At 71.3% G+C, this 56,582-nt stretch carries 55 protein-coding genes and 1 pseudogene (1 of these 56 only partly in view); 30 read left to right on the top strand and 26 right to left on the bottom strand.

Annotated elements, in window-relative coordinates:
• Positions 1-163: 163 nt before the first annotated feature.
• Both cutA and ACH34R_RS33920 read right to left on the bottom strand, forming a co-directional pair.
• The gene (gene cutA, locus ACH34R_RS33925; protein WP_397565641.1) at positions 164-502 is read right to left on the bottom strand and encodes a divalent-cation tolerance protein CutA; all 339 of its coding nucleotides are present in this window, start codon (positions 500-502) and stop codon (positions 164-166) included.
• 266 nt (positions 503-768) lie between these two features.
• Positions 769-1,542: an MBL fold metallo-hydrolase gene (locus tag ACH34R_RS33920; protein WP_397565640.1), complete on the bottom strand. Its 774-nt coding sequence runs from the start codon at positions 1,540-1,542 to the stop codon at positions 769-771.
• 276 nt (positions 1,543-1,818) lie between these two features.
• Between ACH34R_RS33920 and ACH34R_RS33915 the strand changes: the two genes are divergently transcribed.
• A complete protein-coding gene (locus tag ACH34R_RS33915) occupies positions 1,819-2,301 on the top strand; it encodes an Lrp/AsnC family transcriptional regulator (RefSeq protein WP_397565639.1) in 483 nt (160 codons plus the stop codon).
• Positions 2,302-3,070: 769 nt separating this feature from the next.
• Here ACH34R_RS33915 and ACH34R_RS33910 read toward each other — a convergent pair.
• Entirely contained in the window at positions 3,071-4,774 is a 1,704-nt protein-coding gene (locus ACH34R_RS33910; RefSeq protein WP_397565638.1) for a putative quinol monooxygenase, read from the bottom strand.
• Positions 4,775-5,172: 398 nt separating this feature from the next.
• Between ACH34R_RS33910 and ACH34R_RS33905 the strand changes: the two genes are divergently transcribed.
• From ACH34R_RS33905 to ACH34R_RS33895, 3 genes are all read left to right on the top strand, one after another.
• Positions 5,173-5,736: a sigma-70 family RNA polymerase sigma factor gene (locus ACH34R_RS33905; RefSeq protein ID WP_397565637.1), complete on the top strand. Its 564-nt coding sequence runs from the start codon at positions 5,173-5,175 to the stop codon at positions 5,734-5,736.
• Positions 5,737-5,934: 198 nt separating this feature from the next.
• Positions 5,935-6,732 (top strand): DUF5667 domain-containing protein, encoded by a 798-nt coding sequence (locus ACH34R_RS33900; protein WP_397565636.1) that lies wholly within the window; start codon positions 5,935-5,937, stop codon positions 6,730-6,732.
• Positions 6,733-6,933: 201 nt separating this feature from the next.
• Positions 6,934-7,797, top strand: a complete 864-nt coding sequence (locus ACH34R_RS33895; RefSeq protein WP_397565635.1) for an HAD family hydrolase — start codon at positions 6,934-6,936, stop codon at positions 7,795-7,797.
• A gap of 42 nt (positions 7,798-7,839) precedes the next feature.
• Here ACH34R_RS33895 and ACH34R_RS33890 read toward each other — a convergent pair whose 3' ends face one another.
• The 6 genes from ACH34R_RS33890 to ACH34R_RS33865 form a co-directional block, all read right to left on the bottom strand.
• Positions 7,840-8,754, bottom strand: coding sequence for a lysophospholipid acyltransferase family protein (locus ACH34R_RS33890; RefSeq protein WP_397565634.1), 915 nt, complete (start codon positions 8,752-8,754; stop codon positions 7,840-7,842).
• Positions 8,751-9,782 (bottom strand): NAD-dependent epimerase/dehydratase family protein, encoded by a 1,032-nt coding sequence (locus tag ACH34R_RS33885; protein ID WP_397565633.1) that lies wholly within the window; start codon positions 9,780-9,782, stop codon positions 8,751-8,753. Before ACH34R_RS33885 ends, ACH34R_RS33890 begins: the two co-directional genes overlap by 4 nt.
• Positions 9,783-9,803: 21 nt before the next feature.
• The gene (locus ACH34R_RS33880) at positions 9,804-9,902 is read right to left on the bottom strand and encodes a 30S ribosomal protein bS22 (protein WP_018654693.1); all 99 of its coding nucleotides are present in this window, start codon (positions 9,900-9,902) and stop codon (positions 9,804-9,806) included.
• Positions 9,903-10,084: 182 nt separating this feature from the next.
• Positions 10,085-10,288 (bottom strand): helix-turn-helix domain-containing protein, encoded by a 204-nt coding sequence (locus ACH34R_RS33875; protein ID WP_012887307.1) that lies wholly within the window; start codon positions 10,286-10,288, stop codon positions 10,085-10,087.
• Positions 10,289-10,609: 321 nt separating this feature from the next.
• Positions 10,610-11,401 (bottom strand): phosphatase, encoded by a 792-nt coding sequence (locus ACH34R_RS33870; RefSeq protein ID WP_397565729.1) that lies wholly within the window; start codon positions 11,399-11,401, stop codon positions 10,610-10,612.
• Between the two features lie 15 nt (positions 11,402-11,416).
• On the bottom strand, positions 11,417-12,589 hold the full coding sequence (locus ACH34R_RS33865) for an acetoin utilization protein AcuC (RefSeq protein ID WP_397565632.1): 1,173 nt from the start codon (positions 12,587-12,589) through the stop codon (positions 11,417-11,419).
• Positions 12,590-12,720: 131 nt separating this feature from the next.
• On the opposite strand from ACH34R_RS33865, the gene ACH34R_RS33860 reads away from it, so the two are divergent.
• Genes ACH34R_RS33860 through ACH34R_RS33845 form a run of 4 tightly spaced genes read left to right on the top strand, consistent with a single transcriptional unit; the run spans position 12,721 to position 15,568 of the window.
• On the top strand, positions 12,721-13,926 hold the full coding sequence (locus ACH34R_RS33860) for a sensor histidine kinase (protein WP_397565631.1): 1,206 nt from the start codon (positions 12,721-12,723) through the stop codon (positions 13,924-13,926).
• Positions 13,901-14,563, top strand: a complete 663-nt coding sequence (locus ACH34R_RS33855; protein ID WP_397565630.1) for a response regulator — start codon at positions 13,901-13,903, stop codon at positions 14,561-14,563. Before ACH34R_RS33860 ends, ACH34R_RS33855 begins: the two co-directional genes overlap by 26 nt.
• Before the next feature lie 52 nt (positions 14,564-14,615).
• The gene (locus ACH34R_RS33850; RefSeq protein WP_397565629.1) at positions 14,616-14,828 is read left to right on the top strand and encodes a hypothetical protein; all 213 of its coding nucleotides are present in this window, start codon (positions 14,616-14,618) and stop codon (positions 14,826-14,828) included.
• Entirely contained in the window at positions 14,825-15,568 is a 744-nt protein-coding gene (locus ACH34R_RS33845; RefSeq protein WP_397565628.1) for an ABC transporter permease subunit, read from the top strand. The genes ACH34R_RS33850 and ACH34R_RS33845 overlap by 4 nt, the downstream gene beginning before the upstream one ends.
• A gap of 7 nt (positions 15,569-15,575) precedes the next feature.
• On the opposite strand, the gene ACH34R_RS33840 is transcribed toward ACH34R_RS33845, so the two are convergent.
• From ACH34R_RS33840 to proC, 5 genes are all read right to left on the bottom strand, one after another.
• Positions 15,576-17,528, bottom strand: a complete 1,953-nt coding sequence (locus tag ACH34R_RS33840; protein WP_397565627.1) for a LuxR C-terminal-related transcriptional regulator — start codon at positions 17,526-17,528, stop codon at positions 15,576-15,578.
• 84 nt (positions 17,529-17,612) lie between these two features.
• Complete coding sequence (locus tag ACH34R_RS33835) at positions 17,613-18,797, bottom strand: ABC transporter permease (protein WP_397565626.1); 1,185 nt, start codon at positions 18,795-18,797, stop codon at positions 17,613-17,615.
• The gene (locus ACH34R_RS33830) at positions 18,794-19,495 is read right to left on the bottom strand and encodes an ABC transporter ATP-binding protein (protein WP_397565625.1); all 702 of its coding nucleotides are present in this window, start codon (positions 19,493-19,495) and stop codon (positions 18,794-18,796) included. Before ACH34R_RS33830 ends, ACH34R_RS33835 begins: the two co-directional genes overlap by 4 nt.
• Positions 19,492-20,883 (bottom strand): efflux RND transporter periplasmic adaptor subunit, encoded by a 1,392-nt coding sequence (locus tag ACH34R_RS33825; RefSeq protein ID WP_397565624.1) that lies wholly within the window; start codon positions 20,881-20,883, stop codon positions 19,492-19,494. The genes ACH34R_RS33830 and ACH34R_RS33825 overlap by 4 nt, the downstream gene beginning before the upstream one ends.
• Before the next feature lie 59 nt (positions 20,884-20,942).
• Positions 20,943-21,737: a pyrroline-5-carboxylate reductase gene (gene proC / locus ACH34R_RS33820; protein WP_397565623.1), complete on the bottom strand. Its 795-nt coding sequence runs from the start codon at positions 21,735-21,737 to the stop codon at positions 20,943-20,945.
• A 75-nt stretch (positions 21,738-21,812) separates the two neighbouring features.
• Between proC and ACH34R_RS33815 the strand changes: the two genes are divergently transcribed.
• Positions 21,813-23,000, top strand: a complete 1,188-nt coding sequence (locus tag ACH34R_RS33815) for a winged helix DNA-binding domain-containing protein (RefSeq protein ID WP_397565622.1) — start codon at positions 21,813-21,815, stop codon at positions 22,998-23,000.
• Between the two features lie 68 nt (positions 23,001-23,068).
• Here the strand turns inward: ACH34R_RS33815 and ACH34R_RS33810 are convergent, their stop codons facing one another.
• Positions 23,069-23,995, bottom strand: coding sequence for a proline dehydrogenase family protein (locus ACH34R_RS33810; protein WP_397565621.1), 927 nt, complete (start codon positions 23,993-23,995; stop codon positions 23,069-23,071).
• A gap of 130 nt (positions 23,996-24,125) precedes the next feature.
• Between ACH34R_RS33810 and ACH34R_RS33805 the strand changes: the two genes are divergently transcribed.
• The 7 genes and pseudogenes from ACH34R_RS33805 (at position 24,126) to ACH34R_RS33775 (ending at position 32,322) form a co-directional block, all read left to right on the top strand.
• A complete protein-coding gene (locus ACH34R_RS33805; RefSeq protein WP_397565620.1) occupies positions 24,126-24,578 on the top strand; it encodes a hypothetical protein in 453 nt (150 codons plus the stop codon).
• A 137-nt stretch (positions 24,579-24,715) separates the two neighbouring features.
• Complete coding sequence (gene dnaK / locus ACH34R_RS33800; RefSeq protein ID WP_397565619.1) at positions 24,716-26,605, top strand: molecular chaperone DnaK; 1,890 nt, start codon at positions 24,716-24,718, stop codon at positions 26,603-26,605.
• Positions 26,606-26,631: 26 nt separating this feature from the next.
• Positions 26,632-27,306: a nucleotide exchange factor GrpE gene (grpE, locus tag ACH34R_RS33795; RefSeq protein WP_397565618.1), complete on the top strand. Its 675-nt coding sequence runs from the start codon at positions 26,632-26,634 to the stop codon at positions 27,304-27,306.
• A 35-nt stretch (positions 27,307-27,341) separates the two neighbouring features.
• Positions 27,342-28,520: a molecular chaperone DnaJ gene (gene dnaJ, locus ACH34R_RS33790; RefSeq protein ID WP_397565617.1), complete on the top strand. Its 1,179-nt coding sequence runs from the start codon at positions 27,342-27,344 to the stop codon at positions 28,518-28,520.
• Between the two features lie 4 nt (positions 28,521-28,524).
• Positions 28,525-28,774 (top strand): annotated as a pseudogene (locus ACH34R_RS33785) (heat shock protein transcriptional repressor HspR); the annotation flags it as partial.
• A gap of 121 nt (positions 28,775-28,895) precedes the next feature.
• On the top strand, positions 28,896-31,487 hold the full coding sequence (clpB, locus tag ACH34R_RS33780; protein ID WP_397565616.1) for an ATP-dependent chaperone ClpB: 2,592 nt from the start codon (positions 28,896-28,898) through the stop codon (positions 31,485-31,487).
• A gap of 127 nt (positions 31,488-31,614) precedes the next feature.
• Positions 31,615-32,322, top strand: coding sequence for a hypothetical protein (locus ACH34R_RS33775; RefSeq protein WP_397565615.1), 708 nt, complete (start codon positions 31,615-31,617; stop codon positions 32,320-32,322).
• Between the two features lie 292 nt (positions 32,323-32,614).
• Here the strand turns inward: ACH34R_RS33775 and ACH34R_RS33770 are convergent, their stop codons facing one another.
• A complete protein-coding gene (locus ACH34R_RS33770; protein ID WP_397565614.1) occupies positions 32,615-33,145 on the bottom strand; it encodes a hypothetical protein in 531 nt (176 codons plus the stop codon).
• Between the two features lie 172 nt (positions 33,146-33,317).
• Here ACH34R_RS33770 and ACH34R_RS33765 point away from each other — a divergent pair, with 172 nt between their 5' ends.
• Complete coding sequence (locus ACH34R_RS33765) at positions 33,318-33,689, top strand: hypothetical protein (protein WP_397565613.1); 372 nt, start codon at positions 33,318-33,320, stop codon at positions 33,687-33,689.
• 177 nt (positions 33,690-33,866) lie between these two features.
• Here the strand turns inward: ACH34R_RS33765 and ACH34R_RS33760 are convergent, their stop codons facing one another.
• Both ACH34R_RS33760 and ACH34R_RS33755 read right to left on the bottom strand, forming a co-directional pair.
• Complete coding sequence (locus tag ACH34R_RS33760; protein WP_397565612.1) at positions 33,867-34,526, bottom strand: TetR family transcriptional regulator; 660 nt, start codon at positions 34,524-34,526, stop codon at positions 33,867-33,869.
• A gap of 115 nt (positions 34,527-34,641) precedes the next feature.
• On the bottom strand, positions 34,642-35,763 hold the full coding sequence (locus ACH34R_RS33755) for a CapA family protein (protein ID WP_397565611.1): 1,122 nt from the start codon (positions 35,761-35,763) through the stop codon (positions 34,642-34,644).
• Positions 35,764-35,911: 148 nt separating this feature from the next.
• Here ACH34R_RS33755 and ACH34R_RS33750 point away from each other — a divergent pair, with 148 nt between their 5' ends.
• Together ACH34R_RS33750 and ACH34R_RS33745 are read left to right on the top strand one after the other, a co-directional pair.
• A complete protein-coding gene (locus ACH34R_RS33750; RefSeq protein WP_397565610.1) occupies positions 35,912-36,322 on the top strand; it encodes a Fur family transcriptional regulator in 411 nt (136 codons plus the stop codon).
• Between the two features lie 56 nt (positions 36,323-36,378).
• Positions 36,379-37,827, top strand: a complete 1,449-nt coding sequence (locus ACH34R_RS33745) for a catalase (RefSeq protein ID WP_397565609.1) — start codon at positions 36,379-36,381, stop codon at positions 37,825-37,827.
• 84 nt (positions 37,828-37,911) lie between these two features.
• Here ACH34R_RS33745 and ACH34R_RS33740 read toward each other — a convergent pair whose 3' ends face one another.
• Both ACH34R_RS33740 and ACH34R_RS33735 read right to left on the bottom strand, forming a co-directional pair.
• Entirely contained in the window at positions 37,912-38,118 is a 207-nt protein-coding gene (locus tag ACH34R_RS33740; protein ID WP_111167627.1) for a DUF397 domain-containing protein, read from the bottom strand.
• A 35-nt stretch (positions 38,119-38,153) separates the two neighbouring features.
• Positions 38,154-39,008, bottom strand: a complete 855-nt coding sequence (locus tag ACH34R_RS33735) for a helix-turn-helix domain-containing protein (protein ID WP_397565608.1) — start codon at positions 39,006-39,008, stop codon at positions 38,154-38,156.
• Positions 39,009-39,736: 728 nt separating this feature from the next.
• Between ACH34R_RS33735 and ACH34R_RS33730 the strand changes: the two genes are divergently transcribed.
• The 7 genes from ACH34R_RS33730 (at position 39,737) to ACH34R_RS33700 (ending at position 46,135) form a co-directional block, all read left to right on the top strand.
• Positions 39,737-39,910 (top strand): hypothetical protein, encoded by a 174-nt coding sequence (locus tag ACH34R_RS33730; RefSeq protein WP_397565607.1) that lies wholly within the window; start codon positions 39,737-39,739, stop codon positions 39,908-39,910.
• Positions 39,897-40,580 carry a hypothetical protein gene (locus ACH34R_RS33725; protein ID WP_397565606.1) on the top strand — a complete coding sequence of 228 codons (684 nt, stop codon included), beginning with the start codon at positions 39,897-39,899 and terminating at the stop codon, positions 40,578-40,580. Before ACH34R_RS33730 ends, ACH34R_RS33725 begins: the two co-directional genes overlap by 14 nt.
• A 127-nt stretch (positions 40,581-40,707) precedes the next feature.
• Positions 40,708-41,343, top strand: coding sequence for a TetR/AcrR family transcriptional regulator (locus tag ACH34R_RS33720; protein ID WP_397565728.1), 636 nt, complete (start codon positions 40,708-40,710; stop codon positions 41,341-41,343).
• Positions 41,344-41,427: 84 nt separating this feature from the next.
• Complete coding sequence (locus ACH34R_RS33715) at positions 41,428-42,021, top strand: HD family hydrolase (protein WP_397565605.1); 594 nt, start codon at positions 41,428-41,430, stop codon at positions 42,019-42,021.
• Positions 42,022-42,147: 126 nt separating this feature from the next.
• On the top strand, positions 42,148-43,020 hold the full coding sequence (locus tag ACH34R_RS33710; protein ID WP_397565604.1) for a Rieske (2Fe-2S) protein: 873 nt from the start codon (positions 42,148-42,150) through the stop codon (positions 43,018-43,020).
• 26 nt (positions 43,021-43,046) lie between these two features.
• A complete protein-coding gene (locus ACH34R_RS33705) occupies positions 43,047-44,708 on the top strand; it encodes an FAD-dependent oxidoreductase (RefSeq protein WP_397565603.1) in 1,662 nt (553 codons plus the stop codon).
• Positions 44,705-46,135 carry an ATP-binding protein gene (locus tag ACH34R_RS33700; protein WP_397565602.1) on the top strand — a complete coding sequence of 477 codons (1,431 nt, stop codon included), beginning with the start codon at positions 44,705-44,707 and terminating at the stop codon, positions 46,133-46,135. Before ACH34R_RS33705 ends, ACH34R_RS33700 begins: the two co-directional genes overlap by 4 nt.
• Here the strand turns inward: ACH34R_RS33700 and ACH34R_RS33695 are convergent.
• The 3 genes from ACH34R_RS33695 to ACH34R_RS33685 form a co-directional block, all read right to left on the bottom strand.
• A complete protein-coding gene (locus ACH34R_RS33695) occupies positions 46,125-46,880 on the bottom strand; it encodes a sulfite exporter TauE/SafE family protein (protein ID WP_397565601.1) in 756 nt (251 codons plus the stop codon). The genes ACH34R_RS33700 and ACH34R_RS33695 overlap by 11 nt on opposite strands.
• A gap of 65 nt (positions 46,881-46,945) precedes the next feature.
• Positions 46,946-47,941, bottom strand: a complete 996-nt coding sequence (locus ACH34R_RS33690) for an SPFH domain-containing protein (RefSeq protein WP_397565600.1) — start codon at positions 47,939-47,941, stop codon at positions 46,946-46,948.
• A gap of 105 nt (positions 47,942-48,046) precedes the next feature.
• Positions 48,047-48,844: an ABC transporter ATP-binding protein gene (locus ACH34R_RS33685; protein ID WP_397565599.1), complete on the bottom strand. Its 798-nt coding sequence runs from the start codon at positions 48,842-48,844 to the stop codon at positions 48,047-48,049.
• Positions 48,845-48,912: 68 nt separating this feature from the next.
• Here ACH34R_RS33685 and ACH34R_RS33680 point away from each other — a divergent pair, with 68 nt between their 5' ends.
• Complete coding sequence (locus ACH34R_RS33680) at positions 48,913-49,695, top strand: hypothetical protein (RefSeq protein WP_397565598.1); 783 nt, start codon at positions 48,913-48,915, stop codon at positions 49,693-49,695.
• 18 nt (positions 49,696-49,713) lie between these two features.
• Here the strand turns inward: ACH34R_RS33680 and ACH34R_RS33675 are convergent, their stop codons facing one another.
• From ACH34R_RS33675 to ACH34R_RS33665, 3 genes are all read right to left on the bottom strand, one after another.
• The gene (locus ACH34R_RS33675) at positions 49,714-51,972 is read right to left on the bottom strand and encodes a WD40 repeat domain-containing serine/threonine protein kinase (protein ID WP_397565597.1); all 2,259 of its coding nucleotides are present in this window, start codon (positions 51,970-51,972) and stop codon (positions 49,714-49,716) included.
• 147 nt (positions 51,973-52,119) lie between these two features.
• A complete protein-coding gene (locus ACH34R_RS33670; RefSeq protein ID WP_397565596.1) occupies positions 52,120-52,749 on the bottom strand; it encodes a response regulator in 630 nt (209 codons plus the stop codon).
• Positions 52,746-53,894, bottom strand: a complete 1,149-nt coding sequence (locus ACH34R_RS33665) for a GAF domain-containing sensor histidine kinase (RefSeq protein WP_397565595.1) — start codon at positions 53,892-53,894, stop codon at positions 52,746-52,748. Before ACH34R_RS33665 ends, ACH34R_RS33670 begins: the two co-directional genes overlap by 4 nt.
• A gap of 126 nt (positions 53,895-54,020) precedes the next feature.
• On the opposite strand from ACH34R_RS33665, the gene ACH34R_RS33660 reads away from it, so the two are divergent.
• The 3 genes from ACH34R_RS33660 to ACH34R_RS33650 form a co-directional block, all read left to right on the top strand.
• Positions 54,021-54,695 carry an SDR family NAD(P)-dependent oxidoreductase gene (locus tag ACH34R_RS33660; RefSeq protein WP_397565594.1) on the top strand — a complete coding sequence of 225 codons (675 nt, stop codon included), beginning with the start codon at positions 54,021-54,023 and terminating at the stop codon, positions 54,693-54,695.
• Positions 54,692-55,717 (top strand): S-adenosylmethionine:tRNA ribosyltransferase-isomerase, encoded by a 1,026-nt coding sequence (locus ACH34R_RS33655; protein ID WP_397565593.1) that lies wholly within the window; start codon positions 54,692-54,694, stop codon positions 55,715-55,717. Before ACH34R_RS33660 ends, ACH34R_RS33655 begins: the two co-directional genes overlap by 4 nt.
• Before the next feature lie 253 nt (positions 55,718-55,970).
• On the top strand, positions 55,971-56,582 hold the 5' portion of the coding sequence (locus ACH34R_RS33650; RefSeq protein WP_397565592.1) for a hypothetical protein. It continues 21 nt past the right edge of the window; only the first 612 of its 633 coding nucleotides appear in the window; its start codon is at positions 55,971-55,973; the stop codon falls past the right edge of the window.

Genomic DNA, 56,582 nt, shown 5'->3' with positions numbered 1-56,582 from the left:
CACCGCACTCCGGCCCACCGGACCGCCCGGAGCGGGCACGCCGGGCGAACCACCGAAAAGCGGCCCCCACTCGGTGGACGGCACGCCTTGCCGCTGGGCGGGACTCGGTAGGCAGTTCGGCAGGCGACGCGCGCGGGCTGGCGTAGGCGGGTGTACCAGTGAGTCAGCCGGGTGATGAGCCGACCTGGGCGGTCTCCGCGTCGATCCAGGACAGGTACTCGGCGCTGCCGGCGACGATCGGGGTGGCGATGATCTCAGGCGTGTCGTAGCCGTGGTTGGCCTTCACGTGCGCCTCCAGGTCGCCGTAGCGGTCGCGCGTCGTCTTGATCAGCAACTGCCACTCCCGCGCCTGCTCAAGCGCCCCCTGCCACCGGTACACCGACGTGATCGGGCCGACCAACTGCACGCAGGCCGCCAGCCGGGCCTCCACGATGCCCCGGGCGAGCGCGATTCCGTCCTCCTCGCTCTCCACCGTCGTCAGCACCTGCACATAGTCCGCCATGAAGCCTCGATTCCGCGCACTCGACGAGATGATGCGGGCCCTCCCCGATGGTTCTACACCGCCGGTCTGCCGGTCTGCCGGTCTGCCGGCGCTGGAACGGCGAACGGCGAACGGCCACGACGGCGCGAAACGCCGGGCACGGGCGCGCAACGGGGCACGGCGGTCGGCGGAGGGGGGCTCTGCCGTACGGGATGGGCCCGGCGAACCGAACGCCCCTGACCGGCCTGAACACGTTGAGGCCCCGCTGGAAGAACCTGGCCTTGCGGTCACGCCCCGCCAGGGCCGAGGTAGGCGTCGATGACCTCGATCATCCGGTCCCGCCCGAAGCTCGGCTCATGGCCCGGATGCACCACTCTGACAGGAAGGTCACGAAGCCGGCGCATGGTCGCCCGGTACGCCGCAGGGTCGGACCCGGGCAGGCTGTCCAGCAGCGGCGCATCGTAGATGACGTCGCCGGAAAAGAGCACGCCGCCGTCTTCGTCCCAGAGCGCGATGCCGCCGGGCGTGTGCCCGGGCAGGTGCAGCACGGTGAAGGCGCGGTCGCCCAGGTCCACCGTGTCGCCCTCGCGCAGCAGCCGCGTCGCGGGCGCGGGCACGACGTCGTACGTGGCGATGTCGTACCCGCCGTACGGCAGCGCGTCGACCAGCGCCTCCGGCATCGGGACGCCCATCTCGTCCAGCAGCGCGTGAAACTCCACCGGGAGGTCCGAACCGACCAACGTGCTGAACTCCGGCTCCGCCAGCGACGAAGCCTCGGCCTCGTGGATCCATCGTTCGGCGAACTCGTGCGCGCCGCCCACATGGTCGTAGTGGGCGTGGGTGAAGACCACGACGGGTTCGCGGGCGAACAGGTCGGGCGCGGCGTCCCGTAGCGAGGCCACGCCGCAGCCCGCGTCCACCAGAAGGTCACGCTCGCCGCCCCGGACATGCCAGATGTTCGATCGCAGCAGCGGATGCACATGCGGCTCCACCAGCATGGTGATCGAATCATCGACCCGCCGCCGGTCGAACCACCGCGGGGCCACCGGGAGGCCGCTCACCACGGCCACCGGCCATCGATGAGCCGCAGACCAGAGCGGCCCACCCCGGCCGTAACGCCCGGGACGCGCGGCGCTCCCGCCGCATCGTCACCGATCTCTCGGAACGTCCGCGCGCACGACCGGCCTTGGGAGCCCATCACGTCACCTCTCACCGCCGAACAGTTCCGACGATAATCGTGGCTCGATCGCGTTAAGGTCAACGATCAGGGTGGTCGTTACGCTGCCTACAACTGAATTAGTGGCCTCTATATCTTTGCACGACTAATATAGTTCAGCGTGGAACCCATCAGGCTGGATGAGACCGACCGGGCGATCATCGACGTCCTGTACGAGGACGGGCGGCGACCGTACGGCGAGGTGGGCAAGGCGGTCGGGTTGTCAGAGGCGGCGACCAGGCAGCGCGTCAACCGGCTGCGCGAATCCGGCGTGATCCGGATCTCCACCATCATCGACCCGATCCGCGTGGACCACGGCGTCGTGGCCCTGGTCGGCGTCCGGGTGGACGGAAGCATCCGCGCCGTCGTCCCACGGCTGACCGACATCGAGGAAGTCGAGTACCTGGTGGTCACCGCCGGGGCCTTCGACATGTTCCTGGAGGTCGTCGCCGAAACCCACGCGGAAATCCTCGACCTCGTGAGCGAGCGCATCAGAGGCGTGGAGGGGGTCAGGGACACCGAGATCTTCATGCACCTGAGCATCGAGAAAATGGTCTTCTCCTGGGGACGCCGCCGCCGTCCCCTCAAACCCAGCGGCCGATGACCATACAGCGCCGCGTACCGCCGACGGGCATACTCGACGGCGAAAAGCCTCTGTCAACCTCTTTGGCGTACTGAAGCCCACGGCAGTACTCGTACCGGTGTTCTAGGGGCCGCACGGGAGCGGTGCCATTAGAGATCCTCACACAATCCCAGGGGATGCCGTAAGAAGGCTCTACGCACTGCGGCCGGAGCCCGCGAAGCAGGGCTCCCCCAAGGCCACGGATGGGAAAGCATCGATCGGCACGGTGGACAGGAAGGTGACCTTGTCAGCCGACGCTCGGTACGGCCAACCCTTACGACGCATACGAAATACCGGACACCAGAACGCACCGGCAAACAACACGCGGCCGACACAAGCGCCCGCCGCGCAGAATCACTGGCCACCGGACAAGACAGTGCACCGCCGAAAGGATGGCATCCCGCCAGCCTGTCAGCAACGGCCCTGTGGCCGGAGGGACTTGCCGTACGGAATTGGTTCCGGAACCTATGGCACACGACCAGCAACAACGTCGGGCGGGAAAGGCCTCCGAGCGAAGCGAGGGCCGAGCCTTTCGCCGCCGCAGCGGGGGACGGCGCAGCACCAAAGAATCACACGAAAAGCCAGACACAAGAGCCGACCGGCAACACGCCGACGACTGAACGAGGCCTGCCGCGCAGAGATCGAGACCCGGAACATGTGGGAAAGCAGGGGCCTGTGGGGTGGGGAAGAACGGCGCGAAAGCGCGGAAAGAAGTGACCAGGACGGAAGAACAGCGCGGAATCGAGAAGGTTCAGATGAACGCCGTCGGCAGTGGGACGACTTTGGCGGCGTTGACGGTGAGTTCGATGACGTTGGTGGCGAGGACGAGGGACTGGCGTTCGGTGACGAAGCGTTGCACGTGGGGTTGCCGCTGGTGTTCGGCGAATGCGACCTCGTCCCGGTATAGCTCATACACGATTCGCTGCAACGGTGCCGACTTCACCGCGTGGCAAGAGTAGACCAGCGTGTCAGGTTCGTTCTGCCGGACGCCGTCCACGGTGGCCTCGGCCAGGTGGTCGAAGGCGTCGCCCGAGCCGTCGATGAGCGTGAAAACGGTGAGCAACCCGTAGATGCTCGGCGACGGCCTGCCGCCCCCGCCACCGCCCGTGTTGGGGCCATGGCCGGACGTTTCGGGGTATACCACCCCGGTTCCGGGCATGCTGTAGTCCTGCTGCTCGGCGCGGCGTGCCCGCCGGCCGCCGCCACCGCCCTCCATGCGAGCGTGAGCGCCCGTTTCGGTGCCGCGCCTGCCCCGGCCGGCGCGCGGCGACTCGAAATCGCCGGTGGCCCCGCCGGCCGGCCCACCGAAGAAGCCGTTCGCGGAAGGCTCCTCGAAAGGTGGCGCCTCCCCATAGGAGGAGGCGTCCCCATAGGACGGCTCCGCGAACGGCGAGCCGCCCTCGTCGGCCCGCATGCGGGCCGCGTAGTCGACGTCCTGCTCACCCGCGCGGTACTCCGCCACGAGGTCGCCGAGCCCGGACCGCCGTCTGCCCTGCTGGGGCTGCGGTTGCCCGCTCTCCGGCACGCCGCCTTCCGCGGCGAAGCCGTGCCCCTCCCGGCGGCCCCGCTCCTCCATCCGGCCCTGCTCGGCGAACGCCTGGTCGGTGCGGGAGCGGGCGGGTTCGTGGATCGGCTCGCGGGTAGGTTCGCGGATGGTCTCGCGTACCTGGTCGCGGGCCTGAACCCCCTGTTCGGCGACCGCGCGCCGCCGCCCCTGCTCCGGCCGCTTGACGGCGGCGGTGTCCTCCTCGTAGCCGTCCTCTTCCTCATCCTCCTCGTCGTCGTAGGGCGCGAGCGGGCGGATCAGCGCGTACCAGGTCGCAGCCGCGCCGACCGTGAGGATGACGGTGGTGAAAAGGCCCAGCGAGGAGAACCGGAGCACCCCCACGAGCGCGATGCCGACCGGCCCGATGACCAGGACGGCGTGCATGTTGTCCAGGTCGTACTCGTCGCCGTCGCGCCAGCGCAGCCCGGCGACGATCACCGCGCCGACCATGATGGCGACCGTGGCGGCGTGCGCGGCGGCGAGCAGTGAGGCCGGGAACAGGCTCCAGTGCGCGCTGCCGACCGGCAGTGATTCGCTGAACGACCCGCCGTTGTTCACCGGGTCGACGACCATGATCACTATACTGACGAAGGTCAGCGCGCCGCCGAGCAGCCATGCGGCGAACTTCGGCGGGGTCTTCCTGGCCAGGAGTTGCACCGCGCCGATGGCCAGCCACAGGGGGGCGACGAGTGAGCCGGTGATCTGGTAGAGCCGGAAGGTGGTGGCGCCGAACCCGAGCAGGTGCCCTGCCGCGACCACGCCGAGGGCCAGGCACAGTGCCGCCGTGGAGGCGGTCCACGCGCCCAGCCAGCCGACCGGCTCGTCGCGCAGCCGCCTGATCAGGGCACCGGTGGCGATGGCGGCGAGGAGAGCACCGGCGAATCCGATTACGGCGACGACGTTTTCCATGGTGCCTCCAATGCTGCCGGACAATAGCCCCCAACCGGTAGCGGAAGCGGGGAGCGGCCGTGTCAGGTGCAACGGTCCACCAAGGTAGCCGCCGGGCGGCCCATGCCGCGACGCTCTCCCTCCGATGTTATGGCCCACCACATACCCACGATCTAGGGAGATCCGAAACCCACCAGGGCACCTCGCCGGATCGGCAAGGTCAGGACCAAGCGGATTGTGAAATTTCCCGATCATTCCTAGAGTGTTCGAGCAGCCGACCCCTTCCCCCCAGGGATCGACCCCCTTCCCCCCAGGGATACCGGATGCCGAATACGTGGCCGTTCGCCGGGCTTTCCCCGCCACCCAGGGCGGGGATGTCACAAAGCGCACGGACGGGCGAGTTCGCAGTACGTCAGGATGTGGCGGCTCCAGGGGACGACGACCTCCGGGCCCTGGTTCTGCGTGCCAAGACCGGAGACGCCGACGCCTTCGGAACGCTCTATGACCGATACGTGGACCTCGTCTACCGCTACATCTACTTCCGTGTCGGCTCACATCCACTCGCCGAAGACCTCACCAGCGAGACGTTTCTGCGCGCACTCCGCCGTATCGCGCACTTCACCTGGCAGGGACGCGACTTCGGCGCCTGGCTGGTGACGATCGCCCGCAATCTGGTCACCGACCATTTCAAATCGGGGCGTTACCGGATGGAGGTGTCCACGGCGGAAGTGCTCGACATCCCGTTGGACGGCCCGCACATCCCCGAGAACGCGGTTGTCACGGCGATGGTCAACGAAAGGGTTCTGCGCGCTGTACGGGACCTCAAGCCAGAGCAGCAGGAGTGCGTGGTGCTGCGCTTCCTGCACGGCATGTCGCTGGCGGAGACCGCGCTGGTGATGGGCAAGAAGAGCGGGGCGATCAAGGCCCTGCAGTTCCGCGCGATCCGCGCGCTGGCCCGCGCACTGCGGGCGGACCTCACCTGAACGAACCTGAAAGAACCCGAAAGAACCTGAAAGACCTGAAGAAACCTGATGGAGCCGCCGACGGGCCGGGCGGTCACCGACAGGTACGGCGGGCGGTCCCCGCAGGTGCCCTGGAAACGGAACGTAACCTGTCGTACCGGCCCATCGTTAGGCAAGTGACACCGATGGATCATCGCTCGGGGGCGGCAGGGAGCGTTCATGCGTAAGTGGCGACCCCGGTGGTGGCGCCCCGCCACCACCCGGCGTACCCAAACCCGCCTGGCCGAACGATTGTCGAAGATCGGCATTCAGGAGGAGGCGGGTCCCCGCGAGGAGTTCCGCTCCAAGCTGCGGGCGGACCTGCTCACGACGTACGCCGAGGACGCCTCCTGCCCGCTTCCCGAACCGGCGGAGACCATCGCGCCCACCGCCGGTCAGGCGGACATCGTGCGCGGGCGGTCGCGCAGGTCCAGGCGCTGCCGCCGGGCGGGCCGGGCGGGCGGCCGGTCCAGGGGGCATCGGCGAGTGGCGGTGTTCTCGCAGCTCACGGTCGTCGGCGTGGCGTTCACGCTCACCGTGGCCGGGCTGGTGGCCTACCGCGCGGTACCGGGCGACACGCTGTATCCGCTGAAGCGGGCGGCGGAGTCCACCATGGTCGGGCTGAGCACGGACGAGCGGGAACGGGCACAGCGCAAACTGCGGGCGGCCGAGGAACGGGCCGCGGAGGTCGCTAGGCTGCTCGGCACGCCCGGACGGGTCGATCTGGTGGAGAAGACGATCCGGGACATGGACCGGGCCACCCGGTCGGCGGTGTGCGAGCTGGGCAGGGTCAAGCGCAAGGACACCAAGGAAGAGGAGGAACCGACGCTGCGGCGGTTCGCCGAAAAGCAGCACCAGGTGGTGGACCCGATGCTGCAGAAGATGGACGCGCAGACGCAGCGCCAGGCGAGCGGCTACCTCGACTACATCGACGGCCTCGCCGCCCCTGAGACGACCTCCGCCACGACCGGCGACTGAACCCGCTGAACCCGCGCAACCCGCGCCCGAACCGGCGGCCGAACGGCGCTACGCGGCGCTGAGGGGCCGCTGGACGACCGACAAGACACCCTCTCGGCCGACACGCCGGGACGGCCCGTATACGCGGTGGAATCGGCGTGTCATACGCCGCTAACGCGACGGACCGGTCATGGTCCCCCAGGACGGTTAAGCTGATGGATTATGAGGCGGCTACTACGACGGCGGCAGGAGCCCAGGCTCGCGGGCGAGGTGGCCGCGGCCGCCGCCGTGAGCATGCCGGTCGCCGAGCCCGACCCCACCGCGGCGGCGTTCTTCGACGTCGACAACACGATGATGCGCGGGGCCTCGATCTACCACTTCGCCCGCGGGCTGGCCGGGCGCGGCCTGTTCACCACCAAAGACCTGCTGCGGTTCGCAGTGGGCCAGGCGATCTTCCGGGTGCGCGGCAACGAGAACGCCGACCACATCACCGAGGCCAAGGAGACCGCGCTGGCGTTCGTGGCCGGGCTGAAGGTCGATGACGTGGTCCAGCTCGGTGAGGAGATCTACGACGAGGTCATGGCCGATCGCATCTGGGCGGGCACCAGGGCGCTCGCGCAGAGCCACCTCGACGCCGGCCAGCGGGTGTGGCTGGTCACCGCGACGCCGGTGGAGCTGGCCAGCGTGATCGCCCAGCGGCTCGGGCTGACCGGCGCGCTCGGCACCGTGGCCGAGACCGAGAACGGCGCCTACACCGGGCGGCTGGTCGGCGACCTGCTGCACGGCCCGGCCAAGGCCGAGGCGGTGCGCGCGCTGGCCCGCAAGGAGGGGCTCGACCTCACCCGCTGCTCGGCCTACAGCGACTCGGCCAACGACCTGCCGCTGCTCTCACTGGTCGGCAACGCCTACGCGGTCAACCCGGACGGCGAGCTGCGCGAACACGCCCGGCACCACGGGTGGACGATCCACGACTACCGCACGGGCCGCAAGGCCACCATGATCGGGCTGCCCATCGCCGCCGCGGCGGGCGCGCTCGCGGGCGGCGTGGCCGCCGCCATCGCCCTGCGCCGCCACTACCGCTCCTGAGAAACCTAGCCCTGAGAGACCCCCGGCCCGGAGAGACCCGGCTCAGAACAGCGGCGGGAAGGCGGGGCCGCGGCGCAGCCGCAGGTCGTCCAGGCGCTGCTGGATGATCTCGCGCACATGGTCGGTGAAGTTGAACACCGTGGCCGGATCGTCGGCCGCGTCCGGGTCGCACTCGTCGGTGCGGACCGGCTCCCCGAACTCGATCATCCACTTGGACGGCAGCGGAATCAGCCCCAGCGGCCCCAGCCACGGGAACAGCGGCGTCACCGGGAGGTAGGGCAGGCCCAGCGCCCGCGCCAGTGTCCGCAGCTCGCCGATCTTCGGGTAGATCTCCTCCGCCCCCACGATCGCGCACGGAATGATCGGCACCCCGGCCCGGATCGCCGACGCCACGAACCCCCCGCGCCCGAACCGCTGGAGCTTGTACCGGTCGCGGAACGGCTTGCCGACCCCCTTGAAGCCCTCAGGGAAGACCCCCACCAGCTCGCCCTTGCGCAGCAGCCGGTCGGCGTCCTCGCGGCAGGCGAGGGTGTGCCCGGTCTTGCGGGACAGGTGCCCAAGGACCGGAAGCTCGTAGACGAGGTCCGCGCCGAGCAGTCGTACCGGCCGGTGCGCCTCGTCGTGCAGGGCGACCTGGAGCATCAGCGCGTCCACAGGGACGGTGCCGGAGTGGTTGGCCACCACCAGCGCGCCGCCCTCGGCGGGGACGTTGTCCAAGCCCAGCGTCTCGACCCTGAACCAGTGCCGGTAGAGGGGGCGCAGCAGCTCCAGCAGCACCTTGTCGGTCAGCTCGTGGTCGAACCCGAACTCGTCGATCTCGTACTCGCCGGCGAGCCGCCTGCGCACGAAGTCGAGGAGCTCGATCAGCCGGTCGTCAGCGGGCGGGGCCGAACCGGCATGCCCGCAGGCCGCCGCGTCGATGGGGATCACCGTCGCGTAGGACTCGTCGTGGCTCATCGGCCGAATTCCTCCTCGATCCGGCCGATCAGCGCGGCCAGCGGCCCGCCGTCCGCGTCGCGGCCGAGTGAGCGCAGAAAGTCGTCGAACGCCGCCGCCGTGGTGAACTTGGGCTTCCAGCCCAGCTCGTCGGCCAGGCGGGTGGTGTCGACCGCGCGGCCGTGGCACATCAGCCGGATCTGCTCGGGCGAGAAGTCGGCGAGGCCGACCCGCCCGGCCAGCTCGCCGAGCACGCCGAAGGCGGGCGACGGCAGCGGCATCGTGGGCCGCCCGGCGCGGCGCACGCACTGCGAGAGCAGCAGCACGCCGTCCCCGGCCACGTTGTACGTGCCGGGGTGATCCTCCATGGTGACCCGGCGCAGCACTTCCACGCCGTCGTCCTCGTGGACGAACTGCAGGCGGGGGTCGAATCCCAGCACGGTGGGCAGCACCGGCCGGCCGAAGTAGCGGGTGAGCGGAGAATCGACCCCCGGCCCCATGAAGTCGGCGAAGCGCAGCGTGGTGACGGTCACGTCGGGCCGTCGCCTGGCGAAGCCCCGCACGTAGCCCTCGACCTCCACCGCGTCCTTCGCGAATCCGTGACTGGGGGTCTCGGGAGGCTCCGCGTCCTCGGTGAAGACGGCGGGGTCGCGGGCGGAGGAGCCGTAGACCTCGGTGGTCGAGCGCACCACGACCCGGCGGATCAGCGGGGACCGCTGACAGGCGCCGAGAAGCTGCATGGTGCCGATCACGTTGTGTTCCTTCATGAGGGCCCTGGGAGCGCTCATGAGGTCGACGTGGACCACGGTGTCGATGTCGGCCGCCGCGATCACCTGTGCGATGTCGGGGCTGCGCAGATCGACCCTGACGAACTCGGTACGGCCGAGCGGCACGCCGCCGGGCGCCGGACCGCCGTCACGCGCCGGCGTCGGCGGTGGAACGGTGTCCACGCCGATCACCCGGGAGATCCCCGGGTCGGACGCGAGAACGCTCGCCACTCGGGCGCCGATATGTCTGGCGACCCCGGTGACGAGCACGGTACGGGTCATCGGCGCCTCGCAGGTCCGCTGCTACTTCTTGTTACGCCGCTGGATACGGGTCTTCTTGAGCAGCTTGCGGTGCTTCTTCTTGGCCATGCGCTTACGGCGCTTCTTGATGACAGAGCCCACGGGACCCCCAGGTCTTGGTAGATGCTGGTTCGGTGTGCTGAGCAGCACACCGAGTCAACAGCCTACCGGCGATCCACGGTAGATCGCCCCTGGGGGAGCCCCGGGAGACTGCACTCGCGGCGTGACCGCGCTCGCCGGCGCACGCCGCTACTCGATGAGACGCCGGGCACCGCCCGGGCGCCTCAGCCCGCCTCGATGTAGGCGTCTCTCAGATAATCGTGAACCGCCTGCTCAGGGACCCGGAAAGAGCGGCCGACCCGGATGGCCGGCAGTTCGCCCGAGTGTACGAGCCGGTACACAGTCATCTTGGACACCCGCATGACGGTGGCCACCTCCGCCACCGTCAGGAACTTCACCTCGCTGAGAGGTCTTTCACCTGCACCCATCGGACGCCTCTTCCGCACGTGTATCCGGGTTATCCCCACTGGTGCCATTGCTCACGCACGTGTACTGCCGTCAGCGTAAGGCGGGACTCCGAGTGCGCAAACCCCCTAGTCCATCAGTCTTCGAAGCCCTGTGTCAGTCGAATCGCCGAAAACGCAGGCCAGCGGGCTGACCGCACCCTCGCCGTGCTCTTGGAACGGAACAACTGTCTACCCATAAGAGTCGCCCACGATCATGAAAAAGTTGGCAAACGAGGCCCGCGCGACTCGGAATGCAGGCGCGAAAAACTGGTATAAGGAGGGCCGAATCCACTCCAACGGGACTCAGAGGGCCTGCGTGACCCTTGAGACGAGGTATGCCGTGAGGGGCCGGTAGTACCTCGGGAGGACGTTGTCGTCGAGCGGCACCGCCACCGCGATCTTGCCCTCCGCCTCGCCGAGGAACAGCGCCGGATCGTTGCAGTCGGCGAATCCGACGGTCGGGTGGCCCGCCTCCCCGGCCGCGCCCGCCCAGCCATGGTCGGCGATCACCAGGTCGGGGCGCTCGCCGTTCAGCCTGCGGAGCATCGCCTCCATCGGCGCGGAGTCGTGGGTGTGGACGAATCCGCCATGGTCGTCCAGCATGGCCACGCCGTCCAGGTAGCGGACCCGCCGGGTGCGGCGGCCGTGGTAGGCCGGTGAGTAGGCCCAGCCCTCGCCGGGAGTGAGCAGCTTGGCGCCGTGCCGTACGGCGAACCGGGCGAGCGACAGGTGGACGGTGAGCAGCCCGGTCGGGTGCCCGGTGGCGAACAGCAGCCGGGGCCGTCCGCCGGCCAGTGCGGCGCCGATCCGCGCGCCCATCTCGTCCAGGGCGTCGATGGTGCGGTCGGGGTCGATGGTGTCCTGGCCGGCCCGGTGCGCCGGGTCCGGGCTCACCCCGGCGGACTTGGCCATCAGCGCCAGCACGTCGCGGTAGCCCCACGGCTGGGCGAAGGTCAGGCCGAGTTGGTAGTAGGGATCGCGCTCGGCCAGCGACCTGTAGTGGTCGAGGTTGTTCTCGCGGCTGGTGGCGACGTCGCCCGCGATCTTGGTAGCGATCAGATGGTCACGAAGCTCGGATCGGCTCGGGGGTGTCAGCTCGTCCACGGGCACTCACAGCAGCACGTCAAGGCCGTGTGCGGGGAACACGGCGTTCCGGGCCGCGACAATGGCCCGGTCAATAGGGTCTTCTGGATCATAACCGTGGGAGAAGTGGCGAAATTCCGGAATGCGGTCATCTGTCATGGTCAACGGGGGTAGTTCGCCGGTACGTTCCGCGGCCAGCTCGCGCCACGCCTCCGGCGTCTTGGTGTCCGGGTCCAGCGGATGGCCGGACGCCTCGGCGATCAGATGCGTCCAGGCCCGCGGCACCACCTGGACCAGCTCGTACCCGCCGCCTCCGGTGGCCACCCACCGGCCGCCCGCCGTCTCGTGGGCCAGCCGGTGCAGCTCCTGGTACGCGGCTCGCTGGCCGTCCAGGCTGAGCGTCAGGTGGGCCAGCGGGTCGAGCGCGTGGCCGTCGCAGCCGTGCTGGGTGACCAGGACCTCCGGCCGGAACTCCGCGAGCAGCGGCGGCACCACCGCGTGGAAGGCGCGCAGCCAGCCCGCGTCGCCGCAGCCCGCGGGCAGCGGGACGTTGACGGCGGTGCCCTCCGCCTCCCCCGCCCCGGTCTCCTGCGGGAAGCCGGTGCCGGGGAAGAGCGTGCGCGGGCTCTCGTGCAGGCTGATCGTCAGGACCCGGGGGTCGTCATAGAACATCGCCTGCACACCGTCGCCGTGGTGGACGTCGACGTCCACGTACGCGATCCGGGTCGCGCCCTGGGAGAGCAACCAGGCGATGGCGAGGGCCGGGTCGTTGTAGACGCAGAAGCCGCTGGCGCAGGCGGGCATCGCGTGGTGCAGGCCGCCCGCCACGTTGAGCGCGTGCTCGGCCGCGCCGGTCCACACCGCGCGGGCCGCGGCCAGGCTCGCCCCGGCGATCAGCGCCGACGCCTCGTGGACCCCGGCGAAGGCCGGGTTGTCGCTGGTACCGAGCCCCGCCGCCAGGTCGGGACGGCCGTCCTGGGAGACCCGCCGGACGGCCGCGATGTAGTCGCGGGAGTGGACCAGCGCCAGCTCGTCATCGGTGGCGGGGGCGCATCCGGTCTGCTCGACCGTGGCCAGTACGCCCAGTTCGCGGGCCAGCGCCATGGTCAGCTCGACGCGCACGGGGGCCAGCGGATGGCCGGGCCCGAAGTTGTAGGAAGTGAGTGCGTCGTCCCAGACGACCCGCACCGACCTGCTCATTCGCGTTGCTCCGCTCGACGGCTCCGGCGTCGGCGGCCCGGCGCGTACGGCTGCGCCGCGCGGGTCCCGCCCTCTGGCCCGACGGTATCGCACGCGCCCGCGCACGCCGCGCGTGCCGTACCGTCGAAACCATGCGAATCCCGGGCGTACGGCCTGTTTGGCGTATCCTGCGTCGCCCGCGCGTCCAGGACTGGCTGCTGACCATCGCCGTGGCCCTCCCCGGCCTCTACGCGCTGCCCGCGAGCTTCATCGTCCCTGTCGCCTCCCCTGCCGTGCGGGCCGACGCCGCGGCCATGGTCCTCGGCGCGCTCGCCCTCCTCGCACGGCGGAGCAGACCCCTCCTGGTCGCCCTCGCCACCGTCGCCCTCGACATCACAACGGCCCTGTTCACCCCGTTCACCGTGGCCGAACCGGCCTCGGTGATCGCCTTCTACACCCTCGGCCGGTACACCCCCGCCAGACTCGCCTGGCTCACCGCGCTGGCCACCGCGATCGCCGAAGGCTTCGCCATGTGGGCCACCAAGGGCAGCGCCAACCAGGTGGGCAACGGGCTCATGCTGCTGCTCGCGGTCGGGGTGGGGCACTTCTTCCGGCTCAGGTACGAGCTGCGCGAGCGCCGCGAGCTGCACGCGGCGGAGAACGCGGTCCGCGCCGAACGTCGGCGCATCGCCAGGGAGCTGCACGACGTCGTGGCCCACCACATCAGCGTGATCAACGTGCTGGTCGGCGCCGGGCGTACCACCATGGCCACCGACCCCGCGCGGGCGCAGGAGGTGCTGATCACCGCCGAGCGCACGGCCCGCGAGGCGATGTCGGAGATGCGCGAGCTGCTGCACGTACTGCGCGCCGAGGACGACAAGGAGCCGGAAGACCACTCCGGAGTGGGCGCGGCCGAGGTCGCCACGCTGGTCGAGCAGGCCCGCGCGGCCGGGCTCCCCGCCGCGCTCACCATCGAGGGCGAGCCCGCGCCGCTGCCCGCCGCCGTGGACCACGCCGTCTACCGGATCGTCCAGGAGTCACTGACCAACACCCGCAAGCACGCCCCCGGAGCCCGCGCGAGCGTCCACCTGGTTTACGAGGAGGAGGCGGTCGCCGTGGAGATCCTGGACGACGGCACGAGCTGGACGCCCGCCGGCAGGGACGCCACGGGCGCGGGCTACGGCCTGAGCGGCATGGCCGAACGCGTCGCGCTGTGCGGGGGCCAGTTGCAGACGGGCCCCCGCCCGCATGGAGGATTTCGGGTACACGCCCGCATGCCGGTACCCGGCCGCGCGGCGCAGCCGCCCCCGAACCCCGAACGGAGATCGAGCGTTGATCAACGTGCTGCTCGCGGATGACCAGGCCCTGGTCCGCACCGGATTCGGCATGATCGTCGGCGCCCAGCCGGACATGACGGTGGCCGGGGAGGCCGCCGACGGCCAGGAGGCGGTACGGCTGAGCGGCGCGCTGCGGCCGGACGTGGTGCTCATGGACGTCCACATGCCGGGCATGGACGGCGTGGCCGCCACCGAGCGGATCGTCACCGAGCATCCGGACGTCCGGGTGCTCGCGCTCAGCACGTTCGACCTCGACGAGTACGTCGTGGCGATGCTCCGCGCCGGAGCGTCCGGGTTCCTGCCCAAGGACATCTCGCCCGAGGAGCTGGTGGAGGGCGTCCGGATCGTCCACCGGGGCGAGTCGGCGGTCGCGCCCCGGCTGCTGACCCGGCTGATCGGTACGTTCGTCCGCGCCGCGCGCCCGCGCGCCACCCCGCGAGACGGCCTGCTCGGCGCGCTCACCGACCGCGAGCGCGAGGTCCTGACGCTGATCGGGAGCGGCCGGTCCAACACCGAGATCGCCGGCGACCTCGGGCTCTCCCCCTCGACCGTGAAGAACCACGTCACCAGCCTGTTCGCCAAGCTCGGGGTGCGCGATCGGGCCCAGGCGGTGATCGTCGCCTACGAGACGGGCCTGGTACGCCCGTCCGGCGCCTGACTAGTTCATCTCACGCAGCGCGCAGCGGTACGTCCGGGTCCGTTCGCCGCAGTTGCGCAGCCTGGCCGCCCTGCTGAACGGCGCGGCCACCGGCCTTTCCGGCGACCACCTGCGGGTGCCCGGCAAGACGACCGAGGAGATCGGCGAGGCCGCCGCGGCGGCCGGCATCCCCCTGCACGAACTGACCATGGTCGAACCCAGCTTGGAGAGCGCCTACATGGAACTGACCCAGGACAGCGTGGAGTACACGGCGGTGGCGTCGTGATCGGCGTGATGCGCTCGGAATGGACCAAGTTCCGCTCGCTGCGCTCGACCATGTGGTCGATGGCCACCGTTGTGGTGATGATGGTCGGCTTCTCGATCCTGATCAGCAAGGTCTCGCTCGGCATGATCGATAAGGGGCCGCTGGGTGATCCCGCGGCGCTCAGCATGGCCGGGGCCCAGTTCGCCACCCTGGTGGTCGCCGCACTGGGCGTACTGGTGATCAGCGGGGAGTACCGGACGGGGATGATCCGCACGAGCCTGCTGGCGGTGCCGCGGCGGGGGCGGATGCTGGCCGCCAAGGTCATCGTGTTCGCCCTCGCGGTGCTGGCCGTGATGCTGGTGACCGTGCTGGTGTCGTTCTTCGCCGGGCAGCTCGTCCTCGGCGAGCACGGCGTCGCCCTGACCGAGGGCGACAGCCTGCGGATCGTGCTCGGCTCCGCCCTCTACATCACCGCCACCGGGCTGTTCGGGCTGGCCGTCGGCACTGTCATCCGGCACACCGCAGGCGGCATCGTGGCCATCACCGTCCTGCTGCTGATCCTGCCCCAGCTCGCCACCGTCCTGCCTGGGGAGGCCGGTGCGCAGGTGATGAAGTACATCACCAGCACCGCCGGGATGCGGATCATGTCGCCGGCGAGCGACGCCCTGCTCCCGCCCTGGACCGGCTTCGGCGTCTACCTGCTGTGGGTGGCGGCGGCCATGGCCCTGGCGCTGACGCTGCTGCGGCGCAGGGACGCCTGAGTTGCGGCTACAGCAACCCGGCGCGCGAAGCGTGGGCGACGGCGGCCTTGCGGGTCGGCTCGCCCAGGCGGGACAGGATGTTGGCGAGGTGCCGCTTGACGGTGTGCTCGCTCAGCGTCAGGCGGCCGGCGATGTCCCGGTTGGTCAGGCCGAGGGCCACCAGGCCCAGGATCTCCCGTTGCCGCGTGGTCAGGCCGGGCTCGGGTCTTCGGTGCGCCCTGGCCAGCAGGCGCGCCGCGCGGCGGGCTTCTGCGGGGGCGCCCAGCCGCACGAAGGTCTCCCGGGCCGTCGCCGCCTCCCCGGCCGCGGCCTGCGGCCGGTCCCTGGCCAGCAGCGCCGCCGCCAGGTCGAGCCGGGCACGAGCGGCGTTGTAGGCGTCGCCGGCCCGCTCGAACAACACGGCGGCCCGCCGCAGCCCGCAAGCGGGATCCTCACCCGCGCCACCGTCCGGAGAGGTGTGCAGGTCTATGCCCTCATCCGCGCCGCCGTCGGGGCAGGCGTGCAGGTCTGTGCCCTCATCCGTGCCACCGTCGGGAGAGGTGTGCGGGGCCACGCCGCCATCCGCGCCACCGTCCGGGCAGGTGTGCAAGGCCACGCCGCCATCCGCGCCACCGTCCGGGGAAGTGTGCAAGGCCACGCCGCCATCCGCGCCACCGTCCGGGGAAGTGCGCGGGGCCACGCCGCCGTCCGCACCACCGTCGGGGCAGGTCGGCAATGCCGTGCCGCTGTCCGGGCCTCCTGGGGAGGTGTGCAGGGCCGCGAGTGCGGTCGCCCAGGCCGCGGCGGCGCGTACCGCGTCGGTGCCGACCGTGCCGGCCAGGCGGGAAAGCTCCCGGGCGGCCTCGCGGACCCGGCTCGCGCCGGCGGCGGGCCCGAGCGCCGTGGCCGCGCGGACGAGCAGTTCCAGCGCGCGGCAGCGTTCCAGGCTCGCGTCCGGGGGCAGCGCGCCGAGCAGCGGCCCGGCCAGGTCGAGCGCGCCGGCCGGGTCTCCCTCGTCGAGCCGCAGCTCGGCGAGGCCCAACCGGCCGTCGGGCGTGGCGTCCGCGCGGCCGAACAGTTCGGCGGCCTCCTCCCTGCGCCCCTGACGCCGGCGCAGCTCGCCGAGCTGGGCGACGGCCTCCGCCGCGTACTGCGGCCGCAGGCCGGACAGCGCCCGCGCCGCCCCGGTCAGCTCGGCCTCCGCCTCTGCCCACCGGCCCCGCCAGAGCAGGGCCGTGCCGTAGTGCGTACGGCAGCGCGCGAACGGCCGGCCCAGGTCCAGCCGGCGGCAGAACGCCATCACCCGCCCCGACCACTCCTCGGCCCGCCCCCAGTCGCGCGCCTGGACGCAGCATTGCAGCAGGTAGCAGCCCGGTATCCAGGCCGACCCCGCCTCGGTCTCCCCCGCGAGGGCCGCCCCGGCCGCCTCGTCCAGCAGCCGCATGCCCTCCCCGACCTCGCCGCGATCGACCCGCGCGACGCCGGACAGCGCCATCCCCTGCACCGCGAGGTCTGAGGACCCGAGCCCCCTGGCCGCGGCCACCACCTCCTCGGCGTGCTTGATCGCGGTCTCGCCGTCGCCGCGCAGCCGCGCCGCCACCCCCTCGAACAGCGTGAGCAGCGCCCCTTCCTTCCCGGGCGACACGCCCTGGAGCAGCCGCCTGCCCTGCCGGAACCAGCCTTGGGCCACCGCGTGCCTGCCGTGCAGTTGGAGGGCGCCGTTGCCCAGCCAGGCCGCCGACCGCGCCGCGCCGCGCACGTCGCCCACCGCCCGGTAGGAGCGGTACGCCTGCTCGTACCGCTCGGCCATCTCCGCGTCGTCGTCCAGCCACCAGGCCGCCGCGGCGACCCCTTCGGCCGCCTGAGCGCGCTCGCGCTCCCCCACCGCCGCCTCAAGGGCTCCGGCGAACTCCCGCCGGGCCCGCCGCCACGCCCCCTGGCTCAGCCACGTTCGCCCCTGACTCAGACGTTCCCAGATCATGGTCACCCCGCTCATACTTCCCGCGCGGCCCGCGTCCCTACGGGCATCCGGAGGCCACATGAGGTCATCTGGAATCGTCCGGCGTCACTCGGCGCGCAGTGCGGTGACCGGGTCGAGCCGGGCCGCCCGCCGGGCCGGGGCCACGCCGAAGAAGACCCCGACGGCCACCGACACGCCGAAGGCCAGCAGCACCGACCACAGCGTGATGGTCGCCGGGACGGGCGTGACGGCGTCGATGAGCAGCGATCCGCCGACGCCCACCAGGATGCCCAGCACACCGCCGATCGTGGTCAGCAGCACCGCCTCGATGAGGAACTGCGTGAGCACGTCGCGCTGCCTGGCCCCGAGGGCCTTGCGCAGGCCGATCTCGCGGGTCCGCTCACGGACGCTGACCAGCATGATGTTGGACACGCCGACCCCGCCGACCAGCAGCGAGATGCCCGCGATGGCGGCGAGCACCCCGGTGAGCATGCCGAGCACGCTGCCGATGGTGCCGAGCAACTGGGTCTGGGTGACGGCGGAGAACCGCTCACCTGGGTGGCGTTCCTCCAGGGCGGCGACGACGCGCCGGCGCAGCGGCTCGATCTCGTCGGGGCCGGTCGCGCCGATGGCGATGCCGTTGATCCTGGACAGGCCGAGCAGCCGCTGGGCGGTGGTGACCGGGATGTGGACCTCCTGGTCGCGGGCCACGCCGAAGGTGGCCCCCACGGTCTCGTAGACGCCGACCACCCGGAACCGCGCCCCGGAGATCGTCGCCTGCCGTCCGATCGGGTCGATGTCGCCGAACAGGCGGGAGGCGACCTCCGAGCCCAGCACTGCGACCCGCCGCCGGGTGTCCACGTCGGTCTCGCTGAGGTGGCGGCCCTTGGCCAGCGGGCGGTCGAAGATGTTGGGGATGTTCTCGTCGGTGCCGGTGATCGTGACGAACGCCTCGTTGCGGCCGACCCTCATGGTCTCCCCCGAGGCGACCGAAACCGTGACGCGCGACGGGTCGCCGACGGCCCGCCGTACGTGGGCGGCGTCCGCCAGGCCGAGCCGGCTCTGCGTGGGCAGCGCGCCGACCCCGATCTGCCCCGGGACGACCAGGATGATGTTGCTGCCCAGCCCGGCGATCTCGCTCTCCACGGCGTCCTTGGCGCCGGTGCCGATGGCCACCAGGACGACCACGGCGAGCACGCCGACGATCACCCCGAACATGGTGAGCGCGCTGCGCAGCCGATTGACCCGCAGGGCCTCGGTGGCCATCAGGAACGCCTCGCGGGCCCTCATCGGGTGTCCTGTTCGATGCGGCCGTCGCGGACGTGGATGCGCCTGCTCGCGCGGGCCGCGACCTCCGGCTCGTGGGTGACCAGCACCACGGCCACGCCCTGTTCGGCGTTGAGCCCGGCCAGGATGTCCATCACCTCGGCCCCGTTGCGGGTGTCGAGGTTGCCGGTGGGCTCGTCGGCGAGCACCACCTTGGGGTCGCCGACCAGGGCGCGGGCGATGGCCACCCGCTGCTGTTCGCCGCCGGACATCTGGGCGGGGCGGTGGGTCAGCCGGTGGCCGAGCCCGACCGCGGTCAGGGCGGCCCTGGCGCGGGTACGCCGCTCGGCCGCGCCGACGCCGCGGTAGACCAGTGGCAGGGCCACGTTGTCCAGCGCCGAGGTGCGGGGCAGCAGGTGGAAGGACTGGAAGACGAATCCGATGGTCTCGTTGCGGAGTTCGGCGAGCCCGGCCTCGGAGAGCGTGGCGACGTCCACGCCGCCGACCCGCAGGGTGCCGGAGGTCGGCCGGTCCAGGCAGCCGAGCAGGTGCATCAGGGTGGACTTGCCCGAGCCCGAGGGGCCGATGATGGCGACGAACTCCCCCGATGCGATGCGCAGGTCCACCCCGCGCAGCGCCTCGACGGCCACTCCGTCGGCCTGGTAGGAGCGGCGCAGGTTCTCGCCCTCGAAGGCGGGCGGCGCGGTCGCGGGGGCGGTCACGGCAGCTTCTGGCCCTGCCGTACGGCGTCGGCCCCCTTGACCACCACCTGCTCGCCTTCGCTCAGCCCGGTGAGGACCTCCACCAGCGCGTCGCCCTGCGCGCCCAGCCGTACGACGCGGCGTTCGGCCGCGCCGCCGCGCACCGCCCACACCACGCTGTCGCGCCCGCTGGTCACCACCGCCGAGGCCGGTACGGCCAGCGCGCTCGGCGACTCCCGCACGGTCAGCCGGGCCACCGCGCTCATGCCGGGCTTGGGCGCGGGGGCCTTCCTGCCGTCGTCGAACCGGCCCGCCCCGAGGGTGAGCCTGACCGGGTAACTGACCCCTCCGGTGGTGCCCGCCATCGGGGTCACCCCGACGCCGGTGACCTTGGCCGTGTAGGTGGCCCCCGGCACGGCGTCGAGTTCGATCCGGGCGGCGGTGCCGCGCTCGACGAGCAGGACGTCGGTCTCGTCCACGTCGGCCGAGATGGTCAGCTCGGAGATGTCGGTGACGGTCACGATGGTGTCGCCGGCCGAGACCGGCACGCCCGTGGCGACGGACGGCCCGCCGCCGGACGCTTCCCCGCCCTGCGGGGCCTGGGTGGGCAGCCCGGCGGGAAGCCGGCCGAGCAGCCCGCCGAGCGCGTCCGTGGCCCCGCCGCCGCCCGACGAACGGCCGAGCGTCACCACCCCGTCGAACGGGGCCTTGATGGTGAGCCCCTTCACCACCGACTCGGCCGTCTTGACCGCCGCCTTCGCCTGGCTGCGCGAGGCCGCCTGGAGCGAGGCCATGGAGGAGGTGAGGCTGCCGAGCCCGGTGCTGAGCTGGCCGGTGAGCTGGGACAGCACGCCGTTGACCGAGCGGGTCAGGTCTTTGGTGATCGCGCCGAGCGCGGCCCGCTGGGCGCGGTGCCGGCGTTCGGCGAGGTCGATGGCGGCGATCAGGCGCTTGCGCGCGGTGGCGTCGCCGACCTCGCGGGCGGCGGACCTGGCGCGGGCGAAGTCGCGGCTGACCTTGCGGTCCAGGCCCGCGAAGGCGCGCCCGTCCAAGCCGCGCAGCGTGGGCGCGGCGAACGCGGGACGGGGGGCCGAGGGCGCGGAGGCGAGCCGTTCGGCGCGCCTGGCCTGGGACAGCCGCCCCTTGGCCTCCGGTGAACTGATCTTGGCGAGCACATCGCCCTTGGCGACGGTGTCGCCGTCGCGGACGTGCAGTTTGGTCAGGGTGCCCGCGGCGGGTGCGCGCAGGGTGGCCGCGGCCCGCGCGCCGATGGTGGCGGGGGCCTCGACGACCTCGCTCACCGGGGCGCGGCGGGCGGCGCCGAGCTGGATGCCCGACGGCTCTTCAGTGGTGCAGCCGGCGAGCACGAGCACGACGAGCAGCGGGGGAATGCCGCGACGGATCGTCACCTGATCAATGGTAGGGTTCGACCCCTTCGCCCCAGCAGGCCCCCTTTACCCGCTGGTATTCACCCGGCGGCGAGCTGGCTGCTGCGGTCGCGGGCGGCCTCGATCGCGGCCAGGAAGGCCGCGCGCACGCTGTGGCGTTCGAGCTCGGCGATGGCGGCGATGGTCGTGCCGCCGGGCGAGGTGACCGCCTCGCGCAGGATGACCGGGTGCTCACCGGAGTCGCGCAGCATGATGGCCGCGCCGACGATCGACTGGGTGACCATGTCGAGCGCGGCGGCGCGCGGCATGCCGAGCAGGATGCCGGCGTCGACCATGGCCTCCACCAGGTAGAAGAAGTAGGCCGGGCCGCTGCCGGACAGCGCGGTCGCGGCGTCCTGCTGCGACTCGGGGACCCGCAGCACCTTGCCGACCGGCATGAGGAGGTCCTCGGCCAGCTTCAGGTGCTCCTCACCGGCCCCCGCGCCCGCCGAGATGACGCTCATCGCCTCGTCCACCAGCACCGGCGTGTTGGACATCACCCGCACCACCGGGACGTCCTCGCCGAGCCTGGCCTCCACGAACGCGGTCGTGATGCCGGCCGCGGCCGAGATCACCAGGCGCCCCGCGGGGACGTAAGGGGCGATCTCGTCCAGCAGGGTCGCCATGTCCTGGGGTTTGACGGCGAGGATGAGGGTGTCGGCGCGCTTGGCGGCCTCGGCGTTGGACACCACCCGCACGCCGTACTGCCGGGTCAGCGCCTCACCGCGCTCGGGGCGGCGGACGGTCGCCAGCAGCTCACCGGCCGGGACACCGGCACGGACCAGGCCGGACAGCAGGGCCTCGCCCATCTTGCCCGCGCCGAGAATCGCGATCATGGTTCCACCTCGCTGTATGACGTCCGCAAGCCTACAGACAGTATCCGGGCAGCGGTCATCAGGTAGCGTGCGGTGATGCTGAGGCTGAACGATGGACACGCACGCGGGTTCCGTCTCGCCCGGCAGCGGCTGGTACGGCCCGTGCCGCTCAGCGCGCTGCCCGACGTGGCCGGGGCCACCGGGATCCAGCACAGCCCGCCGGGGTCGGCGGCCCAGTCGCTGCACGTCCGGCTCGACGGGCTCACGCCCGCGCACGCCACCGCCGCGCTGACGCGGGACAAGACCCTGGCGCAGGTCTGGAGCCTGCGGGGCGCGCCGCATGTGATGGGCGTGGCGGACGTGGGGGTTTTCACGACGGGGCTGCTGCCCGACGACGAGGACTCCTGCCGCCACTTCATCCGTGGTGCCGAGCGGCATCTGGCGGCCTTCGGGCTGAGCGCGAGCGCCGCCGTGCGGCACACGCTGGAGGCGCTCGGGCCCGCCCTGGACGGCCGCGCCCTGACCAAGGACGAGCTGGGCGTGGCGCTGGCCGAGCAGGTCGCGACGCGCGTTCCGGAGGTCCGCGAGGGCCCGTGGGAGGAGCCCGACGGGCTGGGCCGCAACACTTACGGGCAGAGCCTGGTGCGCTACGCGCTCTATGTCGCCGGGCTGTACGGCACGGTGTGCTTCGTACCGGAGGAGCCGGGGGCGGCGCGGTTCGCGCTGACCGAACAGTGGCTGGGGGCGCCGGCGCCCACCTGGGACCTCCCCCTCGCCCGCGCCGAACTGCTGCGGCGCTACCTGCGCTGCCATGCGCCGGCGACGCCGCGGGAGTTCGCGGCCTGGTCCGGCGTTTCGCCGGCGTACGCGTCCCGGAGCTGGGAGCTGCTGGCCGGTGAGTTGACGGAGGTCCGGTACCGTGACACGCCCGCCTGGGTCCTTTCCGCCGACACGGACCTGCTGGCCGACCCACCACAGGCCACCGGAGTCCGGCTGCTGCCGCCGTACGACCCCTATCTGTCCACCCAGGACCGCACCGGCCTGCTCCCGGACCCGGCCCTGCGGCGGAAGGTCTGGCGCACGGTCGGCAACCCGGGCGTGGTCCTGGTGGACGGCGAGATCGCGGGGCTGTGGCGGCCACGCAAGCAGGGCAGGCGGCTGACGCTCCGGGTCGAGCCGTTCATCACCCTGTCCCCCGCGGCCAAGGCCGCCGTCAACGACGCCGCCGACGCCCTCGCGCCCTTCCGCGGCGCAGCCACGGCCACCGTGACCCTGGAGCCCTAGCGCGAGCCCCCGGCCGCCCCTGCTCCTGATCGGCCCTGCGGACGTGGCGGCTCGCGCCCGGCTGAGGCTCAGCGCGCCCGGCGCGGCCCAGCGCACCACCTGCCGCTGACCGCCTCGGCCAGCGTGCGGGCCAGGTAGGGGTACCAGTTGGGCCCGTACGGCACGCGGACCCGCACCATCGCCCCGAGCCCGGCCATCCGCCGCTGTTCGGCCGGGCGCACGCCGTAGCGCGCCTCGAACTCGAAGCCGTCCGGCCGCCGCTCGTTCACCACGGCCAGCGCGGCGGCGATGTCGACCAGGCATCTGTCCTGCGTGGCGACCACCGGGTGGCCCTGCCCGGCCATCAGCACCTTCAGGCACCGCACGTAGGAGGCGTCGATCTCCTTGGGACTCTTGAAGGCCACCGAGGCGGGCGCGTCGTGGCCGCCCCTGCGCAGCCGTACCCGGGAGCCCTCGCCGGCCAGGGCGCGGCACTGGTCATGTGCCCTGCGCAGGTAGGACTGGACCGTCGCGCCGACGCCCGGGTACTCCTTGCGCAACTCCTCCACCAGGGCCAGGGCCGGCTCGACCAGCGGGTGCTCCTCGGCTCCGAAGGTGACGGTGGCCCCCGCGCCGAAGGCCGCCGCGCAGACGCGCGCCGCGTTGCCGGTGGCCGGCCGTTCGGCGTCGCGGCCGGGCAGGCGCAGGCCGAGCGCGGAGGGCCGCAGCGCGATGTCGGCCCCGGCGGCCAGCCCCGCGCCGGCCAGCCGGTCGATCAGCGCGAGCTGGGCGCGGACCTCGGCCTCCGCGCCGCGCTCGTCGGTGACCTCGGGGCCGAGGTGGTGGAAGCCGACCGCGAGACCCGCCTCGTGCAGCTCACGCGCCACGCGGACGGCGTCGTCCGGCGTGTCGCCCGCGATCCGGTGGCGGGCCGCCCGGACACTGGGCGGGAAGGAGGTCGCGGCGACCTCCGCGCGCCCGCTGCGCGCGAGCGCGGATAGAACCTGACGCAGCACGGTGCTCCACCTCTGTTGCTCGCTCTGTGGCCGGGGCCGGAAGCGTGGAGGGGTCCTGTCCAGGGTAGAGCGCGGGCGCGCGGCGTGACATGAACCACAGGTCCCGGCGATTCGTTGAAAGGGTATGCGGATGATGACGGCGACGATGGTGGCGGGATGCGTGCTGTTCGCCCTCGGCTGCGGGGCCGATCGCGGCCCCGGCGCGGATTCCGCCACCCCCACTGACAAAACCGTGACCCAGACCGTGACCACCACCCCGTCGATTCCGGGCCCCGGCTCCCCCGAGCCGGTCGAGCCCAAGGGCGACACGATCGATCCGCGCCCGGTGCCGTGGATCAGCGCGACCCCCGAGGCGGGCGGCGAGCGCCTGCGGCTGGTGTGGTGGTCCGGCGTGGAGCCCTGCCGTACGCTCGACCGGGTCGAGGTCGACGAGAGCGCGGCGGAGGTGAAGGCGACCATCTACGAAGGGCCCGCCCGCGACGCCCAGAACGTCGCGTGCATCGAGATCGCGGTGCAGAAGACCACGACGGTCACGCTGAAGGCCCCGCTGGGCGACCGGAAGGTCGTGGACGGCGCCAGATGAGGAGTTCTGGCTGATCGGCGGGAATGCGGCTGCGCGCACATGAGTTGAGTCCGGTAGGCTCAAGTCGTTTGACAAAGAGCCAACGTAAGCATCAGTATGAGTCGAACCGACTCAACTTTGACTACAAGGACGTACTCATGGCACGTGCGGTAGGTATCGACCTGGGGACGACCAACTCCGTCGTCTCGATCCTTGAGGGCGGTGAGCCCACCGTCATCGCCAACGCGCAGGGCTCGCGGACCACCCCGTCCGTGGTCGCGTTCGCCAAGAACGGCGAGGTCCTGGTGGGTGAGGTCGCCAAGCGGCAGGCCGTCACCAACGTCGAGCGGACGATCCGGTCGGTCAAGCGCCACATGGGCACCGACTGGTCGATCGAGATCGACGGCAAGAACTTCACGCCCCAGCAGATCAGCGCCTTCATCCTGCAGAAGTTGAAGACCGACGCCGAGGCGTACCTCAGCGAGAAGATCACCGACGCGGTGATCACCGTTCCGGCCTACTTCAGCGACGCCCAGCGCCAGGCCACCAAGGAGGCCGGCACGATCGCGGGGCTCAACGTCCTGCGGATCATCAACGAGCCCACCTCCGCCGCGCTGGCCTATGGCCTGGACAAGGAGAAGGACCAGACCATCCTGGTCTTCGACCTCGGCGGCGGCACCTTCGACGTGTCCCTGCTCGACGTCGGCCAGGAGGACGGCCACGGTTTCGTCGAGGTCAAGGCCACCAGCGGTGACAACCACCTGGGCGGCGACGACTGGGACCAGCGGGTCGTGGACGAGCTGGTGAGCCGGTTCAAGAACGCGCACGGCGTCGACCTGGGCAAGGACAAGATGGCCCTGCAGCGGCTGCGCGAGGCCGCGGAGAAGGCCAAGATCGAGCTGTCCAGCCAGGCCGAGACCTCGATCAACCTGCCCTACATCACGGCATCCGCCGAGGGCCCGCTGCACCTGGACGAGAAGCTCACCCGCGCGGAGTTCCAGCGCCTGACCACCGACCTCCTTGAGCGCTGCAAGGGCCCGTTCCAGCAGGTCATCAAGGACGCCGGGATCAAGGTCGCCGACATCGACCACGTGGTCATGGTCGGCGGCTCGACCCGCATGCCCGCGGTGAGCGACCTGGTCAAGGAGCTGACCGGCGGCCAGGAGCCCAACAAGGGCGTCAACCCGGACGAGGTCGTCGCGATCGGCGCGGCCCTCCAGGCGGGCGTGCTCAAGGGCGAGGTCAAGGACGTCCTGCTGCTCGACGTCACCCCGCTGTCCCTGGGCATCGAAACCAAGGGCGGCATCTTCACCAAGATCATCGAGCGCAACACGACGATCCCGACCAAGCGCTCGGAGGTGTTCACCACCGCCGAGGACAACCAGCCGTCCGTGGGCATCCAGGTCTACCAGGGCGAGCGGGAGATCGCGGCCTACAACAAGAAGCTCGCCACGTTCGAGCTGACCGGCATCGCGCCCGCGCCGCGCGGCATCCCGCAGATCGAGGTCACCTTCGACATCGACGCCAACGGCATCGTCAACGTCTCGGCGAAGGACCTCGGCACCGGCCGCGCCCAGTCGATGACCATCACCGGCGGCTCCGCGCTGCCCAAGGACGACATCGAGCGCATGATGCGCGAGGCCGAGTCCTACGCCGAAGAGGACAAGGCCCGCCGCGACGAGGCCGAGACCCGCAACAACGCCGACGCGCTGGCCTACCAGACCGAGAAGTTCCTGCGGGAGAACGACGACAAGGTCCCCGGCGACGTCAAGACCGAGGTCAACGACTCGCTCGCGGAGCTGAAGAAGGCCCTTGAGGGCACCGACACGGCGGTGATCCGCGCCGCGGCGGAGAAGCTCGCGACGGTCAGCCAGAAGATGGGCTCGGCGATCTACGCCCAGCAGCAGGCCCAGGGCGGCGACGGCGCTCAGCCCGGCCCGGACGGCGCTCCCGGCGGCGGTCCCTCGGGCAAGGCCGACGACGACGTGGTCGAGGCCGAGATCGTCGATGACGAGCCCAAGGACCAGCAGCCCAAGCGAGACCAGTGACACCGCTGTGGCGAGGGGAGCGATCCGTGAACACGCGTGAGAACGGGCCCGACCAGGAGCCGGTGATCCGCGACAAGCGCAAGATCGACCCGGAGACGGGTAAGGCACGCGAGACGGCCGCGGGCGGCGCCGACGAGCAGGCGCCCCCGCAGGCGGCGCCGGCCGACGGTGCCGCCGCACCGGGCGGCGACATCGCCGACGATCTTGCCGAGCGCACCAGAGATCTTCAGCGGCTCCAGGCCGAATACTCCAACTACCGCAAGCGGGTGGAGCGCGACAGGGTCGCGGTGCGCGAGCAGGCCACCGCGGCGGCGCTGGCCGAGCTGCTGCCGGTGCTCGACGACATCGGCCGGGCACGCGAGCACGGCGAGCTGACCGGCGGTTTCGCCAAGGTCGCCGAGTCGCTGGAAGGGGTGCTCACCAAGCTGGGGCTGTCGGCCTTCGGCGCCAAGGGCGACCCGTTCGACCCGACCGTCCACGAGGCGCTGATGCACAGCTACTCGCCGGACGTCACGGAGCCGAGCTGCGTGGAGATCTTCCAGCCCGGCTACCGGATGGGTGAGCGGGTGATCCGCCCCGCCCGGGTGGCGGTGGCCGAGCCGGCCGAGCCGGCCGCAGCCGAGGGGGAGGCCGCCGCCGAGGCGGAGGCCCCGGCCGACCCGGAGGCGGGCAGGCCCGGCTCCGGATCCGACGACAACTGACAGCTCAACCCCTCCTAGTGCTAAGGACGACATAGATGAGCACCAAGGACTACTTGGAGAAGGATTACTACGCCGTCCTTGGTGTGCCGAAGACCGCCACGGCCGAGGAGATCAAGAAGGCATACCGCAAGCTGGCCAGGCAGTACCACCCGGACGCCAACCAGGGCGACACCAAGACCGAGGCCAAGTTCAAGGAGGTCTCGGAAGCCTACGACGTCCTGTCCGACACCAAGCGCCGCAAGGAGTACGACGACGCGCGGACGCTGTTCGGCTCCGGCGGCCTGGGCGGCTACCAGGGGGGCGCGGGGTCCGGGCGGGGCGGGTTCCCGTTCGACTTCGGCGACCTGTTCGGGGGGGCGCAGTCCGGGGGCGGCACCGGCGAGCGCATCGGTGACATCTTCGGCGGCCTGTTCAACCGGGGCGGGCGGACCACCGCGTCCACCACCCGTCCCCGGCGCGGCCAGGACATCGAGTCGGAGGTCACCCTGTCGTTCACCGAGGCGGCGGAGGGCAGCACGGTCTCGCTGCGGCTCACCAGCTCCTCGGCGTGCGCGGCCTGTTCGGGCACCGGCGCGAAGGCCGGTACCACCCCGCGGGTCTGCCCGACCTGCGAGGGCACCGGCGCGGCCAGCCGCAACCTGGGCAACTTCGCCTTCTCCGAGCCCTGCCGCGACTGCCGCGGCAGGGGCCTGCTGGTGGACGACCCCTGCCCGGTCTGCGAGGGCAGCGGGCGCGGCCGGAGCACGCGCACCATCCAGGCGCGCATCCCGGCCGGCGTCGGCGACAACCAGCGCATCCGGCTGAAGGCCAAGGGCGCCCCCGGTGAGAACGGCGGGCCGGCCGGCGACCTCTACGTCCAGATCCATGTCAAGCCACACCCGGTGTTCGGCCGCTCGGGCGAGAACCTGACCATCACCGTCCCGGTGACCTTCGCGGAGGCGGCGCTCGGCGCGGAGATCAAGGTGCCGACCCTCAAGGGCATGCCGGTCACCGTCCGCATCCCGGAGGGCACGCCCAACGGGCGGACGTTCCGGGTGCGCGGGCGCGGCGTGGCCCGCAAGGACGGCACCAAGGGCGACATGCTGGTCACCGTCGAGGTCGCGGTGCCACAGCGCCTCGACGACAAGGCGCGCGACCTGCTCAGTGAGTTCAAGAACGCCACGGCCGAGGCCGACCCACGCGCGGAGCTGATCGAGCTGGCCAGAAGCGAGTGATCTCATGGATGCCGACTTCTTCCACCTGTCAGATGAGACGCCGGTCTACGTGATCTCGGTCGCCGCCCAGCTTTCCGGGCTGCATCCGCAGACACTGCGCCAGTACGACCGTCTGGGCCTGGTCAGCCCCGGCCGTACGGCGGGCCGCGGGCGCCTCTACTCCACGCGCGACATTCTGATGCTCCGCGAGGTCCAGCGGCTTTCTCAGGAAGAGGGCATCAACCTCGCGGGCATCAAGCGAATCCTGCAACTGGAGAACGACAACCTCCGCATGCGTGCCGAGCTGGAGCGGCTGCGCGCGGAGCTGTCCATGATCCGTGCGCTGATCCGGTACGAACTGCCGCCGGCGTGACCATTTCCCGGGGGGATTGGCAGATGGACTACAAGCTCACCAGAAAGAGCCAGGAGGCGATCTCCGCCTCCATTCGCAGAGCGGCGACGGAGGGCAATCCGGAGGTCGCGCCGGCCCACCTGTTCACCGCGCTGCTGGCGCAGAGCGGCGGCACGGCGGTGCCGCTGCTGGAGGCCGTCGGCGCCGACTGGAAGAAGCTGCGCACCGCCGCCGAGCAACAGCTTGAGGGCCTGCCCAAGGCCCAGGGCGCGACGGTCAGCGCGCCGACCACCTCCCGGGCGCTGCTGGTGGTGCTCAACACCGCCGCGGCGCGGGCCAAGCAGCTTGAGGACGAATACGTCTCGACCGAGCACCTGCTGGTCGGCCTGGCCGCGGACGGCGGGCCGATCGCGGAGCTGCTGAAGTCGCAGGGGGCGACGGCGGCGGCGCTGCTCGACGCGTTCGAGAAGGTCCGCGGGCACGCCAGGGTCACCAGTGAGACCCCGGAGGACACCTACCAGGCGCTGGAGAAGTACGGCGTCGACCTCACCGAGCGGGCCAGGTCCGGGCGGCTCGACCCGGTGATCGGCCGCGACGCCGAGATCCGCCGGGTGGTCCAGGTCCTCTCCCGCCGGACGAAGAACAACCCGGTGCTGATCGGCGAGCCGGGCGTCGGCAAGACCGCCGTCGTGGAGGGCCTGGCGCAGCGCATCGTGGCCGGCGACGTGCCGGAGAGCCTGCGCAACAAGCGGCTGGTCTCCCTCGACCTGAGCGCCATGGTGGCGGGCGCGAAGTTCCGCGGTGAGTTCGAGGAACGGCTGAAGGCCGTGCTCGCCGAGATCAAGGAGAGCGACGGCCAGGTCGTCACGTTCATCGACGAACTGCACACCGTGGTCGGCGCGGGGGCCGCCGAGGGCTCGATGGACGCGGGCAACATGCTCAAGCCGATGCTGGCCCGCGGTGAACTGCGCATGATCGGCGCGACCACGCTCGACGAGTACCGCGAGCGGATCGAGAAGGACCCGGCGCTGGAACGCCGTTTCCAGCAGGTCTACGTGGGCGAGCCGAGCGTGGAGGACACCATCGCGATCCTGCGCGGGCTCAAGGGCCGCTACGAGGCCCACCACCAGGTGCAGATCGCCGACAGCGCGCTGGTCGCCGCCGCCGCGCTGTCCGACCGCTACATCACCGCCAGGTTCCTCCCCGACAAGGCCATCGACCTGGTGGACGAGGCCGCCTCCCGGCTGCGGATGGAGATCGACTCGCGTCCGGTCGAGATCGACGAGCTACAGCGCGCGGTCGACCGGATGAAGATGGAGGAGATGGCGCTCGCCAAGGAGACCGACGAGGCCTCCCGCGCCCGGCTGGACAAACTACGCAAAGACCTTGCTGACCGCCAGGAGGAGCTCAACGGCCTGGTCGGCCGCTGGGAGCGGGAGAAGGCCGGGCTCAACCACGTCGGCGACCTGAAGAAGCAGCTCGACGAGGCCAGGGGGGCCGCCGAGCGGGCGCAGCGGGACGGCGACTTCGAGGCGGCGTCCCGGCTCATGTACGCCGAGGTGCCCCGGCTGGAGAAGGAGCTCCAGGCCGCCGTCGCCCAGGCGCAGCCGGAAGACGCCATGGTCAAGGAGGAGGTCGGGCCGGACGACATCGCCCAGGTCATCTCGTCGTGGACCGGCATCCCCGCCGGGCGGCTGCTGGAGGGCGAGACGGCCAAACTGCTGCGTATGGAAGACGAGCTGGGCAAGCGGCTCATCGGCCAGGCCCCGGCCGTCCAGGCCGTGTCCGACGCGGTACGGCGGGCGCGCGCCGGCATCTCCGACCCCGACCGGCCCACCGGGTCGTTCCTGTTCCTCGGGCCGACGGGCGTGGGCAAGACCGAGCTGGCCAAGGCGCTGGCGGAGTTCCTGTTCGACGACGAGCGGGCGATGACCCGGATCGACATGAGCGAGTACTCCGAAAAGCACGCGGTGGCCCGGCTGGTCGGCGCGCCGCCCGGCTATGTGGGGTATGAGGAGGGCGGCCAGCTCACCGAGGCGGTCCGGCGCAGGCCGTACACGGTCGTGCTGCTGGACGAGGTGGAGAAGGCGCACACCGAGGTCTTCGACATCCTGCTCCAGGTGCTCGACGACGGACGGCTGACCGACGGGCAGGGCCGCACGGTCGACTTCCGCAACACCATCCTGATCATGACCTCCAACATCGGGTCGCAGTACCTGGTGGATCCGACGCTGGAGAACGGCGCCAAGCGCGACGCGGTGTTGAACGCGGTCCGCGCGTCGTTCAAGCCCGAGTTCATCAACCGGCTGGACGACATCATCCTGTTCGACGCCCTCGGCTCGGAGGAGCTGAGCCGGATCGTGGACCTCCAGGCCGTGCGGCTGGCCCGCCGCCTGGCCGACCGCAGGCTGACCCTCACGGTCACCCCGGGGGCCCGCGACTGGCTCGCGCTGACCGGCTACGACCCGCTGTACGGCGCGCGTCCGCTGCGCCGGCTGGTGCAGTCGGCGATCGGCGACCGGCTGGCCAAGAAGGTGCTGTCCGGCGAGATCCAGGACGGCGACGAGGTCGTCGTGGACCTGGACGAGGCGGGCGACACACTGTCCATCGAGGCCCGGCGGTCGCCTGTGCCGTAGTAAGTAGTTGACCACCTTTGGGTTAAGGCCCCCTGGTCGGGTCCGGAACGGCGATAACTTCGGCCATCGCTGTCGACCGAACACGATCAGGGGGACGTGTATGTCGAACACACGCAAATTCGGGGCGATGCTCGCGGCTGCCACCATGGCCGCCGGGCTGACCTGCACGGCCGTCATGCCGGCGGTCGCCGCCCACTGTCCGGGCCGGGGCGGACTGCCACTGGTCAAGACCGCGACCGGCCAGCGGCCGGTGTGCGGGCTCGGTACGGGCGTCCCGGTCGTCGACTCCGCCGGCTCGCTCAACCCGGCCTACGCCGGTTACGCGGTCAAGCAGGCCACCGGCCTGCGGGGGCTCGACGGGCTCGTGCCCGCCACCCCGGTGACCGGCATCGCCGACCCGGGCGGCGCGCTCGCGGGCACCGGCGGCGTCGGCCTTCCGGGCCTGCCCAGAACGGGCCTGCGCACCACCACCCGGCCCACCCAGTCCGGCTTGCCCGGCCTGTCCGCCCGGTCCGGCCGCCCCGACGCCCTCGGCGGCCCACCCGCCGACTCCGGCGGCCTGCTCCCGGACCTCCCGACGGCCCCCGCCCTCGGCTCCCTCACCGGCCGGGGCGCGCCGATCGGCCTGGGCGGCCTGCACGGCTCGGCCGCCCGCCTCGATCACGCCGCCGACCCGCCCACCACCAGGAAGAGGAGCGGCCCGGCCAGGCACACCACCAAGCGCCACCGCCCTGCTCCCCAGCAACCGGCCACGAACCCGCTGCCGCTCCCCATCCCGATCAGCGTCAACGACGTCCCACTCACCGACCTCACCCACGGCCTCGCCCCGCAATGACCCCACCCGGGGCCGCCCTCCCGGCCCCACCCCTCCCCCCGCCCCATCAGCCTCGCTTCGCTCGGAGGCACACAGCAACCCATGCGAAGTACGGCGAACAACCACAACGCCCGCGAAACACCGGACACCAGGGCGCAAGGGGCAACGGCGAGGCGGCGCCTACCGGGCATGCCGTACCCCACCCCGCACGAAGGACCAGCGCGCCAGACCGGGCACAGAGGCGGAGCGAGGCACCAACGCCTCAGCCCGCCCCAGGTGCCGCGTACGGCACCGAGTGCGCGATGGGCAGCCGTCAGGTGACGAGGGCGTCGAGTTCGTCTTCGGGGAGGCCCAGGTCGATGCGGATGCGGTAGCGGGCGCGGAGGAGGGCTGCTCGTTCGCCGCTGCTCTCCGGGCTGGCCAGCGCGCCCTCCGTGGCCCACTCGTGGGCCGCACGCAGCTCGCCGTACGCGATCAGCGTCTCGGTGATGTTGAGACAGGTCGCCGGTGTCACACCGCCCTCGGCACGGATCGCCTCGATCATCTCCTTGCCCTCGGCGGGCCGGTCCAGCTCGAACAGCGTGTCGGCGATCCCGGCACGCGGATCGACGCTCACCTCCCCGCCGTCTTCCATCGCACGCTGGAAACACTCCAGCGCGCGGGCCGGCTGCCCGGCCTGCCGCCATTCCTCCGCCGCCAGCACGAAGATCGCCGCCCGGGACACGTCGCCGGACACATAACTCGCCGCCAGGGAGTCGAGTCGCTTGGCCGTCGGGACGTGGTCGTCGGCCAGCAGCCCCTGCTCAAGCAGCCGATCAAGGTGCTCACGTGTCACATGTGCCACAGCGAGAGACTATCGACCGCCGCCCGGATTTGCCGGAACATTAGCCGCTGTTGCCTCGCTACGGCGAGCCCCGCCATCCTTCGGTAACGGACGGCATATAATTCACTACACTGCGGCGTGTTAATCGCGACATCTGGGCACAACATCACTGCCCGAGCGGTGGGAGGTCGCGATGAACGTTTCCAGGCAGACGATCTTCGCAGTGTCCTTCGGGCTGGTGTTCGCCGCCGCCGTACCCGGCGCGGCCGGCTATCTGACCGGCAGGCTGGAAGCCGTCCGCGCCGCCGAACGCGACCTGCGGATCCTGGAGGCCGACCTGCTCCCCCGCCACGACCGCAGAGACCACGCCACCGGCCTTGCCCCCGGCCGGGCCGACGGCCGGTCCACCGACTCCGCACCGGTCTGCAGGATCCCGCCCCGAACCCGCCACCCCGACGGCCACCGCGAAGCCGCCGCCCCACGGGCCGAAGCCGGGCCGAGCCGGTCAGAGCCGGCGGCTCGAGAACCGCGCGGCAGCGGATTCCCCGATCGAGCCGACGGGTGACCGGACGCCGATGCAGGGCGATCGCCTAGAGGGCCATGCCGACGAGGATCGCCTTGGTGTCGTTGGTCCGCAGCGGATGCAGCTCCGGCCGCCGGGGCGGTACGCAAGACCCGGTCTCCGACCCACCACACCGGCGGACACCACGCAGCCGGTGCGGGCCGCACCCCGCCGAGCCCGTCAGGGGCGGCCGGGGGGAAGGTGGCTGGAGAGGTAGCCTCTGATCAAGGATTTGGCCTCGGCGACGAACTGGGGGTCGCCCTGGGGGGCGCGGCGGAAGGCGAGTTTGAGTACGGCGTCGCCCGCCTCGATGGCGACCAGCATGGCCTGGTCGAGCTCCTCGCTGTCGGCCAGGCCGAACTCCTGGAGCAGCAGCCCGCGCAGCCGCCCCGCGATGACCGTGTTGTTGTCGGCCACCGAGTCGAGCAGGTTGAGCTCGATGACGTCGGCGAAGTGCAGGGAGCGGAAGCCCCGCACCCGCCGGTGCATGTCGACGTACTCGTCGATGATCGCGTCCACCGCGTCCCACCAGCCCTCGAACTCCGCCGAGAGGAACCTGCGGCCCACGCGGGCGGCGAACAGCTCGACGTTGCGCCTGGTCACCGCCTGGGCGATGGCCCGTTTGTCGGGGAAGAACTGGTAGATCGACCCGATCGCGACCCCGGCGCGCTCGGCGATCCGGGTGGTGGAGAGCGCCTCGTAGCCGAGCTCGTCGAGGAGTTCGGCGCAGGCGTCGAGCATCCGCTCGACCCGGCGTGCGCTGCGGCGCTGGGCGGGCCGACGGCGGAGGGGCATGGGCTCCATGCCGAGATCGGTGTCTTCCACAGGCAAGATGGACACGCCCTCCATCTTGCCCGCTGACCCCCTGGTCGTTCAGGCTAACGGCACATTTGCTCACGCTGAGTGGCCTGTTGATCCGGTATGGCGACAAGGCCCACGTCCGCCGCCCGCGCCGTCATCGGTCGCCCCCGTCCGCCGACAGGCCGGTGCAGGAGCGCAGCCCCCGCCACTCCGCGACCGCCTGCTTGCGCGCGGCCCCGGTGAGCGGCACCGGGACGCCGCCGTTGATGCGGGCGGGCGTCCACTGGTCCTTGAGGACCTTCCGGCCCTGGATGGTCAGGGTGAGCACGCCGGTCTTGCCGGTCTCCGGGCCGGAGTTGTAGAAGACGAAGTTGCCCATCCCGTAGTTGACGTAGGCGCCCTTGAGGTAGCCGCCGCCCAGCAGGATGTGCGCGTGCCCGCCGACGATCACGTCCGCGCCGGCCGCGACGAGGCGCGGGGCCAGTGAGCGCTGCGCCGGGTTCGGGCACTTTTGCAGCTCGGTGCCCCAGTGCAGGTGGACGATCACGGTGTCGGAGTTCTTCCTGGCCGCGCGGACCGCCTGGATCAGCCGGTCCTCGTTCTTGGCGGAGGCCAGGCCGCCCTGCTCGGACGTCGCCGTCCAGGACTGGATGAACTCCGCGTCCAGCACCTGGGTGGCCCCGATGATCGCCACCCGGTTGCCGTTGACCGTCGTCCGGTACGGCTTGTACGCCTGGGCGTCGTCCTTGCCGACCCCGACGATCGGGAAGCGGGACTTCCTGATCGCCGCCAGCGAGTCGCGCAGGCCGCTTTGCATGTAGTCCATGCCGTGGTTGTTGGCCATCGACGCCACGTCCACCCCGGCCGCCTTGAGCGCGGTGAACGCCGTGGGCGGCGCGCGGAAGGTGTACTGCTTGCCGGGCGCGGGCGTGCCCGCGGTGGTGATCGCGGTCTCCAGGTTGACCATCGCCAGGTCGGCCTTCTTCAGCACCGAGGCGATCGGGCCGAGCGCGGTCCGCGGGTTCGCGTCGAGCCGCGCCCGCAGTACGCCCTCGAAGTGGACGTCGCCGCCGAACGAGATGGTGTACGGCCGGCGCTCCGGCTTCGGCTTCGTCGTCTTCGCCGGAGGGCTCGGCTCCGCGGAATTCTCCGCCGCGCGCTTCTCCGGCTCTTTCTCGCCCGCCGAACACGCCACCGTCAGCAGCGCCGCCGCCGCGGTGACCGCGACGAGGGCGCGGGCGCGCCGGAGGGCCGGGGGAAGGGGGAACCTCTTCATGACTAACCGAGCATGCCACCTCTAGCCGACATGCGGCACCAATCACTGCATAAGCCCTGGTCCCGGACATGACGCCACCTGCTCGCGACCGCTTACTTGGAAGACTCAAAGACTTGAATCATTCTGGTTTACAACGTAGGGTCGTGGCATGGGTGATGCCGACCGGCTACGCGACGCCGGGCTGCGGGTGACCGCGGCGCGACTCGCGATCATGCAGACCGTGCGCGATGGCGACCACCTCGACGTGGACGCCATCCATCAGCGGGTCCACGAGCGCGTCGGGCGGGTCTCCCTTCAAGCCGTCTACGACTCGTTGGCCGCGCTGCACGGCGCCGGGCTGGTTCGCAAGATCGAGCCGATGGGCAGCCCGGCCCGCTACGAGGGGCGGGTGGGCGACAACCACCACCACCTCGTCTGCCGGCGTTGCGGGGCGATGACCGACGTCGACTGCGTGGCCGGGCAGGCACCCTGCCTGGACCCCGTGGACGCCGCCGGCTACCTGGTCGACGAGGCGGACATTACGTTCTGGGGCATTTGCCCCAGATGTCGAGGTAATTAGCGGAGTTCCAAGGCGGTAGCCGTACTCCGTAAGCAACGATCCGGAGGACCGCTTCAATGAGCAACCGGCCGACTTCCACCACGGACGCGGGCATCCCCGCCCCGAGCGACGAATTCTCGCTCTCCGTCGGGCCGAACGGCCCCTTGCTGCTGCAGGACCACTACCTGATCCAGAAGATGGCCCACTTCAACCGGGAGCGGGTCCCCGAGCGCGTCGTCCACGCCAAGGGCGGCGGCGCCTACGGCGTCATGCGGATCACCGAGGACGTGAGCCAGTACACCAAGGCCGACCTGTTCCAGAAGGGCAAGGAGACCGAGCTCTTCCTGCGCTTCTCCACCGTGGCGGGAGAGCTGGGCAGCGCCGACACCGCCCGCGACCCGCGCGGTTTCGCCATCAAGTTCTATACCGAGCACGGCAACTACGACATCGTCGGCAACAACACGCCGATCTTCTTCATCCGCGACCCGCAGAAGTTCTCCGACTTCATCCACAGCCAGAAACGGCGCGCGGACAACCACCTGCACGACAACAACATGCAGTGGGACTTCTGGACCCTCTCCCCCGAGTCGGCCCACCAGGTCAGCTTCCTGATGACCGACCGGGGCACCCCGAAGACCTGGCGCAACATGCACGGCTTCGGGTCGCACACCTTCCTGTGGTACAACGCGGCGGGCGAGAAGTTCTGGGTGAAGTACCACTTCAAGACCGAGCAGGGCATCGAGAACCTCACCGACGCCGAGGCCAAGGCCATCGCCGCCACCGACCCCGACCACCACATCCGCGACCTGCACACTGCGATCGCCCGTGGTGACCACCCGTCGTGGACGGTCAACGTGCAGATCATGCCGTTCGAGGCGGCGGCCGACTACCGGTTCAACCCGTTCGACCTGACCAAGGTGTGGCCGCACGTCGACTACCCGGAGATCACGATCGGCCGGTTCACCCTGAACCGCAACCCGGTGAACTACTTCGCCGAGGTCGAGCAGTCCGGTTTCGAGCCCTCCAACCTCGTGCCCGGTGTCGGGGCCTCCCCGGACAAGATGCTCCAGGGCCGGCTGTTCTCCTACCCCGACACCCACCGCTACCGCATCGGCGCCAACTACCAGCAGCTTCCGGTCAACGCGCCGAAGGTGCCGGTGCACAGCTACAACCGTGACGGCTCGATGCGCTTCGCCAACGGCGGCGACCCGGTGTACGCGCCCAACTCCCTGAACGGCCCGGTCGCCGACCCGTCGCTGTACGCGGGCGAGGACTACCACCTGACCGGCGACATCGTCCGCAGCGCGTACTGCAGGCACGCGGAGGACGACGACTACGTCCAGCCGCGCGCCCTGTGGGAGAACGTGCTGTCCGAGACCGACCGCGCGCACATGGTAGGCAACATCGTCGCCCACGCCTCCGCCCCGGAGGTGACCACCGACACCAAGAAGCGGGTCGTCGAGTACTGGGCCAACGTCCACAAGAACCTCGGCGAGAGCGTCGCCAAGGGCCTCGGCGTGGCCTGACCCGCCCCTGACCGCGAAGAAGGACCCCCGGCACGCCGGGGGTCCTTCCCTGTTTTTCAGATCAGTTTCATACAGATAGCTGACTTACAGGTCGAACTCGCCGTCCCTGACACCTCCCACGAAGGCGTCCCACTCGGTGGGTGTGAAGACGAGCACGGGACCTGATCGGTTCTTGCTGTCGCGCACACCGACATGCCCGCCCGCAAGCTGGGCGACCTCGACGCAGGCCCCGCTGGCCGCGCTCCGGGCACTCTTCTTCCAGACAGCGCCGGAAAGGTCTACCGGGTACATTTTTATTCGGCCTTCTTATCTGACATGCCGGAAGATCACTTCCAGCGATCGATAATCTTCTCCATGAGTTCCCGTGACGCATCCGGGCCAAGGGCCTCTGAGCGCAGGTGGTCGAACGCGAGTTCGTAACCGTAGACCTGCACCGGCTCTTCGACCCACCGGGCGCTGTGCAACAGCTCCAAGTAGACGACGTCCTGGAACTCCGGGAATTTCAGGTGGATGAACGAGCTGGTATTGACAGGATGCAGGGCGTCCTGAGGGAGCACCTGCACGCGAACGTGCGGCAGTTGGCTGACCTCGATCAGCTTTTCGATCTGCTCACGCATCACCGTCGCCCCACCGAACCGGCGCAACAGCGCCGACTCGTCGAGCACGACCCAGGTGGTCAGCGGCTCCGGCTTGCTGATCAGCCGCTGCCGGGCGAGGCGCGCCTCGACCCTGGCACGGAGATCGGCGGGCGGCAGCCTGATGATCGCCTGGGTGGCGCGGATGACCTCGCGAGCGTACTCCTCGGTCTGGAAGAGACCCGGAACGATCTGGGGTTCCCAGCTTCGCTCGAAGGCCGCCTCTTCTTCCAGCCCCAGCAGTGTCGTGTACTCCTGGGGCAGGGCGTCCTGGTAGTCCTCCCACCAGCCCTTTCTCGACGCGTCCCGCAGCAGGTCGAGCAGCTCGCGCTGCTTGGCCTCCCCGGCCTCGTACAACGCGGTGAGGGCCTGCACGTCGGCCCGCTTCGGCATGGTCTTGGCGGTCTCGATCCTGCTGACCTTCGAGGCCGACCAGCCGAGCTCGTCGGCGACGTGGTCACCGGTGAAACCGGCCCGCTCGCGCAACCGGCGAAGCTCCTGACCGAGCCTGCGCCGACGGACGGTTGGACTGGCTCGTTCTGGCACCGCCCGGCCCCCCTTTTGACGCCGTACGTGGTGTAACGCTGGGTCTATCGCCACAGAACAACGGGACCGGCGGCTGACCGGCGTCCCGCAGGGCTCTATCGTACATGCAACTTGCACAGAATGGTGCATTTGATCTTTCGGGGATTGTGTCGAAGTTCCCCCCGATAAGGGTTGCAAGTCCGGCTCCGCGGGTAGACCGCCATGACATCGTATGCTGTGCGCATCAGACGGGGGTGCGCACCACATTCCCGCGCAGCCACGCCCGTTTCACGGGCCGCCCGCGCGGACCGCACGGCTTCCCCCCGACCGCTGCGCCCGGCAGTGTGCCTGCAAGTTGCACGACACATGCACCGCATGAAGCACCGAACTTGAGAAGTTTGCTGCTTTTTACCTTGCGGCGGGACTTGCGTGATAGTAGGCCCGGAGAGACCATCTCTTTAAGGGGGTAATCTCCCGCTCGCACTCCGCAACGCGGTCCTGGACCGCGCCACGGACGGCGCTCGGGAGTGTCAGCAGATCAACCCTGCACGACCCGCGTTCACATGACGCGCCCGCAGCGGCGCAAAGGAAAACCGGGTCGGCGGCCACCGACCCGGTAAGTCCACAAGAGCCTCCGCATCGAGTCCAAGCGAAGGAAGCCTCCTATGTACTCTCACGGTACCAAGGGAACCGCTCGAATCAAATCTTGGGTTCAGGACCTCATCCGCCGGGCCGACCGCGAACTCTGCATGGAAGAAGACGAGTTCGCGCACCGCATCGGGTGGACGGTGACCACGACCGGCTTCGGCTCGCGGCGCTACCGCGACCCGAGGTTCGACCGGCTCAAGGCGGACCGCCTGCACGCCCTCGCGGCGCGTGACGGCCGGGAAGAGCGGGAGGTGCCGGGAAATGTCGCGGCGTAACCCGAGGAACAACCCCTACCCCGCGCGCGGCGAGGTGCCGGCGGCCGGCCGTACGCCGTCGCTGGTGCGGGCCTGGCGCTGGCGCACCGAGTTCGCGCTGCTCATCACGGCGGTGGCGGTCCTCGCGCTCACCGTGAGCGCCACCGTCAACGGCAGTTGGTGGGCCGCGGCGGCGATGACCGGAGCGGTGTCGGTCCCGGCCGCCACGCGCTTCGGCCGCGGCTGGGTCAGCGCGCACTTCTGGTGCCTGTTCTCCCGGCACCGCATCCAGCGGGTCTGCCTGGAGACCCCGATGCACACCACCTCCGGGCGGATCCCCCTGGTGCTGTGGATCGCTCCCACCGCCGAAGGCGAGCGGGCGTTCATCGTCACCAGGGCGGGCATCTGCGCGGAGGACTTCGAGGCATTCTCCGGCGAGCTGGAGGCGGCCTGCCTGGCCCGCCAGGTGCTGGTGTGGCGGCACCGCCGCCGGGCCGCCCTGGTCGCGGTCGAGATCGTCCGCAGGGACGGCCGCGCCCCCGCCGGCACTCCGGCCGCCGCCGGCCTCGACGGCGGGCACTGGGTGCGCGTCCCCTCCTCCCGGGACACCGGGCCGGGCCTCGCCTCTCCGCGGGAGATCGAAGAGCCTCCTGATCCGCGGAGGACACTGCTCATCCCCCAGACCGGCTGAGCCCAGATCGGCCGGTAGGGCGACCGCGGCCCCGGAGGACCACCCTCCGGGGCCGCCAGGGCCCTCACGGGCCCGCAAATTCATACCATAACAATGCAATGCTATGTATTCTGGTGCCGTGGCCAGGATGAAAGATCCCTCGATCCGCACGTTGATCATCGAGCGGGCCGCCCACATGCTCCGCACGCGCGAGCCCATCACCCTGCGCTCACTGGTGTCGCAGACCTGCGTGTCCACGATGGCCGTCTACACCTACTTCGGCGGCATGGACGGCGTGTGGAAGGCCCTGCGGCAGGAGGGCTTCACCCGGCTGACGGACAGGTTCGCGCTGGTGCGGGAGTCCGCGGACCCGGTACACGACCTGACCGCCCTGGTCGCCGCCTACATCGGCAACGCCGTCGACCACCCCGACCTGTACCGGATCATGTTCGACGAGACCCTGGAACTCGAAGACCACCAGGCCGCCGACGCCGCCCTTGCGCACCTGGTCCAGGCCGCCCGGCGGGGCAGGGACACCGGCCGCTTCCGCGCCGACGCCGACCCTCGGCGGCTGGCGACCCAGAGCTGGGTCATCGGTCACGGGCTGGTCTCCCTGGTCACCGGCGGCTGCCTGCCCCGCCGGACGCTCGGCGACGGCGCCGCCATGCTGACCGCACTGTTCATCGGCGCAGGTGACGACCCCGACGGATGCCGGGCCTCGGTCGAAGAGGGCTGGAAGCAGTTGTCCATACCCCGCGAAGGGGTCACCGGCGGTTCGAGGTGACCCAAGGTGACCGGGGATGCAACGTATGACGTCGGGGCGGCGAACTCCCCCACCTGTTGATCAACGTCCGACTAGGCTGGGCATGTGAGCGACGCGCGGCTGCATGCACAGATCGACTTCCTCATCGAGATCGACAAGCTGAAGCGGGTCATCCGCCGCAATACGCTGATGGACGGTTCGCGGCGGGAGAACGACGCCGAGCACTCCTGGTACCTCGGCATGCTGGCGATGACCCTCGCCGAACACGCCCCTGCGGGCACCGACCTCAACCGCGTGGTGGCGATGCTGCTGGTCCACGACATCGTGGAGATCGACGCGGGTGACACCTTCATCTACGACGACGACATGCTCGCCACCCAGGCCGAACGGGAGCGCGCCGCCGCCGACCGGATCTTCGGGCTGCTCCCGGCCGAGCAGGCCAAGACGATGCGCGCGCTGTGGGACGAGTTCGAGGAGCGGCGTACCCCGGAGGCGCGGTTCGCCAAGGCCCTCGACCGCATCGCGCCGCTGATCGCCAACCACCGCACCGACGGCGGCACCTGGCAGTTGTACAAGGTGACCGCCGTGCAGGTGATGCGTAACGTGAAGATCATCGAGGAGGGCTCCCCCGGCCTGGCCGCGTACGCCGCCCGGCTCGTGGAGCAGTCGGTCCGCCAGGGGCATCTGGCGGCCTCCTAGCGACGCCACCGGCCGGGCGTCCGCTGGACCGGTGTTCGGCCCTCGTGGTACGGGTAGATGACCCACCACGGAAAGGGGGCAAACGTGGAGGAGACCATCCAAAAGGGCACTCGATCCCGGAGGGGAATGCTCCCGAAGCTCGACCTGACCAACCGGCTGGAACGCACGACGGCGATGGACCGCACGATCCGGGCGCTGGCCAAGGCCGTGCGGAGCAGGCTCCGGCCGGGTGGGCTGCGCGACCTGCTGCACGGGGTGCCGACCGGCACGCCCGCCCACCCGCCGCTCGCCACCGCCAGCCTGGGCTGCTGGGTGGCCACCGCCGTACTGGACGCGACCGGCGCCGACCCCCGCGCCGCGCGTACGGTGCTGGCCACCGGCCTGGCCGGCGCGGCCCCCGCGGCGGCGGCCGGCATCACCGACTGGTCGGTGCTGCACATCGAGCAGCAACGGGTGGGCTTCGTCCACGCGATCGCCAACCTCAGCGCGTTCACCCTGTACGCGGGCTCGCTGGCGCTGCGCCTGGCCGGCCGGGAACGCGGCGGCAGGCTGCTCGGCTACGCCGGGCTGGGCGCGGCGAGCCTGGGCGGGATGCTCGGCGGGCACATGGCCTACCGCCAGGCGGCCGGGGCCAACCACGCCGAGCAGGTCACCCACCTGGTCCCGCTGGGCTGGCACAACCTCTGCGAGCTGAAGGACCTGCCCGACGGCCGCCCGGTCTCCCGCAGGCTCGGCTACATCGACCTGTTCGTGCTGCGCAGCGGCGAGACGGTGACCATCCTGGCCGACCACTGCAGCCACCTGGCGGGCCCGCTCCACCAGGGCCGCCTGGCCAGCGAGGGCGGCGTGACCTGCGTGGTGTGCCCGTGGCACGGCAGCACCTTCCGGCTGTCGGACGGCAAGGTCGTGCACGGCCCGGCGACCGCGCCGCAGCCGGTGTTCCAGACCCGGGTACGCCGGGACGGCATCATCCAGGTCAGGCCCGCGCAACACGCCTAGCCACGTGCGATGATTACATTGTTGCCATGGCAAACCCGGCGATCATCACCGTTGACGACGATCCCGCCGTCTCCAGGGCGGTGGCCCGAGACGTGCGCCGCCGTTACGGCGACCGCTACCGCGTCGTACGCGCCGACTCCGGCCCGGCCGCGATGGAGGCGCTCCGCGAGATCAAGCTGAGGGGCGAGCAGGTCGCGGTCATGCTCGCCGACTACCGGATGCCGCAGATGAACGGCATCCAGTTCCTCGAAACCGCCATGGACCTGTTCCCCACCGCGCGGCGCGTCCTGCTGACGGCCTACGCCGACACCGACGCCGCGATCGACGCCATCAACATCGTCGATGTCGACCACTACCTCCTCAAGCCGTGGAACCCACCGGAGGAGAAGCTCTACCCGGTGATGGACGGCCTGCTCGACGCGTGGCTGTCCACGCCCGCGTCCGCGGAGGGCGACGTGCGCGTGGTGGGCCACCGGTGGTCCGCGCCGTCGTACAAGGTGCGCGACTTCCTGGCCCGCAACCTGGTGCCCTACCGCTGGGTGCTGGCCGACGAGCCGGAGGGCGAGCGGCTGCTGTCGGCCGCCGGGCTCGGCCCCGACGCCGTCCCGGTGGTCATCACGCCCGATGGCAGGTCGCTGGCCACGCCCGCGGTGGGCGAGCTGGCCGCGCACATCGGGCTGAGCACCACCCCGGCGTCCGACTTCTACGACCTGGTCGTGGTGGGCGCGGGCCCGGCGGGGCTCGGCGCGGCGGTGTACGGGGCGTCGGAGGGCCTGCGCACGGTGCTCATCGAGCAGCGCGCCACCGGCGGCCAGGCCGGGCAGAGCAGCCGGATCGAAAACTACCTGGGCTTCCCCGACGGCGTCTCCGGCGCGCAGCTCACCGAGCGGGCCAGGCGGCAGGCGTTGAAGTTCGGCGCGGAGCTGATCACCACCTGCGAGGCGATCGGGCTTGCGGGCGGCGGTTCCGCCTCCCGGGTGCTGCGCGTCTCCGACGACAGCGTGATCGCCGCGCACACCGTCGTGCTGGCCACCGGGGTGTCCTACCGCAAACTCAGCGCCCCCGGGCTCGCCGAGCTGACCGGGCGCGGCGTCTTCTACGGCTCGGCCGCCACCGAGGCCCCCAACTGCGCGGGCAGCGAGGTCTACATCGTGGGCGGGGCCAACTCCGCGGGCCAGGCGGCGGTCTACTTCTCCCGGTACGCCCGCCGCGTCCACATGCTCATCCGCGGGGCCGACCTGCGGCAGTCGATGTCGCAGTACCTGGTCGAGCAGATCGAGGCGATCGACACCATCGAGGTCCATCCGTGTACCGAGGTCATCTCCGGTGAGGGCGAGGACCACCTGGAACGCCTGGTGCTGGCCGACGCCTCGACCGGCGAGAAGCGCACGGTCCGCACGTCCTGGCTGTTCGTGTTCATCGGGGCCGAGCCGCGCACCGACTGGCTCTCCGGCGTGGTGCAGCGCGACGAGCGCGGGTTCGTGCTGACCGGGGCCGACCTGCTCGCCGACGGCCGGCGTCCGGTCGGCTGGACGCTCCCGCGCGACCCCTACCACCTGGAGAGCAGCATGCCCGGCGTGTTCGCCGCGGGCGACGTACGGGCGACGTCGGTCAAGCGGGTGGCCTCCGCGGTCGGTGAGGGCGCGATGGCGGTGTCCCTCGTCCACAGGTACCTGGAGGCGCAATGACCGCGACCGACCGGCTCACCCCCGCCGAGCTGCGCACGCTGTTCCTGTTCGAGGCGCTGGACGACGCCCAGCTCGCCCGTTTCGCCGAGCACGGGCGCGTCGAGCGGCGCCCGGCGGGCAGCCCCGTCTACCTTGAGGGCGACCCCGCCACCTGCTTCTACGTGCTGCTGCACGGCACCGTCTCGATGCGCCGCCGCATCCGCGGCGACGACGTCGAGGTCAGCCGTACCGACCAGCGCGGCGTGTACGGCGGGGCCGTGCAGAGCTACATCGGCGACAAGATCGACCAGGTCTACTCCAACAGCCTGCACGCGATCACCGACTGCGAGCTGTTCACCCTGCCCGCCGGCGTCTTCGGACCCGCCGTGCGCGAGTGGTTCCCGATGGCGATGCACCTGCTCGAAGGGCTGTTCTTCGGGATGCGCGCCAGCCAGACGATCGTCGGCGAGCGGGAGCGGCTGCTCGCCCTCGGCTCGCTGTCGGCCGGGCTCACCCACGAGCTGAACAACCCCGCGGCGGCGGCCGTGCGGGCCACCTCGTCGCTGCGCGACCGGGTCGCCAAGATGCGGCACAAGCTGGCCCTGATCGCGGACGGCCGGCTGGACGGCAGCCGGCTGCACGAACTGGTGGAGTTGCAGGAGGCCGCGGTCAAGCGCGCCGCCACCGCGCCGCAGATGACCGCGATGGAGACCGCCGACGCCGAGGACACGCTGGCCGACTGGCTAGACGAGCGCGACATCACCGGCTCGTGGGACATCGCCCCGACGCTCGTCGCCGGGGGCATCGACACGGCGTGGCTTTCGAAGGTGTCGGCCGCGGTCGGCGATGAGGGCCTGGCCTCGGCGATCGCCTGGATCACCTACACGATCGACACCGAGATGCTGATGGGTGAGATCGACGACGCGGTCACCCGGATCTCCGGGCTGGTCGCGGCGGCCAAGCAGTACTCCCAACTGGACCGCTCGCCCTACCAGACCACCGACGTCCACGAGCTGCTCGACGCCACGCTCGCCATGATGCAGGCCAAGATCGGGCCTGGGGTGCGCACGGTGCGGGAGTACGACCGCACGGTGCCGTCCGTGCCGGGCTATCCGGCCGAGCTGAACCAGGTGTGGACCAACCTGATCGACAACGCCCTGGCCGCGATGGACGGCGAGGGCACGCTCACGCTGCGCACCTCGCGCGACGGCGACATGCTGGCGGTGGAGGTGGCCGACACCGGCGTGGGCATCCCGGAGCAGATCCGGCCGCGGATCTTCGAGCCGTTCTTCACCACCAAGGGGGTCGGCGAGGGCACCGGCCTGGGGCTGGACATCTCCTACCGGATCGTGGTCAACAAGCACCACGGCGACATCCGGGTGCGTTCGGTGCCGGGCGACACGCGGTTCACCGTACTCCTGCCGCTGGCCCCCGACGCTAGTCCATGATCAGGTTGACGATCGCGACGATTCCGACCACCACGATGACGCCGCGCAGCAGGACAGGGGGCAGCCGGCGGCCGAGCCGCGCGCCCAGGTAGCCGCCGACCATCGAGCCGAGCGCCACCATCGCCACCGCCCACCAGTCCAGCGGCGCGACGAACACGAAGAGCACCGCGGCGGCGGAGTTGACCAGCAGGGCCAGCACGACCTTGGCGGCGTTGATCTTCTGCAGGCTCTCGTCCAGGAAGATGCCGAGCAGGCCGATGAGCACGATGCCCTGGGCCGCGCCGAAGTAGCCGCCGTACATGCCCGCGCCCAGCACGCCCAGCCACAGCAACGGCCCGCCGTGCGCGTGCCGGTCGCGCCGGCGGCCGGCCAGCCACTTGCCGAGGTACGGCTGGACCAGCACGAGCACCAGCGACAGGCCGATCAGCACCGGGACGATGATCTTGAAAGCCGACTCCGGCAGGTTGAGCAGCAACAGCCCGCCCGCCACCGACCCGATGACCGACGCGACGCCCAGCCGTACCAGGCGTCCGCGCTGCCCCCCCAGCTCCTCCCGGTAGCCGAGCACGCCGGTGACCCCGCCGGGGACGAGCCCGACGTTGTTGGAGACGTTGGCGACGATCGGCGGGTAGCCGAAGGCGAGCAGGGTCGGGAACGTGATCAGCGATCCGGACCCCACGACCGAGTTGATGCCACCAGCCGCGACCCCGGCCGCGAACACCGCGACCGCCTCCCACGGTGTCAAAACGTACCCCTCACCCTGAAACCGCCCCGATGCCCGATGCTAGAGGGCGGCCTGTCCCCGGCCGGTCAGGGGGTCCCGTCGGCGGCGGGCTTGCGCGTCGTACGGGGCCGCCTGCGCGGCTCGGGCTCCTCCTCCCGCTCCGGGCCGAGCAGGCCGCCGATGCCCTCAAGGAGGCGGCCGATCTCGGAGGGCACGATCCACACCGTGTTGGAGTCGCCCTTGGCGATCTCGGGGAGCGTCTGGAGGTACTGGTAGGCGAGCAGGGCGCGGTCCGGTTTGCCGTCGTGGACGGCCTTGAAGACCATGGCGATGGCCTCCGCCTGGCCCTTGGCCCGCATGGAGTGGGCCTCGGCCTCGGCCTGCGCCCGCAGCACGACGGCCTCGGCCTCGCCGCGGGCGCGCAGCACGGCGGCCTGGTTCTCGCCCTCGGCGGTCAGGATCGCGGCCCGCTTGTGGGCCTCCGCCGCCGCCACGGACGACTGGGAGTCACGGTCGGCGCGCATCCGGCGTTCCATCGACTCCTGGATCGAGGCGGGCGGGTCGATCGACTTCAGCTCGATCCGGTTGACCTTGACGCCCCAGCGGGCGGCCGTTTCGGAGAGCGCGCCGCGCAGCTCCGCGCCGATCCGCTCGCGCGAGCCGAGCGCGTCGTCCAGGCTCATCCCGCCGATCATGTTGCGCAGGGTGACCACGGTGAGCTGTTCGACCGCGGACAGCACCCCGGACACCTCGTAGGTCGCCGCCTTGGGGTCGGTGACCTGGTAGTAGACGACGGTGTCGACCGACACCACGAGGTGGTCGGCGGTGCTCACCGGCTGCGGCGGGAAGGCCACCACCTGCTCGCGCAGGTCCACCAGGTTCCTGATCCGGTCGATGAACGGGACGACCAGGCTCAGGCCGGGCTCCAGTGTGCGGTGGTAGCGGCCCAGGCGTTCGACGACGCCCGCGGTCGACTGCGGGATGATCCTGACGGTGCGGGCCAGCGCGAACCCGGCGAAGGCCACCACGACCACCAGGGCGATCAGCATCTCCACGTACATCGCGGCCCTTCCGTTGAGCAACCGTGCGAGGGAAGCTGGCCGAAATGGTATGTGGTCTTCGCTTTACTATCCCGTCAGGCGCGCGAATCGACCTGAGAAGGTGGGGTACGCAGTGGTTCGCCCCGTCTAGTACTGGGGGCGGGCCCTCGCGTACCACCGGCCGTCCGGGGCGCGCTCCAGGCCCAGCGGCACCCCGAAGGTCTTGGACAGGTTGTCCGCGTTCAGGACCACCTCGATGGGCCCCTGGGCCATCACCGAGCCGTGCCGGATCAGCAGCGCGTGGGTGAACCCGGCGGGCACCTCCTCCACATGGTGGGTGACCAGCACCATGGTGGGGGCCTTGGGGTCGTGGGCCAGCCCGGACAGGCGGCGGACCAGGTCTTCCCTGGCGCTGATGTCGAGCCCGGCGGCGGGCTCGTCGAGCAGCAGCAGCTCGGGGTCGGGCATCAGCGCGCGGGCGATCTGGGTGCGCTTGCGCTCGCCCTCCGACAGCGTGTTGAACCTCCGCCTGATCAGGTGCGCGCAGCCGAGCTGGTCGATCAGCTCCACGGCCCGGGTGACGTCGTGCGAGTCGTACTCCTCGCTCCAGCGGCCCAGCACCGCGTACGACGCGGTCAGCACCAGGTCGATGACCTTCTCCTGGGGCGGGATGCGCTCGGTCAACGCGGAACTGGCCATGCCGATCCGGGTGCGCAGCTCCTGGAGGTCGGTACGGCCGACCAGCTCGCCCAAGATCTCCACGGTGCCCTCGGTCGGGAACAGTATCGCCCCGGCCACCTGCAACAACGTGGTCTTGCCCGCGCCGTTGGGACCGATCACGACCCAGCGCTCGTCTTCACCGACGGTCCAGTCGATGCCCCGCAGCAGGGCGGCGCCGTCCCTGCGGACGGCGACATCCCGAAGGTGCAGCACCTGACCGCCCATCCCCGATCACTCCCTCACGTGTCGCTCGCCTAAAACCTATTGCAGTGGCACCGCTTATCGTGGATCGGGTGCACCTGGATTCATCGCACCGGGACTCACCCGCGTCGGCCGCGCTCGTCTGCTGGGGGAACGCCTGGCTCGCCGGCCACATCGGCCTGGACGAGGCGGTCGACCACATCGAGCGTACGGCCGGGCCCGGCATCGTCGCCCGCCCACCCTCCGATGATCTCCCTTCGTATGGCGGCGCCCGCGACGCGCCGCTCCGCGGCTACCTCGCCGACCTGCGGCTTTCCGGCCTCACCGCGCTGCGGCTGGCGCTTCCGGTGGCCGGCGACCCGCTCGGGCTCACCGGACCGCCCGCCTTCAACTCCGCCGCGATCGAGGCGGGGCAGGCCGCCATCGCCGTACTGGCCGGCCGGTGCGTCGGCCTGATCCCGGAGGCGGACCTGCGCGGCTCGTCCTACCGAGGGGTCCGCTGGACGGCCGCCGAGGCCGCCGCCGCCGTACCGGACCTGCCGTCCCTGGCCGAGGCCGAACGTGAGCTGAACACCGCGATGCTCTCGGCCACCGAGACGCTGATGAACGTCGAGGGCCCCCGCCAGGCCCACCCCGGGACGGCGCTGTCCGGGTCCGGCGCGGACGAGACGCTCGCGCCCGGCTATCCGGGCCGCGCCCACCGGGTGGCGGCGCTGTCGGCGCGGCTGACCCACGCGCTGCGCCTGGCCGACGACCGCGGCCTCACCTCCGGCCAGGTCACCGCCAGGGGCAGTGTGCTGCGCGACCTGGACCGCGCGGTACGCCGTGCCTGGGTGGCCGCCCACCATGCGATCCTCGAATCCCGCGCCCAATGACCGGTGATGACCCGTCGGCTAGTTGAGCGCCCCGAAACGCCAGATGCCGAGTCCGTCGGCGCCCCGGCCGGTGGAGACCAGCATCAGCCTGCCCTCCCCGTCCACGTACGGCACGACGGACGCGGCCCCGCTCGGGTGCGCGTCCTCGATCTTGCCGCGCAGCTTGCCGGTGAGCAGGTCCCAGGCCCGCAGCACGCCGTCACCGCTCGCCGCCACCAGGGTCTTGCGGTCGCCCAGCTCGGTGAACGCCAGGCTCTCGATCGAACCCTTGGGCCCGGAGATCGGCTTCCTGACGGCCTTGCGGCTGGCGGCGTCCCAGATTCTCACGGCCTTCTCGCCGCCGGCCGCCGACGCGATCACCGCGCGCCCGCCGATCATGCCGGTGGCGAGGGCCCGGACCGCCTTGGTGTGCTCGTGGTAGGCCCTGCCGTACGGCTTGCGCCGCGCCGGGTCCCACAGCCGGACGGTCTCATCGCCCGCCCCCGAGGCGAGGTAGGGCTTGCCGGAGCGGAACGTCCCGGCGGCGAGCCAGGTGACGGGCTTCTTGTGGCCGTGCAGCGGCTTGCCGGCCATGCGCCGGCCGGCGAGGTCGTAGAGGCGGATGCGCTTGTCGTTCGTGGCGACCGCCACCAGGGAGCGCCCGCGCGACTTGAGCACGGCGAGCGCGGAGATCCGCCCGCCGCGCGCCTTGATGGCCTTTCCGACCGCGCGGCGGGCGGCGAGGTCCCAGACCTTCACCGTGCCGTCCCGGCCGGCTGAGACGGCCACAGGGCGCTTGCCGAGCCGTGCCGTGACGACCGCCTCGACGCCGCCGCGGTGCCGGGCCCCGGCGAACCTCCCGCCGATCGCCTCGCCGCTCTCCAGCTCCCACAGCCGCAGCCGGCCGTCCGAGCCGCCGGTCACCACGACCGCGTCGCCGCGTACCGACGTCACGGCGGTGGCACGGACCTCGCTGCCGGTCTTCACCGACCTGATGCGGTAGCCGTAGCCGAGCCATCCGGTCGTGGTGACCGTCGCGGGCGAGGCCGCGACGGGGCCGCGCGGGGACGGCTCGGGAGACGGTGCTTCGGGGGTGCGTGGCGCCTCGCCGGCCCGCTGCACGATGCCCACGGTGGGCAGGGCCTCCGGCTTCCCGCCGGGTCCGCCGGACACCAGCCAGACGGGCACCCCCACGATCGCCGCGATCCCGGCCGCCAGGCCGACGGTCACCCGCTTCCAGCGGCCTTTCCGGCGGGGGGCCTGCCGTGGCGGCTCGGGCTCTGGCACCTCGGGCGCTTCAGGTGCTTCAGGTGCTTCGGGTGCTTCGGGTGCTTCTGCGACCGGCTCTTGGGCCTCGGGCTCTGGTTCCGGTTCGGGCTCCGGCTCTGGTTCAGGCTCGGGTTCCGGTTCAGGGACCGGCTCTGGCTCTGGTTCGGGTTCAGGTTCGGGCGGGGCCGCGGCGAGGACTTCGACGATCTCCGGGAACGCGGGCCGCTCGCCCGGCGACTTGGCCAGGCAGCGGGCCAGCAGGTCGCGCAGGTCGGCGGGGACGCCGTCCAGGTCGGGCGGCGCGGTGAGGACGCGGTCCATCACCGCCGCCACCGAGTCGTCGACCATGTCGTCCGCCAGCGGATCGGCCAGGGCCCGGGGCATGGCGAAGAACGGATTGCGCCCCGTGGCCGCGAACGCGACGGTCGCCGCCCAGGCGAACACGTCGGAGGCCGGCCCGGGCGTCTCCCCCGTGATCTGCTCCGGCGAGAGGTACTCCGGCGTGCCGATGGTCGCGCTGAACACCGTCGCCCCCGCCTCCAGCGCCTCGGCGATCCCCGCGTCCAGCAGCCAGGGGCCGTCCACGCCGAGCATGATGTTGCCCGGCTTGACGTCGCGGTGGACCACTCCCGAGGCGTGCAGCGCGGCCAGCGCGCGGGCGGTGTCCCTGGCGAACGGCCACAGCCGCTCCGCCGAGACGTTCGTGGACAGCGGGAAGCCGTCGGCGAGCGCGCTCACCACGTACGGCCGGCCGTCGTGGATGCCCGCGTCGAGCACGGTGACGGTGTTGGGGCGGGTGACGCCGCGCAGGCCCTCCATGACGGCCAGGAACCGCCTGCGGCCCTCCTCGGTCAGCCGGAAACGCGGATGGAGGAGCTTGACGACCACAGGAACGCCCTCGGCGTCCACCGCCGAGTGGATCACACCCTGGCGTCCCTCGCCGAGGCGGCCGGTGAGGCGGAGACCGCCGAGGCTGTCGGGCGCGGCCGGGTCGGGGTCACCCGCCTCGGTGGATCGGGCGAGCGGCATGCACACCTCCTCCGGCGAATGCCGGAATCATGGGCACTCACGGGGTACGCGAAGACCCGACCGTATGTGTCGACGGGTCCACACAATACGCCGGTCGAGATGCCCCGAAGGTCGTGTCGAGGCAGCCTTTCCCCGATCGAAACGATCTCAGCCCATACCGTGGCGTACGGCATAGAGCGCGGCCTGGGTCCGGTCCTGCACGCCGAGCTTCATCAGCACGTTCGACACATGCGTCTTGACGGTCTTCTCGGCGACGGACAGTTCCCTGGCGATCTCCCGGTTGGAACGTCCGGCGGCGATCAGCCCGAGCACCTCGCGCTCGCGTTCGGTGAGCGGGCTGGGATTCTCCGTGGCCGGGGCTCCCCCGCCGCCGTCCAGGACGGCCCGCGCCGCCTCGGGCGCGAGCAGTACCTGACCGGCGGCCACCGCGCGGATGGCCTGCACCAGCGAACCCGGATCGACGTCCTTGTAGAGGAACCCGGCCGCGCCCGCCCGCATCGCCGGGGCCACGTCGGCGCGGTCGCTCACCGAGGTGAGCACCAGCACCCGGACCGCGAGCCCGCGCTCGGCCAGCAGTTCCAGCGCTCCGAGCCCGTCGAGGACCGGCATCCGCAGGTCGAGCAGCAGCACATCGGGCGCCCGTACGGCGACGATCTCCACCGCCTCGGCCCCGTCGCCCGCCTCGCCGACCACCTCGATGTCGTCCTGGAGGCCGAGGAAGGTGCACAACCCCTGACGGACCACCGGATGGTCATCGGCGATCACCACGCGTATCACGGCTGGACCTCCATGCGGACCGTCGTTCCAGAACCCGGCCGCGACCGCACCACGACCGAGCCGCCGACCTCCCGCGCCCGCTCGTGCATCGTGGTCAGGCCGAGTCCTTGGTCGCGTCCGGGCGAGGCCGAGGCGTCGAAGCCGCCGCCGTCGTCGCTCACGTCGAGCTCCAGCGCGCCGCAGCGCTCGATCAGACGTACGGTGACCGACCCGGCCTTCGCGTGCCGCAGCGCGTTGTGCAGCGCCTCCTGGGCCACTCTCAGCACGGCCACCTCGACCGCCGGATCGGATGCGAGGCCGCCGTGGTCGTCGCACGGCACGACGACCGACTCGAAGGAGACCTCGGGGGCGTGCAGGCGGTCCAGCATCGCCACGTGCTTGCGCAGGGTCTCGGCCAGCCCGTGCCGGCCCAGCTCGGCCGGGCGCAGCTCGACGATCACCGCGCGCAGCTCGGCCAGGGCCTCCCCGGCCAGGCGCTGCACCTGGTCCAACTGCCCGGCCGCGCGCCCCGGGTCGGTGCCCATCAGCGCCTGCGCGGCCTGCGCGCTCAGCCGCAGCGAGAACAGCTTCTGGGTGACCGCGTCGTGCAGTTCGCGAGCCACCCGGGTGCGCTCTTCGACCATGGCCAGTTCGCGGCTTCGCTCGTACAGCCGCGCGTTGGTCAGCGCGATGGCCGCGTGCGCCGCGAACAGCGTCAGCAGTTCCTCGTCGGCCTCGGTGAAACCGCCCGGCGTGCGCTTGTTGGACAGGAAGATGATGCCCAGCACCTCGTCACCGTCGCGGATCGGCACGCCGATGAAGTCCTTCAGCACCGGGTGGGCGCGCGGCCACCACTCGTAGCGGGCGTCCTTGCGGATGTCGGCCAGCCGTACCGGGGCGCCCTCGCGCAGCATCGCGCCGAGCATGCCGTGCTGGCGCGGGGTCGGCCCGATCGCCTTCCACTGCTTGTCGGAGATGCCCTCGGCGACGAACTCCGCGAACGCGCCCTGCTCGTCCGGCACGCCCAGGGCCGCGTACCGGGCGTCCAGCAGCCGCTGCGCCGAGCGCACGATGACCTGAAGCACCTCGCGCACCGACAGGTGGCGGGTGACCGCGAGCACCGCCGAACTGACGGCGTGCAGAATCTCCTCAGGTTCGTCTTGCACAGCTTCACACTAGGTCGTACCCCCGGTACGAGTGCCACAGGTACGTTGGTCCTACGCCCATCTGCCCAGGCCACCGAGGTCCGCGGCCCGATGTACGCCGGCCGCCGCCTGCCTAGCGTCGGCCCTATGACGAAGAACGCGCTCATCACCGGCGCCTCCCGGGGCCTTGGACTGGCCCTCACCCGGGCCCTCGTCGAGGAGGGCTGGCGCCTTGTCATCACCGCGCGCGGCGTGGCCGCCCTGGACCAGGTCACCGCCGAGCTGGGGTCCGCCCAGGTCACCGCGCTGGCCGGGGACGTCGCCGACGCCGGGCACCGCAAGCTGCTCGCCGCCGCCGCGCACGCCCTCGGCGGGCTGGACCTGCTGGTCAACAACGCGAGCGGACTCGGCACCATCCCGCTGCCGCCGCTGGCCGACTATCCGATCGACGACCTGACCGGGCTGTTCGCCACGAACGTCATCGCGCCGCTCGCACTGACCCAGGCCGTACTGCCCGGCCTGCGCGAGCGGCGGGGCGCGGTCGTGAACATCTCCTCCGACGCGGCCATCGAAGCCTACGAGGGGTGGGGCGGGTACGGCGCGACCAAGGCGGCGCTCGACCAGCTCTCCAACGTGCTGGCGGCCGAGGAGCCCGACGTGGCCGTCTGGTGGCTGGACCCGGGCGAGATGAACACCGCGATGCTCGCCGGCGCGGTGGGCCCGGAGGAGGCGAGCGGCGCGCCCGATCCGGAGTCCGTGGTGCCGACGATCCTGCGGCTGGTCCGTGAACGTCCGGGCAGTGGAAGGCTGGCCCACCGATGACCGTCCAGGCGTCCGCGTTCGACTTCGACCTGCCGGCCGTACGCGAGGCGCACGAGCCGCCCGAGGCGCGCGGGCTGACCAGGGACGGCGTGCGGCTGATGGTGTCGTGGCGGGACACCGGGCAGATCGCCCACCGCAGGTTCGCCGACCTGCCCGACCTGCTCGAACCCGGCGACCTGCTGGTGGTCAACGACTCCGCGACGCTGCCCGCCGCGGTACGCCTGGACAAGCTGGCCGTCCACTTCTCCACCGAACGGGAGGACGGCTCCTGGCTGGTCGAGCTGCGCCACCGGACGCAGGCCGGCGGCACCAAGCCGTACGGCGGGGGCGCGCCCGGCGAGTGGCTCCCCCTGCCCGGCCAGGCGACCCTGCGGCTGATCGAACGCGAGACGCCCCGGCTCTGGCGGGCCCGCCTGGACCGCGACGTGCGGGCCTACCTCGGGGAGCACGGCGTGCCGATCCGCTACTCCTACATCGCGCGGGACTGGCCGCTCGCCGACTACCAGACGGTGTTCGCGAGGGTGCCGGGCAGCGCGGAGATGCCGAGCGCGGCCCGGCCGTTCAGCCAGCGGCTGGTCACCTCGCTCGTGGTGCGCGGCATCGGCATCGCGCCGGTGACCCTGCACACGGGTGTCGCCTCGCCGGAGCGGGACGAGCCGCCCTACCAGGAGTGGTTCTCGGTGCCCGCCGCTACCGCGCGGCAGGTGAACCTGGCGCGCGCCTCGGGGGCGCGGGTCATCGCGGTCGGCACGACCGTCGTACGCGCCCTGGAGTCCGCCGCGGGCGACGACGGCCAGGTACGGGCCGCCGCGGGGTGGACCGCCCGCGTGGTGACCCCGGAGATCGGGGTCCGTGCGGTGGACGGGCTGGTGACGGGCCTGCACGAACCGCGCTCCAGCCACCTGATGATGCTCGCCGCGATCGGCGGCGGCGAACTCATCGCCCGCGGTTACGAAGAGGCGCTGGCGCAGGAGTATCTGTGGCATGAGTTCGGGGACACGCATCTGATCCTCACGCGGTGAAAGGCACACTATTGCCTCCACAACCACCTGAATAACAAATGCATCAGGATTCAACCACGAATCGGTTCTACGCGGCGGGTCATAGATCATGATAGAACGCAGCGAATCATCCGCAGGGCACCTGGGATCAGCGGCGAAGATTCGTCAGGGTGCGGTCTCCGTGCCGCCCCCCCGCCGCGTAAGAGCCCCTTTCGCACCCCTCGCCCCGCGGACCCCTCAACCCCCGGGAGAAAAGCCCTCCATGCGACACCCCATGGCACGAATGGCCACGGCCGCCCTCGCCGTTCCTCTGGCGGGCGCGATGCTGTTCACCGCGGGACCGGCCCTCGCGGACTCCTTCACCCCCTCGGACGACCTCGTCCCCCTGCGGACGGGCAACTCCACCAACACCGCCACCGCCCTCAGGGCCGCCCGCGTGGCCGAGACGGCCGCGGCGACCGCCGCCGACAAGCCCTACTCCAGCTTCAAGGTCGCGCTCGCGGCCACGAAGAAGGCCAAGGCGGGCGGCACGATCACGTACTCGATCAAGGCCACCAACGTCGGCCCGCACACCGCCGACGCCTACTTCATCGGCGGCCGGCTGCCCAAGGGCATCTCCGGCAAGGTCACCTACTGGGCCCCCGACGGCACCAAGTGCGACTGGGACGACACCGGCTTTTGGTGCTGGGGCGACTGGGTGCTCAAGGTCGGCGAGACCGACTCGCTCAAGCTGCAGTTCAAGCTGAAGAAGAGCGTGAAGGGCACCGCCTCCGGCAAGCTCGGCGTGCTCAGCTACGACGTGCCGCACGGCGCCGAAGACCTCAGCAAGGAGGAACTGGACCGCATCGGCGGCATCAAGGGCTGGGACTTCACCCGCACGGTGAAG

The sequence above is a fragment of the Spongiactinospora sp. 9N601 genome, from assembly GCF_044326295.1.
GTDB lineage: Bacteria > Actinomycetota > Actinomycetes > Streptosporangiales > Streptosporangiaceae > Spongiactinospora > Spongiactinospora gelatinilytica.
The sequence above is the reverse complement of the archived record's forward strand: the minus strand, read 5'-3'. Positions and strand labels throughout refer to the sequence as shown.

Coding starts and splice junctions, on each gene's coding strand:
- cutA (WP_397565641.1), bottom strand. CDS start 502: ATGGCGGACTATGTGCAGGTGCTGACGACGGTGGAGAGCGAGGAGGAC.
- ACH34R_RS33910 (WP_397565638.1), bottom strand. CDS start 4,774: ATGGAAAACGTCGTCGCCGTAATCGGATTCGCCGGTGCTCTCCTCGCC.
- ACH34R_RS33900 (WP_397565636.1), top strand. CDS start 5,935: ATGCGTAAGTGGCGACCCCGGTGGTGGCGCCCCGCCACCACCCGGCGT.
- ACH34R_RS33895 (WP_397565635.1), top strand. CDS start 6,934: ATGAGGCGGCTACTACGACGGCGGCAGGAGCCCAGGCTCGCGGGCGAG.
- ACH34R_RS33890 (WP_397565634.1), bottom strand. CDS start 8,754: ATGAGCCACGACGAGTCCTACGCGACGGTGATCCCCATCGACGCGGCG.
- ACH34R_RS33885 (WP_397565633.1), bottom strand. CDS start 9,782: ATGACCCGTACCGTGCTCGTCACCGGGGTCGCCAGACATATCGGCGCC.
- ACH34R_RS33875 (WP_012887307.1), bottom strand. CDS start 10,288: ATGGGTGCAGGTGAAAGACCTCTCAGCGAGGTGAAGTTCCTGACGGTG.
- ACH34R_RS33865 (WP_397565632.1), bottom strand. CDS start 12,589: ATGAGCAGGTCGGTGCGGGTCGTCTGGGACGACGCACTCACTTCCTAC.
- ACH34R_RS33860 (WP_397565631.1), top strand. CDS start 12,721: ATGCGAATCCCGGGCGTACGGCCTGTTTGGCGTATCCTGCGTCGCCCG.
- ACH34R_RS33840 (WP_397565627.1), bottom strand. CDS start 17,528: ATGATCTGGGAACGTCTGAGTCAGGGGCGAACGTGGCTGAGCCAGGGG.
- ACH34R_RS33835 (WP_397565626.1), bottom strand. CDS start 18,797: ATGAGGGCCCGCGAGGCGTTCCTGATGGCCACCGAGGCCCTGCGGGTC.
- proC (WP_397565623.1), bottom strand. CDS start 21,737: ATGATCGCGATTCTCGGCGCGGGCAAGATGGGCGAGGCCCTGCTGTCC.
- ACH34R_RS33815 (WP_397565622.1), top strand. CDS start 21,813: ATGCTGAGGCTGAACGATGGACACGCACGCGGGTTCCGTCTCGCCCGG.
- ACH34R_RS33805 (WP_397565620.1), top strand. CDS start 24,126: ATGATGACGGCGACGATGGTGGCGGGATGCGTGCTGTTCGCCCTCGGC.
- dnaK (WP_397565619.1), top strand. CDS start 24,716: ATGGCACGTGCGGTAGGTATCGACCTGGGGACGACCAACTCCGTCGTC.
- dnaJ (WP_397565617.1), top strand. CDS start 27,342: ATGAGCACCAAGGACTACTTGGAGAAGGATTACTACGCCGTCCTTGGT.
- clpB (WP_397565616.1), top strand. CDS start 28,896: ATGGACTACAAGCTCACCAGAAAGAGCCAGGAGGCGATCTCCGCCTCC.
- ACH34R_RS33775 (WP_397565615.1), top strand. CDS start 31,615: ATGCTCGCGGCTGCCACCATGGCCGCCGGGCTGACCTGCACGGCCGTC.
- ACH34R_RS33765 (WP_397565613.1), top strand. CDS start 33,318: ATGAACGTTTCCAGGCAGACGATCTTCGCAGTGTCCTTCGGGCTGGTG.
- ACH34R_RS33755 (WP_397565611.1), bottom strand. CDS start 35,763: ATGAAGAGGTTCCCCCTTCCCCCGGCCCTCCGGCGCGCCCGCGCCCTC.
- ACH34R_RS33750 (WP_397565610.1), top strand. CDS start 35,912: ATGGGTGATGCCGACCGGCTACGCGACGCCGGGCTGCGGGTGACCGCG.
- ACH34R_RS33745 (WP_397565609.1), top strand. CDS start 36,379: ATGAGCAACCGGCCGACTTCCACCACGGACGCGGGCATCCCCGCCCCG.
- ACH34R_RS33740 (WP_111167627.1), bottom strand. CDS start 38,118: ATGTACCCGGTAGACCTTTCCGGCGCTGTCTGGAAGAAGAGTGCCCGG.
- ACH34R_RS33730 (WP_397565607.1), top strand. CDS start 39,737: ATGGAAGAAGACGAGTTCGCGCACCGCATCGGGTGGACGGTGACCACG.
- ACH34R_RS33725 (WP_397565606.1), top strand. CDS start 39,897: ATGTCGCGGCGTAACCCGAGGAACAACCCCTACCCCGCGCGCGGCGAG.
- ACH34R_RS33720 (WP_397565728.1), top strand. CDS start 40,708: ATGAAAGATCCCTCGATCCGCACGTTGATCATCGAGCGGGCCGCCCAC.
- ACH34R_RS33710 (WP_397565604.1), top strand. CDS start 42,148: ATGCTCCCGAAGCTCGACCTGACCAACCGGCTGGAACGCACGACGGCG.
- ACH34R_RS33705 (WP_397565603.1), top strand. CDS start 43,047: ATGGCAAACCCGGCGATCATCACCGTTGACGACGATCCCGCCGTCTCC.
- ACH34R_RS33700 (WP_397565602.1), top strand. CDS start 44,705: ATGACCGCGACCGACCGGCTCACCCCCGCCGAGCTGCGCACGCTGTTC.
- ACH34R_RS33685 (WP_397565599.1), bottom strand. CDS start 48,844: ATGGGCGGTCAGGTGCTGCACCTTCGGGATGTCGCCGTCCGCAGGGAC.
- ACH34R_RS33675 (WP_397565597.1), bottom strand. CDS start 51,972: ATGCCGCTCGCCCGATCCACCGAGGCGGGTGACCCCGACCCGGCCGCG.
- ACH34R_RS33660 (WP_397565594.1), top strand. CDS start 54,021: ATGACGAAGAACGCGCTCATCACCGGCGCCTCCCGGGGCCTTGGACTG.
- ACH34R_RS33655 (WP_397565593.1), top strand. CDS start 54,692: ATGACCGTCCAGGCGTCCGCGTTCGACTTCGACCTGCCGGCCGTACGC.